The organism is Bradyrhizobium quebecense, assembly GCF_013373795.3.
Taxonomy (GTDB): domain Bacteria; phylum Pseudomonadota; class Alphaproteobacteria; order Rhizobiales; family Xanthobacteraceae; genus Bradyrhizobium; species Bradyrhizobium quebecense.
Map to the genome: position 1 here is coordinate 56,668 of NZ_CP088025.1, position 54,910 is coordinate 111,577.

Genomic DNA, 54,910 nt, shown 5'->3' on the forward strand with positions numbered 1-54,910 from the left:
CAATTGCGGCGTCATTCGGGCATCGCAACCGCAGCAGACAGGAAATTTAATGGCTTCTGGAAAGTTCGATGGGGAAGGCTTCTTTGCCGCTATCGACAGCGTGCGCATCGCACGCAACCTCAATTGGAAAAAAGTGGCCGAGCAAGCTGAAGTACCCGCTTCAACGCTTACCCGCATGTCTCAGGGCCGCAAACCGGACGTCGATAGTCTCGCTTCGCTGTGCGCCTGGTCCGGCTTGAAAGTCGAGGATTTCACGCTCGGCATGACCAAGAAGAAGGTAATGACGGAGCCCTTAGCGGAATTGACGGCGCATCTGCGTGCCGATCCCAAATTGTCCAAGGAAGGCGCCAAAGCGCTCGAAGCACTTATCAAGACTGCTTATCAGCAGTTCAGAAGGTCATGAGGCGCATTGATGGCCTTGCGCCGGGGATTCAAGTCTGAAGCAAACTGGCTGGCGCGCGATGTGCGCGACGAACTCGGAATAGCTCCGCATCTGCCTCTGTGTCCTTGGCGGCTGGCGGAGCTGCTTGGGTTTCCGGTCGTCGCGCTGAGCGAGTTCGCAGATAGCAACCCTGACGCCGTCATCTATCTGCGATCGTCAAAGGGGCAGCGCGATTTCTCCGCCATAACGCTGTTCAACGGCAATTCCCGCATGATCATTCATAACGACGGCCATCAGTTGAAACGACAGGCTGCAAACATCGCGCACGAGCTTGCCCACGGCCTGCTGCTGCACCCGCCAAAACCACCTTTTGATGGCGAAGGTTCGCGCCACTACGACCCGACGATTGAAGAGGAAGCGAACTGGCTGGGGCCCGCCTTGCTGGTATCCGAAGAAGCCGCCAATCACGTCGCCCGCATGAGCCTTCCGCTTGCGAAAGCTTCAGACGTTTACGGCGTGAGCGAGGATCTGATGCGCATGAGGCTCAATGTAACCGGCGCATTGATAAGGGCCTCCCGACGCGCAGCCAGCTAATGCCGGTAAAGACAGCAGCGAGATGCTCTTATGACGTCACCCATCGTTGTCGACGCCTATTTTGATTCCCTCTTAGCGCGCGCGTCCTCAGCGGTCACCGTTCCGCTCATGCCAATTGCCTACACCGAGGCCGACTTCAATAACTGCCATACCAACGCCGAAAAATGGGTCGCTGAACATCCTCAATACGTGGTGGTCAGGGGATGGTTTGTGGCCACAGGCGGGACCGCCCCACCTGCTTCATGCGCATTCAGTGATAAGCGGACCGGTGGGGCTTGAAGACGTAACTCCACTCCGCGATCCAGGACTTCATTTTCTCCGCCACGAGGGAAGCGAGCAGGAATTCTTGGCGCTGGCCAAGAGCCATGCCCAACACATCCATGGCCTCGACTTCACTCTTGCTGTTCCACCCAGAATGGAAGATTGGCCATGAACAAGGATGCGAAACGGGTAGAAGAAATACTTGCCGCGGTGAAGCCGCTCGCAGCTGAATATTACCGGCTCACCAATAAGCCTCTCGGGGTCACCGGCGAGGTTGCGGAGTACGTCGCAGCCCAGAAACTTGGGCTGACACTCGCGCCGCCACGGACCTCCGGTTACGATGCCATCCGCAAGACGCCGTTAGGCGACGAGCGCATCCAGATCAAGGGGCGCGCGTTCGGCGAGACCTCCACGCCAAGTCAGCGGCTGGGGTCGATCAAGCCGGGGGCGGCCTGTGACACCGTGTTGCTCGTCATCCTCGACAACGCAACGCTTGAGCCAACGGGCATGTGGGAAGCACCCTACCCCAAGGTTATCGCCAAACTCGCCGAGCCTGGTTCAACCGCTCGCAATGTCCGGGGTTCGTTGAGCATTAGCGCCTTCAAGCAACTGGCGCGTCCCATCTGGAGCGTCAACCCGCCCAAAACGCCTTCCGTTCGGTAGCTCCTGCATCCCTCATTGCTCATCTCACCGGCGCGGCCTGACCTTGCACTCAGGCTGACCTGACGGAGATCTCCGTTCGCCGCAAGGTGCAAGCCCTCGCGCAAGCGCGCCCTTCGGGTGCAGCGCCCGTCTCTCTAAGTGACTGCACGCCAGACCCTTGTGACAGCCAGCTGCGAATCGCGCATTTTCATCAATGGCTGTCATTTGCTCGCTGGTATAAAAATTCTGAATCGTTGCCCCTGATCGATTCGATAATTTAATTGGACGGCCGTTTCGGCAGCTGCGATTCTGACGCATGTCCGAACTCACGGTGCAATACCTCGTGCTCGAACGCTGCGATCCGGCCCGTAACATGGCGCGGTTCTATGTGCTCACGATCGAGCCGACACTGTTTGGCGATACTGCATTGGTGCGCGAATGGGGGCGTCTCGGCCAGCGCGGCCGGCGGCGCCTCGATCTGTTCGCTGGGCGGGTGCAGGCCATCGAGGCGCTCGAGACGTGGCTCGTGCGCAAAGCACGTCGCGGCTACGTCCGGCGAAATTCAACAGCTTCACCTTAGAGTCTATTCCCCGTTCGGCAGGAAGAGGCTTCAGTGCTGTTGCCGGGTTCTGTTCGTGTATGTCGAGACGGCTTCCGCTAAAGACGAACAGGCGGATCCTTGCACCGTGGCTCGCGAGAATTCAGCTTCGGTGTGACGAGCCTCTGCGCGTTAAACAACATGCCAGGTATGACGCGTCGCGATCACTGCCCTCCCCCATAAAGCCGTGGAAACCAGCGATCGACCACGCTGGCCGGAAATCCCAGCCGCACCGGGCTACGGGTGGTCTCGGAAATGAGATAGCCTTGATTGATGAGGCCGTTCAGCACGGTGCGTGCCTGCCGGGTCGCATAGCCAGTAATATCGGCCGCGTCGCCACGGGCGAACTCGCCATCGAGGACCGCCATGCGCAAGATGGGCCATGAGCCCTTCGGTAGCCGCTTTGCCGCCGTCTCTTCCTTTGCCCAGATCTCCATGCGTCGCAGCAGTTCAGAAGGCTCCAGGAGGCCCTCCATGAAGTCGATTTGGTCGATGCAGGTTGAGAGGAAGTAGCGGCAGAATTCCGTAAGGCCTGCCATAGTGAGATTGCCACGGCCGTCGAGGTCGCCGCGTCGCGGCTCGTCCGCGGCCTGCAGCATGGTCTTGTAGTTGTCGACACTCCGCGCAAGGCCACGCGAAACCGACCAGAGCTCTGATCCCACATCCAGTTCGCGCAGCAGCGCGTGCGAGAACAGTCGCGCAACGCGGCCGTTGCCGTCTAGGAAGGGGTGGATCCACGCCAGGCGATGGTGGGATGCGGCGACGCCGATGATTTTACGCAGCCTCGAAAGGTTGGGCGACGTATAGCCTTCGGCGAACCGCTTGATAAACGCCGGCAGGTCGACCGGGTCAGGCGCGACATGTCGGCCAACGCGGACATGCTCGGATCTCAGCACGCCCGGCGCCATGGTGATCTTGCGGCCGGACTCTGGATTTTCGACCACCAGCATTTCTGCCGGCAGGCGTTCGCAGAAGTTGCGATGCGTCCAGGTGATGAACGCTTCGGACATGACTGGGCTGGGCCCGTCCCCGCGGTCGATCATCCGTTGCACTTCAATATGCGCGCGCGCCTCGAGCTGGAGGTTGCGCCGCTCCGGCTCTGTTGCTAGCTCGTTGTTCATGGCGCGGTCGATATCGACCGGCAGTGTGTTGTGCCCCTCAATGAGGTTGGAGTAGTAACAGTTCATTGAGCGCACCAGGTCGCCGACGGACGCGCGCAGCACTGGATGCAAGCGGGTGGCAAGGCCGCTGGCCTTAGCCACCAGGTCAGTCGCCAGGTCCTCAAGTTCCTTGTTATCGTCGGGAAGAAGCGGCTCCATCGCTGCAATTGTGGTCATTTTTGCCGCTTCCATTGCCGGTTATTTATTCAGCAAAGATAGGGCATTAGGCCCTAACGCGTCACCCTACTTTGCCGCTTTTTTTGCCGCTTCCACAGGGCATTTCAAATAGCTTGATCCCGTTTTGTTCTTATTTAGAATACATTCCTAGCTCAACAGCTTCTGCAGCCAGGGCTTTGTCGACACCTCAACCATGCGGGGTTTCGGTGGAAAACCGGTGACCAAGTCGATGTTCGGCTAGCCGCATGTGGACATCCAGCGCCGCGACATCGCAATCGCCGGCAGATGATGTTGAATCCGGCCGTACCAATGAGGGGAAATTCATGAGTCTCAGAGCAACCGGCGCCGGCGCTTCGCACGAGCCCACCCTGCATTGCCCGAACTGCAACCACGAAATCAAGCTCACGGAATCGCTGGCTGCTCCCCTCCTTGAGGAAACACGACAGCGCTTTAATGAGCAGCTGGCCGCCAAGGACGCAGAGGTCGCCAGGAAGACCGAGGCGCTGCGCAAGGAGCAGGACGCAGTCGCGCGGGCGCGCGAGCAGATTGAAGATCAGGTGGCGCAGCGGCTGACGGCCGAGCGCAGCCAACTGGTGGCGGCCGAGGCCAAAAAGGCCCGTGAAGCGGTTGCGGGGGATATGCAAGCCAAGGCGGCAGAGACCGCCGAATTGCGCAAGAACCTTGAAGCCAGCGATGCGAAGCTGGCTGAGGCGCAGCAGGCTCAGGCCGAGGTAATACGCAAGGAGCGCGCGCTGGCTGACGAAAGGCGTGAAATGGACCTCACGATTGAAAAGCGCGTCCAGGCCTCGGTTGACGACATCCGGGCGAAGGCCAAGCAGGAATCCGATGAGGCTGCGCGCCTGAAGGTCGCCGAGAAGGACCAGACCATTGAGTCAATGTCGCGCACGATCGAGGAGCTGAAGCGCAAGGCCGAGCAAGGCTCGCAGCAGTCCCAGGGCGAGGTTTTCGAGGTTGAGCTCGAGGAGCTTCTGCGAGGCAAGTTTCCGATGGATGCCATCGAGCCGGTCGCCAAGGGAGAATTGGGGGCCGATGTTATTCAGCAGGTCAACGGCTCTGTCGGGCAACCCGCCGGCATGATCCTCTGGGAATCCAAGCGGACCAAGGCCTGGAGTGATGGTTGGCTGGCCAAGCTCCGTGAGGACCAGCGGCGCTGTGGCGCCGACGTTGCCCTCATCATTTCGCACGCCCTTCCCAAGCACATCGAGCATTTTGACCTGGTCGCCGGCGTTTGGGTGGCGCACCCGCGTTGCGCACTGGCCCTGGCGGTTGCGCTGCGTCAGTCCCTCATCGAGATATCGAGCTCGCGGCTGGTCCAACAGGGACAGCAAACCAAAATGGAGCAGGTCTACGAGTACCTGACAGGCACGAGATTTCGCCAGCGGGTCGATGCCGTCGTCGAGAAGTTCAACGACATGCGTGAGGATCTAGACAAGGAGCGCAAATTCATGGGTCGCCAGTGGGCCAAGCGAGAAACCCAAATCGTTGCGGTCATTGAATCCACTGTTGGCATGGTGGGCGACCTGCAGGCGATCGCCGGCAAGGCGATGCCGGAAATAACCAGCCTCGACACGCCGATGCTTGAAGGGCCAGGAGCAGCCGCGGCCTAGTGCAACCCACCCCAGATAGGACGAGGGGGAAATCCCCTCTCCCAAGGAAACCACCCTCGGGCTCTACCTTCAAAATTGCGAAGAACGGAAGCTATCCCCTCGCGCGACTGCCAAGATGATAATTGAGCAACTGCAGGACCTTTTTCCCGAGCTGAAACGATGATGGGCCTACAATGGATAACGAGACGAACAGCGACGCAGAACCACAGCGCAGTGAGCCGGCGGACACCCTTCCGCCGGTTTGGTTGCGCGCCACGCTCGCCGATCTTGTGGGCCTCGAATTCGAGAGTCCGATCGCAGACTCGAAAAGCGCAGACAGCCAGGAACTCGCCGATCTGCTTCGGAAAGCCGCCGATGAAACGGAAGATACCCCCGCCGCGCGCGTATTTCGTATGCTGTCGGCTGTTGCCGGGATGCTGTTCCGGCCCAAGGATCGAAGTGAGCCGTTCGGTGCCATGGTGGTGTGGGCCGATGGTCGCCGGTCGCCCGTTGCTGCCGACTTTCGGGGGCCGCCCGTCGAAGTTCTGGCCGCCATGGCTCAGCGCGCGACGCATCCGGCTTTGCGGGCACGCCTTTCTGATCTGTGCTGGTTTCTCGAACGAAAACGAGTCGACCTGGGCACTGCGGCGGTAGCCGCTTACGCCGAAATCTTGACGAAGGTCGATAGCGGAGCGCTTACATTCCGTTTCGACGATGACAAGGGGGCACTCAAGCACGACGCCCGGGATCTGCTTCGACGCGCCCTGCAAATTGGCCGGGCCGTGGGATGGGATAAGCCCGAAGCGATGGCCGCTCGGACGATGGCAAGCGAATTGCGCACGAGGGCTATTCAAAGATCGCTCGTCATTCCTGCGCTTTGGTTTAGCGAACTTGAGCTGGACTTCGGTATTTCCGATCCGGCTGCGATCGGAAAAGATATCGAGGATTTGATTGCGGCCCTGCCCGCTGAAACCGACGCACACAGCATCGTTGAACTCTGGCGGCTTGGTGCACGTGCCTACCACCTCGCCAAGCAACCTGACGACCAGCACCGCTGTCAGTCAGCCGCAGCCGACCAGTTTGTCTCGATGGCCGACCGCCAACCGGTGGCGATGATGAGCTCGTCGATGCTGGCGAATGCCATAGCCGAGCTTCACGGCGTTCCCGGAAAGAAGGACAGGCGAAAAGAACTGAGGCACCGGCTTATTGATGCCCAGGCGGGCATCGGCGAGGAAATGTCTGGATTTTCCATTCCGTTCAATCTGGAGGATATGGCTCGGCAAATTGAACAAGGCGTGAAGCGCCAGCCGACCCTCCGCGACAAGCTGTTTGTCTTTGCCGCTCTCGAAAACTCGCCTGATCCTGCCGAGCTGGCCGAAGCAGCCTCCCAGTCAATCCGCGAACATCCGTTGACGTCGCTTTTTGGCACGTCGCATCACGACAGCGAAGGCAAAGTCGTTCACCGGACTGGAGGGGCCGGGTTTGGCGATGACGGTGACACTAGTGCCATTCAACATCAAATTGCTCAAGACGAGCGCATTCGCCGTCAAGTCGCTGCGGCTGGCAAGATTGAGACTGCCCGTCAGGTGATCGGGACTGATCATTCCTTATCGGACGATATCTTCGCGCGAATTCTCGTTCATAGCGCATTTGTTCCAAACGACCTGGTCAGAACGTTCAGCCGCGGCTTCCTGCGCTTCTTTCAGGGTGATTTCGTTAGCGCGCTATACATTCTGACGCCCTTGCTGGAGAATTCGCTGCGCCATGTGCTGAAATCGCATGGGCATGATGTGACTATCTTCGACGATGCGACACAGACGCAGCAGGATCGCACAATCTCCTCCCTGTTTGAGCAGATGAGGAGCGAACTGGACACGATATTCGGTACGCCCATCACGGCCGATATCGAGCGCGTCTTCTTGAAGAAACCCGGCCCACATCTTCGGCATGCGCTATCGCACGGCTTACTGCATGACGGGGACCCCTACGGCCCCGACGCCGTCTATGCCTGCTGGCTGATTTTCCGGCTCTGCCTAATTCCACTGTTTCCACACCGGGAACAGCTACAGCTTCCATTCGATGAACCAGCGCCAAACCAACCGAGCGAGCCGCAAGCATCAACGCCCGAACCCGAGACCGGACAGAGCGAAAAGCCCGGCTCCTAATCAGGAGGCTGCTTCTATCGCTTGCGGCAACAGGCTCCCATCTGCGTCAACAGGCCGTTGCCTATTGTCCACCGCGCCTTGCAGACGGAAAAACCCGCTCCAATACTTCGTTCAAAACGTTGAGCCTGACATTCAGTTCGGAAACCGCCTCGTGAGTCATCCTGACCCATTCATCCCAAGCGCGGGATTGGCCAACGGGATCACTCAGGATCGACGACCGGGAGGCGATTTGATCTTGTGTCGCCTTAATCATCCCTAGCGTGTCGGCCAGGTTCACGTCGGGGTTTACTTTAAACGATTCATCCAACGAATACTGCATGCTGCTGTCGTCGATCGCCTGGGCGGCCATCATCATCGCCTGCCATTTGCCCTCCGATAGCAGTTCGAACGCGAGGTCATCGATGAACTTGACCTGCGCTCGCGCCTTGTTGGCTTCGGCATGATCCGGCAGCCGATTGGCGGCGATGCATGCAGAGTTGATGAACGCCAGGCATTCAAAAAAGCTGGTCGGCTTTTTAAGGGTGAGCGTCGGATACTGGGCGAAGAACTCACCGATGGGGACGGATAGCCTGGCATAGTATGAATTCAACAGCTTGGATTGACCTGCCATCGGCGATACCGCCCGGTCTCCATCCAGAGCGCTCATTTGTTCGATATTATTCGGCGAAAGTATGCTTACGAAGACTTCGGACGTGACGTCGGCGAAGTGGCCTGATTTTTCAAGGGTTGCCGGCGTGGTCTTCATCGGATGGATCGATGCAAACTCTGGCGCGCCAGCGGCCCGGTAAACCGCCGCGACCAAGGCCGAGCAGAACGTCTTACCGTCGCTCGACTCCAATATCGGAACACCAGGCAGTACGGATCGCAGGGCGGCCGGCACAGAGTATTCCTTTCCGAAGAACTTGAACGCTTCACTTGCGGCCGCGCGTGCGATAGCTTGATTGGGGTATCGAAGGACGCGCACATGCTTGAGGTCATGCACGAAACAATTCTGGACGCTTATGTTTGAGACACCATCGGGTAGCGCCTCGATAAGTGTCGGCAGCGCCGTGCAGATAAGCGCATGACTGAAATTGCCGCCGGTTACCTTCGCAATGATGTCCGACCTGCGTTTGCCCTTGAACGAGATTGCTTCCGCATTGCGCGTAAGAATGACATCCCCGGGACGGAGCTTCGTCAGGTCGGGCTTGAAAACCCACAAGCCGTTGTATCTCGGATCTTGCTGTTTCATCGTTGGCCTAATAGGACAATTAGGACACGGAACGAACACTAACACCGTAGCTATCGATGCGTAGGTGCCATCCTTGCGAGAAGATACGCTGAAGCTGCTTGGGAAAATACAAAAGAAATAAAGTAGGCCTAAAGCCTGATCGGCGAAGCCGGATGCTCCTATCTGACCTCGACGATACGATGGTAAGTTGTGTAGGTTGGAAGGATGCAAACCAACCGCACAACCGTCGTTCAGTTCACCGGTAAGGCCAATCTTGTGGATCGTGTACTGCAGGACGGTTGGTTCAAATCGACCGCGACCGCGATGGCTATGATATGCTCTCGGCGCCGGAAAATATCGCGAAGCTGCTCGGTAACCCGATTATGGGCCGTGCCGGCAGAAGATCGAGCCCTTGATACCAACAGCGCCAGCTAGGGCGAACGCGAAATCACTGAGCGTGGTGCACGGCCTCGGATCATTCCCGATGCACACGGACGGCGCACACCGGCTCCAGCCGCCCCGGTTCGTGGTACTGGTGTGTGCTTCACCAGGCAGGTCCCCGGTCCCCACGACCTTGATGCGGTTTCGCGACTTGCAGATCGGCACATCAGAGCGAGCGCAGCTTGAAACGGCGCCCTTCCTCGTACGAAACGGCAGACGGTCATTCTATTCAACCATTTGCAGCCGATCTCGTCCCTTCATCCGGTTTGACGCAGGCTGCATGGTGCCGCAGAGCTCCGAAAGTGAGACGAGTGTCAAGCTGATCGCACATCGTGCGAATGAGGTTGGCTTCGCCCCTGTGCACTGGCGAACGGGAGATGTTCTCGTCATTGATAACTGGAATGTGCTGCACGGACGCGGTCTCGGGGTGTCTGAAGCATCGTCCGACAGGAAACTTTTGCGGGTGAGCGTCCAATGAAGAAACCGGCTCCCAAAGCGCTAGCTATGACCACAGCCCTTTCGGCGGATGCGCTGATGGGAAAGTCACAGACCTATATCGGCCGCGCCCTGGCGGCCAAAGCGGCCCGGTCGATGGGCGAATACCAGCTCTGGGCATCACTGGCACTCGAATTGGTTGGCAAGGCAGCTCTAGCAAAGATCCACCCGTGCCTTGTGGCCGACCCGAACAGCTCGGCTTCGTTGTTTGCGGCGGCAGGACGGAGCGTAGACACGGATATCAAAACCATCATCGCAAAGACGGTGTTCGATCGGCTCGCACATGTATCGAAGCGGTTTGACGAAAGCACGAAGAAATTCTGCACCAACATGAGCGAGAAGCGGAATGCCGAGCTGCACTCGGGTGAGGCTCCGTTCGAGGGCGTGATTGCGTCCTCTTGGGAGGGCCGCTACTGGCACACAGCGGAAATCATTCTTGAGGCCAGTGACAGTTCGATCGAAGCTTGGCTCGGTGCCGACAAGGCCAAGGCCCCCAAGGAATTGCTCGCCGAATACACGCATGCGACTGAGCAAGCGGCGAAGGTTCGCGTGCAAACGGCGGCTGACGCCTTCGGCGCACGTCCGAGGAAGGAACGCGAAGAAGCGCACGCTAAGGCAGCCGCGATAGGCCTATGGAACATGCGGAACAGTTTCAGACAACACGCCGATGACATTTGGGAAGCGGAATGCCCGGCATGCAAATCACGGTCGTTCCTTGCGGGGGTCAAATATGACGAGGAGGTATCCGAGGATGACAACGAAGATGATCCCTATGAAGAGTTGGTCGATGTTTCTTATGTCGCGGAAGAATTCCTGTGCCCTTCCTGCAACCTGCATCTTGAAAGCCGCGACGCCATCGAGGCCGCTGGGTTGGAAGTCGATCGCATTGAGACAGAAACCCGCCAGCGCGAATACGAGCCGGACTACGGCAACGATTGAGCTGGGTTACAGATTCTTTCAGAAGAGAACCCGATATGCCTACTTTGACGACCATGCGACTGCCGCCGCCGAAGGCCTGGCAGGAATTTGAGGACCTTGTGCTCGCCTCGCTCGGCCAGCGCTGGAAGACAACGACACTACAGAGGAACGGCCGATCGGGCCAGGCGCAGGCCGGCGTCGATGTCTACGGGTCTGACGATATCGGAAGAAGGGTCGGAATCCAGTGCAAGAACTTCAAAGGCGCGCTGGGCCTGAAGGCCGTTCAAAAGGAAATCGAACGCGCAGCAAAATTCAAGGGCGGTCTTTCTGCGCTCTTCGTGGCGACAACCGCCGAGACGGACGCGCGGCTGCAGGAGGAAGTGCGCCTTCTGTCGGATACGCGTGTCGCAGCGGGTAACTTTGCCGTGGCACTGCTGTTCTGGGATGACATCGTTGACGGTCTCGTAGCCAACCCTGCCCTGCTTCGCGCTCACTATCCACAAATTCAGATTGAGAGTCGGGCGATGCCAAGTCGAGAGCGGCTCTTGGCTGCCCTGGAGTTTGGCTACTACGCACCGTATTTATGGCACTACGTTCTGCTCACATTTGGCGAAGTCGGCCAGATGGCCAACACGGAGCCGGACACGGTCAAAGTCATTGCCCGAATGGTTGAGCAGCGCGCACAGCAGCTGTTTGCTCCGAAAGAAGCAAAAGCAATTACCAAGTGCATCAAAGCGATCGTCGATGGCAGCTATGCCACGCGTAAAGACCAAGAGTCGTGGGATCACGTGGAAGATTGCGCCAAGCGCATCGCCACGCATGCCAGTACGCTTTCATCGCTTCTGCCGATTTCGGAAGGGAATGTGTTGGAAACGGGGATCACTCTCGGGCGCCTCTATCACCACGTGGATGATCTTCCGTCAAAGACCGTGCGCGATGATGTACGGCGGCGCTTGCGGGGCATCTTGCCGGCCGAGTGCCAGAAAGAGGTTGATGGCAGGTTCAAGGCTGCGGCCAAAGTATCCTCGGGTTATACGTGGGCCTCGAGGATATATACCTGTCTCGACCGGGAAATTCGCTGGGCTTCGTTCTAACCCGATAGGTTTTGGTGCTGGGCTCCCATGCGCTGATGACGATCCTAAAACACTCTCTCACCCCGTTTGGCGTCCAAGTCGAACTCCCGTATCTCAACACCGGGGCCGACGAGATGCCGCACGATTGATCCGCCCTCGACGATACGACGGTAGGTCATGTAAGATACAAAGCATGCCTCCAGCACGAAATCCGAGCCATGACTAATCTTAAGAAACTCAGCGAAGACACCTTCAGGGCCGCGCAAAGCCCGGCAATTTGGCTGCTAACGGCGGAGCGGTTGCGTGATGGCGCAGAAGCGATCCTTACGCACGAACAAGCGTTTGAGGTCTCTTACTTCCAAGCCCATAGCGCCGCCGTCCAAGAAGCTATGGCGATCGCCTATAGCGAAGGCAATGACTCAGGGGTTGCAGACATCAAGGCACGCGCGCCAAACTATCCTGCGGCGCAGCTTCTGTATGGTTACGCACTGGAAAATCTGTTGAAGGGAATCTGGGTCGCGAAAGACCCTTCGCTGATCTCCAGCGGCAAACTGAACCGCAAATTAGCCTCGCACGATGTGGTGAAGTTGGCGAAGCAAGCGGGTTTTGTACTCCACACGCAGGAAGTACCCGTTGCACAAGCGCTCTCAAGACTCTCGGTATGGGCGGGGCGCTACCCGGTCGCGCTGCTTGAAGCTGAGTTTGCTTCCACGCCGAACGCCGACGAACTTCTGGACTACGGTTCGCGCCATCCGATTGTTAAAGCGATGTATGCACGCGGTCACGCTGAACTGACAGCCCTGCTCCCGAAACCGATCTCAAACCGGCATGGCGCTGTCGTGGTTTTCCGCCAACCCGGAACGTAACGGGCATTTCAGCCGCCTGCCCGGCGCGCCCGACCCGGCTTCCATCGTGGATGTGGGGATTTTCACCCTTCGGTGACCGGTCTCGATGCCAAGCCAGTCTATGCGGCGTGGGTGCGAACGTGGCGGCGCCCAGAGCCCAGTCCCACCTTATATCGGCGGGATTCCCCGTCCCAATGGCCCACAATCTGGGCCGCCAGCCGGGTGAAATCGCCTGTGTAACGCTACTTTTGCCAACTTGCGGTTGACAAGCAAAATGGGCAGAGTCCCTGCGACCCATCCAATTGCGGGAAAAGCTCCGTTTTGAAAAGCCGATTACCATGCCACGCCACCAAGTTGCTGGGAAACAAGCTACCGGCAGCACAAAACGCATATGGACAGCAAGTTCAACGGTAAAGTCCGATTGGACCTTCCATCAAATCGCGCCTTACATCGGCCGAATGAAAACATCGATGGCGCGTGCGCTCATCCTTGATAATTCAAAAAAAGGCGATCTGATTGTCGATCCCTTCTGCGGAAGTGGTGCAGTTGCACTCGAGGCGTTCGCCAGCAACCGTGGGGTAATCGCAGGTGATTGGAATCCATATGCTGTCCTGTTGACGCGGGCGAAGCTCTTTGCCCCCAAGAGCGAACAAGCGGCATTGAAGCGGCTAAAGGCCACTTGGAAATTGTCGCGCGAATTGTTGCCAAAGCAAGACCTTAGAACAGTGCCAGCTTGGGTACGCCGCTTTTTCCATCAAGACACACTGCGAAATGCGCTCGCGTTTCGCGACGCATGCGTCGAGCGGGGTGACGATTTCCTTCTTGGGTGTCTGCTTGGTATCCTACATCATCAGAGACCGGGCTTTCTCTCGTTTCCAAGTAGCCATCTCGTTCCCTATCTTCGTAGCCGGAAATTCCCAAAGAATCTATTTGCGTCGCTTTATGAGGAGCGCGAGGTTTTACCTCGGCTACAAGCAAAGGTTCTCCGTACCTATAAGAGACCCATACATAATCGTGGTTTGACACGGCGCATACATCGAGTGGACGCGCGGAAGTTCCCAAGGCCAAAGCAAATATCGGCCGTCATTACGAGTCCACCGTATATGAACGAACTCGACTACGTCAGGGACAATCGATTGCGGCTTTGGTTCATTGAGCGCTCACTCCCGAAGGGGTTAGAGCTCGTGGGGCGCGACCGTGAAGCTGCGTTTCGTGAACTGATGCGCTCTGTGTGCGCGCGGCTTGCACCCAACATAAAAAAGGGTGGCAAGTTCGTTCTTGTCGTCGGCGATGCGACACGCGGTAGTGGTCGCAAGGGAAGGACGGGAGCAATAACGCGCCAGCTATTTAAGGACGATGACGCGTTTAGAGAGTTTCACCTCGAAAAGAGCTATCAGGATAAAATCCCGGATGTCCGTCGTTCGCGGCGTGAGTGTAAAGGGACGCGGTCTGAAACAATCTTGGTCTATCGGAAGCGCTGAGAGTTTTTCGATTTCCATCTCTTTTTTCTTTTTGGAATTTCATCATGACTCGACCACCAAAAGACGATGCATGGTGTACCAGCCTTGCGGGCAAGACGGTCGAACGGTATAAATTGGATGAGTACATCGGCGCCGGACGGATTGGTTATGTCTACAAGGCCCATCTCGAAGAGGTTCCAGGCGTATCCCGCGCCGTAAAATGCATTTTCGGAGATTTGAAAGAAGGCTGGGAACACGAACTGCAGAAAGTCATGCAATTGCAGGTCGTCGAAAGCGTGGTCCACTTCCATCACTTAGGCGCTGCCCAAATATCGCACGGTGGGAGAACACGCACCTGTCAATTCACCGTTTGGGATTACATTGCCCCCGGACAAGACCTGAAGCGCTATCTAGCCCGCGTCAAAAAGATTCCGGCGACATTTGTATTCGCTGTGGTGGAGACCATTCTGCGCGTTTTGTACCAATGCGAGAGAAACGGGGTCTCCCGGCATGGTGACTTGCACGCTGGCAACATTTTGATTGGCGACGACACGAATGCACGGTTGGATGATCAACTCCAGCTGCGCGACCCGATCTATGTTTCCGATTTCGGCTACGGCACCAGCGGCGCGGTTATGAGTCCCAAGGACGATTACGCCGGGCTCGCTCAGATATTCAATCAAATGGTCTCCTATGTTGAATATGAGAAGGCGACACCGACCGACCGGCAGTTGCTTGAAGCAATGAAACTGACTTCGGGAAGTTATTGCGTGAGCCGGAAGGCGCCGAGCGCAGAAGCCCGATGAAACTCTTAAAGATGCTTGGGGATCTGAAGCAGCGTATCCAAATCGGCGAAAGGGTCCCGGTGGACCGCAACGATGGGGGACCAACAAGCCCAGCGCCCCCAGCGGATGGTTCATCGGTCGGCCAGTTCCAAGTAAGCGAAATGATCGGTGATCGCTGGGAGTGGTGGAAGCGATTGTTCGTGCCGACCGTACCATCGCACTCAAAAATCTTGGCATTGGACATCCCGACCGTGGTTACTGGACCGCGCGGGTGCGGCAAAACCATGTTCTTCCGGCGGTTGAGTGAGAGGCTAATCGTCGAATGTGGCGAAGTCCCCGAGCTGCAGAGTGCGAAGCGATTTGTCGCGCTCTACGTGAACGCTAATGATTTTGCAGATGCATTCGCCCACTACCCAGAAAGCCCCACGCCGGAGGATGAGCGCCGCCTCATCTGTTACGCTAACCTGTGCATTCTTGCCGACTTATTAAGCGTGCAGTCGGCCAGGGCCGGCCGCAAAGAACCTGCCACGGACAAGCTACTTTCACTCGTGCAACAGTGGCTCGTACCTCCGGCATTCAATTCGCTCGTAGTCGGCGAAGATCGGCTGGAGCGTTATCGCGCCGTGTTGGAGCAAACCAAGTGGTCGTTCTCGAAGCAGGGTTCAGGGAAGCTTTTTCCGGGTTACAATGAGTTGTCGCAGCATCGGTGGCTTCCGGAACTCGTGCGGCAAGCGCGGACGTGCTGCCCGTGGATCGGTGATCGTACAGTACTTCTCTTCGTTGATGACTTTTCTACACCTCGCGTTTCGATGGCCATGCAGAAAGTTTTGAACCGATTGCTACTGCAGCGATCTTCCGAGTTTTTAGCAAAGGTCGCCACGGAAGCTCGCAGTACTTTTCTTCCTGAGGATTCAAGCGGAAAAGTGCTCCAGGACGGTGATGATTATCAATTTGTTGATATGGGAGAGGAGTCGCTCTTCCTTCCAGACTCTCAACGACTGGCCTTCCTAGACCAGGTTTTCAGCCGGCGACTGCGTATCGAACCACGCATGCCGCAAGCAAGCCTCGGCCTCAAAGCGCTGCTTGGTCACCAAGGCTTGTCAAAGACTGAATTTGCCCGTCGCTTGCGCATGTCGCATGTCGGTAAGCCGCCGTCAGAACAGATTCCTGTCCACGGCGACTCCCAGCGGCGCGGAAGATCAAGGGCTCGCATTCTATATTATGGCGACGACGTGTTTTCGAACCTTTGGTCCGGTGACACGCGAACAATGATTCAACTGGTAAGTGACGTATTCGAGGCCGTGGTCAAAAAGGACGGTTCTTCGCAGATCACGGTCCCGGTAGAGCCCGCAATCCAAGATCGGGCATTCCGAGACCGCGGAGGAGAGTGGCTGAACTCAAACACGCGGAACGAGCCCACCGACCCGTTGCGTGTCAAAAATGGATTGGTTGATGCACAACGATTGCAACCTGGATTTGCCTTGTGCGGGACATATGGCTCCCATTTGAAGGCCATTGTCGAAGCCTTCGTCGCAGCGGCCACCCAGCTACTGACTGGGCCGACATACGAAATGAAGGAAAACGGCAATACGCGCGAAGTCCCGCGAATGGCTTTTCGCTTGGAGATCGTTGATGAGTTTCGGCTGAACGGGCTGGCCGAGGAAATTTATCGAGATCTTGTACGGTACGGGCTGTTCATGCTCGACAATCGCGGAAAGAGCGTGCGAGGAGCCTTTGTCCCACGCTTATACCTTCGACGTCTCCTTCTGCCCTATTGTACCCTCGCCCTCTCCAAACGCGACAGCGTCGCGATGACTTGCGAGCAATTTCGTCAACTTCTGTTGACCCCTGACTCCTTTAAGGCGGGATTGACCCGCAAGATTGCATCAAAGGATCAGCTCTCGATGTCCTTTGACCCGGCTCAATTCACGCCGGAGCCCGGCGATGAATATAACGATCTAGGCGACGCGTTATGACGCGACAACTTCAATCATCTCTCATGCAAACACTGCCTGGAATGGTCAGGACAGAGGAAATTGCGCTTACCACCGGCGATGTTTTGGTCCATGCGCCAGGCTTCGAGGATCGTACACTAGCGGTTACACGCGGACTCAACGTCAATGGAAAGGCCAGCGGCATACTGCTCCGCTATGAACCCGCCAACGCGACAAACCGACTGGCCGAGGTGCGCTCGTCTCTTGAAAAGCAAGGAATCGCCGTTTCCGATGACGACGTCCTAACCTATGACCGCTTTTTACCGGGTGATTTTGAAGATCGGCTTCGATTGCGCTTCAAGCTCCTGTCAGCGCAAAGGGTCGTGATCGATATTTCGACGATGTCGAAGCTTGCGATCTTATTGGTTCTCAACGCCTGTCTGGGCTCCGAATTCGACGTGGATGTCATATATTCCGAAGCGCAGCACTATGGCCCGACCAAGGAAGAATTCGCAAACGCCAAGAAAGCCGGCAAGATTCAGCAGCCTTCCCTGCATGTATTCAATGGCATTCACGGAGTTGTCCGGGCGGACTCGCTGGCAAGCGTAGCAATGCAGGGACAATCGACCGCGGCCATCGTGTTCATGTCGTTCAATGACGCTTTGACGCAATTGCTTCTTAACACCGTCTATCCCGGGCGTCTTTTCCTCATAAACGGAAAACCCCCAGTTCATTCCTGGCGGGAGGCGGCAATGGCATGGGTCCACGAGCAGGTCAGGCGTGAATGGAACGAGGACAATCCTCTTGAGCCGAGCGGCTCCAACCTCCCCGCTCGGACGGCCTCGACCCTTGATTACCGTGAGTCTGTGGGTATTTTGCTCGATTTGTATTGGAAATTATCAACCAACCATCGGGTTCTTTTGGCTCCGAGTGGCAGCAAAATGCAGACGGTGGCTTGCTTTTTGGCGAAGGCGCTTCATCCTGACATTCATATTGAATATCCCTCCCCGGAAGGGTTTGCAAAAGAGTATAGTACTGGCACCGGCGACCGGTGGCTCTTGCCACTTGGTAAGCTCGGAAGACTCCTATCGGAAATTGAAGGGGCGGAACGTCAGAATTTCTTGGAGATAGCTATATGAGGACGACACATCGACCATTGGGCGGCGCTAAAACGGAGACGGGTTCTCGCGCACGTGGAAGTATGAGTCAGGGGTCATAGAGATGGATCAGCCGGAGCGTCTATCTCGTCCCAAGGTCGATGCGATCGACAGCATGCTCGGCAAGCCGTTTTCAGTGCTCGACGACGGATTCGTCCGGGTCGTAGACTATATGGGCGATGACGCTGCTGTGGTCCTGGCCGCTCGTGTTTCTTATGGCGCTGGCACCAAAAAGGTCCAAGAGGACAGCGCGCTCATCCGCTATCTGATGCGTCACCATCACACGACGCCATTCGAGATGTGCGAAATCAAGCTCCATGTTCGCGTGCCAATGGATACCTGGCGCCAATGGATACGCCATCGCACTGCGAGCGTGAACGAATACTCGACACGCTATTCTTTGGCTATCGATGCCGCGCAACGAACCCCGGAAACCGAATGGCGTCTTCAATCAACAGAGAACCGGCAGGGCAGTTCCGGCCTTTTGGATGGCAAGGCTGGAGCCGACCTATCAGTTGCAGAAGATGAACTGCAGAAACATGCTCGAAAGGTTTACGAAGACCGCCTAGCCGCCGGGGTCGCGCGCGAACAGGCGCGCAAGGATCTGCCGCTTTCGACTTACACTGAGGCTTATTGGAAAGTCGATCTTCACAACTTGCTAAACTTCTTGCAGCTTCGCATGCACAAACATGCGCAAGCCGAGATCAGGAGTTACGCCACGATCATTGGTCAAGAAATCGTTGCAAAATGGGTGCCGACGGTTTGGCAAGCGTTTCTAGATTATCGTGACCAAGCCGTCACTCTGTCCCGCATCGAAGCCTCCATTATCTCTGCGATAGCAGCCGGAAAGCAGGATCACGCGAAGTCGTTAGCAGAGCAATTCGGCCTATTGAACAGGAATCCCGACGGTAGTCTCAAAGCAAACCGTGAACGACGCGAGCTTCAGGAAAAGCTATCGACGATGGGATTGACGTTCAATTGGACATAGTATTTCCCACAATACCGTGCCGGTCGCCTGCATCGACCGACAAGCGCCGTTTTCGCCGGAGCGCAGCGGAGGCCCACTGAAAGAGGTACCCGGGCCGCGTGAGTGATAACGACCGCCGAAGGCGGCACGCGGGACGAGTGTAAGCGCGATTTTCTTCGCACGCCGGCGGTTTTGATGGATTGCCCTGGTATCGGGCGATACCGAGCCGTTCAGGCAGTGGCGGCTTTGTGGAAGTTGAAGGGCAGCAGGTCTGTAATATCGGCGTCGCCGGCGCGCTGAGGCAATTCGGTGAGGACGTGGCGCAACCACGCTAACGGCTCGACACGTGAGGCGCGGCAGGTCAGCATCAGGCTATAGACGACGGCACTGGCCTTGGCTCCGTCCACGGTATCGCTGAACAACCAACTCTTCCTGCCAGTTGCAAAAACCCTGATGTCGCGCTCCAGAAGATTGTTGTCAATCGGCATGCTGCCGTCCCCGGTGTAGCGCGTCAGATATTCCCATTGGTTTCGGGTGTAGGATACGGCGTCGCCGAGCTTGCTGTCAGGCAAGACCTTCGGGGCCATGTCATCGAGCCATACTTTGAGAGCATTGAGGTGTCAATCGGCGTTCGACTGGGACCCCCTATCGGCATCCAAAAGGGACCCCTTTGATCGGCGTGCTCTGCTGGTAGCGCTCGGGTCGTCGGAGCTGGTCGGGGTTGCGGAGACGGCGCGAGCGCGGGTTGTTTGAACATCGTCGCGGCTTTTGAATCGCCAGCTGTCGTTGCCGGTCTCGACGATGTCGCAGTGATGGGTCAATCGGTCGAGTAGCGCGGTGGTCATTTTGGCATCGCCGAACACGGCAGAGTACCCCTATTCTTGAACGGGTCGTGTCTCACGTCACGATCACTGACCCGCATCATTTCCTATTTGGGCACCGGCTTGAGGTGCTGAAGGAGCGGTCGGGACGCGGTCCCGCCTACGTTGTTGTCGCGCTGCCGGACGGACGGCGGCGGGGGGTTCGGATCGCGTCGACGGATCTTACCGAGACGTCGATCGCTTTCCGCCCGAACGCGGCCGACCTGCCGCGCATCAGTGTACGGACGCTGATCCCATTGATGCAACATTTGAGCGCGAGTCTGAGCCTTCTCGACGAGAAGGTGATTCGCGATGACCCACCGACCGCTCCCAGGTCGCGTTGCGTATCGACCCCTGCCAACGTTGGCAAATCCATCCGGCCGTCCGATGGCCGATATTCCGCGCCTCTGGCCGAATCTGTCGACCGCGACGCAAACCCAGATTGCTCAAACGATCGCCGCGCTGATGCGGCGAATGCAAGCGATCCCCGGCACGCCCGGAAGGGGACTGGGTCGTGCTGATCAGCTCGACCGTCGCTGACGAGCGGCTCACGACGGCTCACCGAGCCAAGTTGGCCTATGTCTACGTGCGGCAGTCATCCGTGAACCAGGTGCGCCAGCATCAGGAGAGCACCGAGCTGCAGTACCGCCTTGTCGATCGCGCCATCGGTCTGGGCTGGCCGCCCGAGCGCGTCCAGGTGATTGACGAGGATCTGGGCAAATCCGGTGCTGGCGGCGTGGACCGTCATGGTTTCCAGAAGCTCATTGCCGAGATCGGCCTTGGCAACGCCGGTCTCGTGGTGAGTCTCGACGCTTCGCGCTTGGCCCGCAATAACCGGGACTGGCATCAGCTTCTCGAACTGTGCTCGGTATTTGGCGTGCTGATTGCGGATGGCGAGCGGCTTTACGATCCGCGCGCCTATCACGACCGCCTGCTGTTGGGCCTGTCCGGCATCATGAGCGAGGCGGAGCTGCATCAGCTTCGGATGCGCCTTCACCAAGGGGAACGGCAGAAGGCGGCGCGGGGCGAACTGCGGCTGCCGCTGCCGGCCGGGCTCGCCTACGATCGAGCGGGCACAATTGTTCTCAATCCGGATGAGGAGGTGCGCGCCCGTCTTCATCTCGTGTTTGCTAAATTCCGGGAACTGCAAAGTGCGCGCCGTGTGATGCGCTACTTGGACAGGAATGGATTGTCCTTGCCGGTTCGGCCGCTGCTTGGACCTTCTCCACACGAGATCGTCTGGCGTGCGCCAGATAGCACACGCGTCCTTAATATCCTTCAGAATCCGGCCTATGCTGGGGCGTATGTTTATGGCCGCCGGCAAAAGGACCCGAGCCGATGCCGGCGGGGATCGCTGACGGGAACGGTCAAGGTAGCGATCGCGGATTGGGCGGTTTGCCTCCACGCCGCTCACCCAGGCTATATCAGCTGGGAGGAGTTCATGGCCAACCAGGGGCGATTGGCAGATAACGTCTGCCGCTATGAGGCAGGTCACTCTGGCGTACCGCGCAAGGGGGCAGCCCTGTTACAAGGAATTGCGGTCTGCGGTCGTTGTGGACGGCGCATGAGCATGCGCTACACGGGCCCGAATGCCGACTATCCGGTCTATTGCTGCCGCTCGGATCGGGACCAGCAAGGCAGTGCAATGTGCCAGGAAGTCCGGGCCTTGGCGGTTGACGCGCTGGTCGAGCGGATAGTCCTCGACGCCCTGGTGCCGGATCAGATTGAGATCGCACTCGCAGCCGCGGGCCAACTGGAGCAGGAGAGCCGTCAGCTCGAGCGCCAGTGGGCGCTTCGCGTGGAGCGCGCCCGCTACGAGGCCGAGCGCGCTCGGCGCCAGTATGACGCCGTAGAGCCCGAGAACCGTCTTGTGGCGCGCTCACTTGAGCGGGCTTGGGAAGAGAGGCTGCGTGTCGCAGAGGCGGTCGAGCAGGAGCATGCGCGTTGGCGCGGGCAAGAGCCGCTTCTGATTGGCCCGGCGGAATGCGCAGGGCTACAAGCGCTCGGCGAGAACCTGCCGCGGATTTGGAACGCGGCCACCACGTCGGCAGCCGATCGCAAGCGCATTCTGCGATTTGTGATCCGCGAAGTCGTTCTTGATCAGAAGCGGACCCGAGGTCAGGTGTGGCTCAAGATCGTCTGGCAGACCGGTGCAACCAGCGAGCATCACGTGCAACGGCGCGTTCAGACATACCGTGATTACATCGACATTGATCGGTTGCGGCAACGGATCGTCGAGTTGAATGCTGAACACAAAATGGATGCCGAGATCGCGGCAATACTCAATCAGGAAGGCTTCGTCGCGGCTCGAGGCTGCGCCTTCAAAGGCGAGAATGTCTGGCTGTTGCGTACCCGCTGGGGCATTCCCACCGTCAAAATCAACGGCGTGGACAAGAATCCGATGCGCTGGCCCGATGGAAGCTTCTCAATTCAGGGCGCAGCGGCTGAGCTTGGAGTGACCCCGCAGACGGTGTTCGATTATCTCGCGCGGGAATTGCTGGCAGGTCGTCAGTTAGCCAAAGGCCAGCCATGGCAGATCGAGCTCTCAGACGACCAAATCCGTCAGCTTCGCAATCGGGTACGACGCACCAAGCGTTCGAAGAAGGAGGCATCATGAAGTCATCGGCTCACCGAACACACTGGGCCATTCGCCGAACGCAAGATTGGTGGTGACAATGATGGAGGTGCGCTCGTAGAGCCGGCTGATGAGATGGAACAGGAGCTGACCGCCGGATTGCGCGAACGGCAGATAGCCCAGCTCGTCGAGAACGATGAAGTCCATGCGGGTCAGATGCTCGGCGAGCCGTCCCTGCCGACCGTTGCGGGTCTCGGTCTCGAGCCGGTTGACGAGGTCGACTACGTTGTAGAAGCGTCCTCTGGCGCCATCGCGGATGCAACTTCTGGCGATGGCAATGGCCAGGTGGGTTTTGCCTGTACCGGTGCCGCCAACCAGCACGACGTTGCGTTGTTGGGCGATGAAGCCGCCGCCAGCGAGATCATTGACGAGAGTCTGATTGATCGGCGTGCCGTCGAACTGGAAGTCGGCGATGTCCTTGGCGAGCGGCAGCTTGGCAATGGTGAGCTGGTATTTGATCGACCTGGCTTGCTTCTCGTTGATCTCGGCGTTGAGCAGGTCGCCGACAATGCGTTGAGGCTCGTGCTGGCGCTTGACGGCAGTTGCCATGATCTCGTCGAAGGCAGCCTTCATGCCGTAGAGCTTAAGTTCGCCCATGAGGTCGAAGATTTGGGTTCGTTCCATCAGATGGTCCTCCGGAGGTTGTCGTAGCGGGCACAATCGGCGATCGGTGCATGACGGAGCGTCAGTGCGGCCGGCGTCATGATGTTGGCCGGTGGGGCGGGTTCACGTTGACGGGCCAGGATATTGAGAACGACATCGGCGGAATGGACGCTGTGACTGAGCGCTTCGGCACAAGCCGCTTCCACCGCGGACAGACCGTCAGTCAGCACCGCGGTGAGGATGTCGACCATCTGCCGATTGCCATCGTCGGTGCTGGCCAGCTTGCGCCGGATCCGCTCGATCGCGGCCGGCAGCACCCAGTCTTTGAAGGGAGCACCGTTGCGCAAGGCGCCGGGTTTGCGGGCGAGCACCGGCACATAATGCCAGGGGTCGTAGACGGTATCGCCGCGGCCAAAGGATCGCGGGTGCTCGGCAACGATACGTCCATCCTGACGGATCACGATGCGATCGGCATAGGCTTGAACCTCGACCGGTCGTCCGACTGCACTGGCTGCGACCGAGTACTTGTTGTTGTCGAAGCGCACCAGGCAGGTCTTCGAGACCGATGCTGTCACCGCATGGAAGCCGTCGAAGCGGCCGGCATAGGGAACGAGTTTGGGGCGTTCGGCTTCGAACACGTCCCAGATCGTCTGATCGACCAGCTCCGGATGGCGATGAGCCTTGGCGTAGGCGATGCACTTGTCGAGCAGCCAGGCGTTTAACTCGTCGAGGTTTTTGAACCGCAGCCGCGGCGTGAAGAAGCGCTCCCGGACCAGCCCGACCTGGTTCTCGACCTGCCCCTTCTCCCAGCCCGACGCTGGCGTACAGGCGACCGGATCGACCAGATAGTGGCTGCACATCTGCAGGAAGCGGCGATTGTAGAGACGGCCTTTACCGACAAAGATCGTCTCCACCGCGGTCTTCATGTTGTCGTAGATGCCGCGGGTGCAGGTGCCTTTGAACAGGGCGAATGCCCGGTCGTGGGCGTCGAACACCATCTCCTGCGTCTCCCGCGGATAGGCCCGCACGAACAGCATGCGACTGTGACAGAGCCGAACATGAGCAGCCTTCACCATCACCGTGGTGCCGCTCAGCAGGACCACCTCGTGGCTCCAGTCGAACTGGTAGGCTTCGCCTGGTGCAAAGCTCAGCGGCACATAAGCCGACGCTGTCGAGGTGCCGCGTTCCTTGGTCCACCGTCGGGCGTATCGACGAACCGCATCATAGCCGCCGGCATAACCCAGGCCGCGGAGTTCCTCGAATAGCCGGATCAGCGTCAGCCGTTCCCGCGCCGCCTTGCTCTCATTCCCTGCCAGCAACCGATCAAGCTCGGCACTCCAGGCACCCATCTTCGGGAGCGGCTGCGTCTCGCGCTCGTACCGGAACTCCGTCGCTTGAGAACGAATGACCTTGCGAACCACCTTCCGCGATACGCCAAGTTCTCGGCAGATCGCCTTGATCGGACGACCATCAACAAAGTAGGCGCGACGGATCTTACCAATCGTCTCCACCACCAGCATCCCAACCTCGGCTTCCATGACTCGATGGAAGCCACTGTGGACCCTTATCCCGGGGTCCCGATTGGATGCCGATCACCCCGAAACGGGGGTCCTTATTCCATGCCGAAACACAACGGCGTTCCCCACCCGAGTTGCGGGTGGTGCTCATCGAGTTCGCTCGCGCTGACCAAGAGCGCCTTCACGAGATCGGGCGTCGGGTTACGGAGGTTAGCGAACGTATGCGCCGCCAACGACGACACCAGCGTCGTCGGATAACTGCTGCCGGTGTCGGTAACACCGCCGATCATCCGAAGCTCAGAAAACCAGGATACGTCTGGTTTGAGCATGCCGTCGGGACCTGGCCCTCCAAGGCAATTAGGACAAGGCCCAGCCGGCCCACCGCTTGCATTCGCTTGACGGCCGCCCACCACGATGGCGGCCTCACAGTCAGCCGGCGGCTCCGGCCGTGTCGTGCCTGACGGAGACACATTGCCGACCGATACGACCGGTAGAACGCCGAAGTGGCGGCTTAGGGTGGCGAGTTCGTGGCCAAGCAAGCTCACCGCGTCTGGGCTAGCACCAGGTTGGTTGGCAGAAATATTCCAGACCTTTGTATCTGGGTGGGTCCGCATAACGTCGGCAAGGTGGTCGATGAGGTCTAGTTCGTCGATCCTGGCATTGGTGTTCCGCGCGGGAACAGCCTGAACGGTCCCGATACGGCAGTCGAGATCAGGTAAGACACGATTTGTGTTCCAAGCATCCCCTTGAATGACCAGCGAGCTGATGGCGCTACCGTGAACACGGTCCGCCTGTGCATCGGTGACGAACTTGCGCGCGCGCCACGCTTCCGCACCTGCATAACTCGGTGCGTGAAGGCCACCGTCGACCACACCCACAATCGGGGCGTCAGCCACGTTAACCGGCGTGGTGGGATGAGCACCTTCGCCGGGCGCAGCGACCCTGATAGGACGCACCGGATCGATCCGGTAGGATGCCCCCGAGGCTAGCAACTCGAAGAGGGCCTCGCGGGTCGCGATGCGCACGGTTCCACGGCCGACTCCCGTGTTGCGGTAGTTACGCATCGCGCGAGCGATGCCAGACTGTCGCTGCGCAGAAGCTACCTCTCGCGAAGAATCAACCGAACCGGGCAACGCGGGGCCGGTGGGGCCAGAAAGCAGCCTCGTGTGAGGGAATGTCGGCAGCAGAATCTGTTGCTGCGAGAGCAACTCGACTCGCTCTAGCAGAAGCTCGCGAGCCTGCCGTGTGCGAAAGGGTGCAAGCCAAACCACAAAAAGGCGCGCGCCATCCTCTTCCGGCGCTGACTGCCATAGATCGTCAATTGATTGACCTCGCGCACGGTCGGCCGGGCTGAAAGGCGTTAGGCTTTCAACGCGTGAGATGTCAGCCTGAACCGGATAGTTGACGGGATTATCGATCGCGCGGGCAAGCCGACCAAGCTGCTCCAGGTCAGCCTCGATAAGGTATCCGCCATGGTAAGGCGCCACGAGACGGCAACCGTTGACCGGGCTGAAGAGGTCATCGGGCGTATGCGTTGGCGCCAACGAATCCTCCGCGAACATGCGCACCACGAGGTGCGCCGTGCCGGCAAATGACGGGAGATCGCTTCGCGAACTGAACAGACTGCGGGCTGAAGCAGCAAGGACTCGTTGCTGGGTTGGAAGGCGCGCGACCACGACGCTTCGCTGGCCCTTGCCGCGCGCGCTGGGCGACTCCGGTTTTGGGTCCATTTGCAGACTCAGAACCGGGTTCAGTAAAGGAGGCGCTCTTTCGGCCACAGATTATTCCTCCTGCTTAAAGTATTGGTACACGGCTTGGCGAGTTACGCCGAGCAAACGTGCAATATTGGCTGCTGATACCTTATCTTTCAACCCCAACGCGAGCTGCTTCTTTTGGTCAGGTTCAAGCGGGGTTCGCTGCGGCATAGAAGACTGCCCTGCCCGGAAATTGAGAACCGCGAGCGCAACCGCACCGAAATCGAGATCCCGGTTATCGAGCAGCGCGTGTCGCCGCGCGCTATGTGCGATAGTTTCTATGTCTGCGCCGGACAAGCCGTCCGACAGGACTGAAAGGGGGTCGGCAATTTGTTCGCCATCCTTATCCTCAAACAGAAAGTGCTTCCAAAGATCTACGCGCACCTCAGCCTCTGGCGCACCAAACTCGATCTTGTACGGGAAGCGGCGCCATATCGCCGGATCAAGCAAATGCGCATGGTTCGTGGCAGCGATCACAACAGCGTGCTGGTCGAGCGAATCCAAGCCCTGAATGACCGTATTCACCACGCGCTTCAACTCACCAAGCTCGTTCCTGTCGTCCCTTAGCTTGGCGATCGCGTCCATCTCATCCAGGAACAGCACCGCGTTCTTCGATGGTACGAAGTCAAAAACCGTTCTGATGTTTTTGCCGGTGTCACCAAGCAGCGACGTGATAACTGAATCAAGGCGCACCACGTAAAATGGTCGGCCAAGATTCGCTGCAATATGACCGGCAAGCAAGGACTTGCCCGTACCGGGAGGCCCGGACAGCATGAGATTGAGCCGAGAAGCGAGGCCCTTGGCGTTGAGTTCATCGACGTGTTGCACATCGGTGAGGAAGTCGCGGAAGACGCGATTTCCAGCTTCATTCAAGAAAATTGGATTGTGCGGCCAGGGCTGTTCTTCGACCAGCGGCAAGCGCGATTTTGTATCGACCGGAAGTGACTCGACATAGCCGGAGGCGCGCAGCGGCACGCCGCGCTTCCGAACGAGCGCCCTCAGCTCCTTTGCCGCTTCCTCATTACCTGCCTTCGCGAGCTCGCGCGCAAGGTTGCCTGCGATTCGGCGAACGCGGGTGTAGTCCGCCGAAAGCGCTGCGTCAGTGAGTTCAATGAGGTGTTTGGGATCGAGGGGCACGCTATTTTCTCCGGTTTTTCGCTGGTCCTTTTGTAAAGCAATTTGACCGTATTGACAAGTGATATCTTCTTATTGTAAAGTATATCAATCAAACTGACAAAGGATATGAACATGTTGCAAAATCAAGAAGTTAGCGCCCACGGCGCACCCCACCCGGGCAAATTTGAGATTCTGGTCGCCGGAACTGACCTTCAGTTCCGTCCCCTGAGCCTGACTGATCCCGAGCCCACCGGCCGTCAAATCATCGACGCCGCGGGCGGCCGCCCCGCCGATGAATACGCAGTGTTGCAGTGGCCCGCTAACGGCACCCTCGAACGTCTGGGTCTCGATGAGACTACCGACCTGCGCAACCCGGGTGTGGAGCGGTTCATCGTGGCAAAGAGTGACCGCGATTATCGCTTCGAGATTGACGGCAAGGAGCAGGAATGGCCCGAGGCGGCCATTACGCGGGAAGTGTTGCTGGCGCTGGCCGGCCAGGACCCGGTCCAGTTCTCGGTCTGGCAGGAGTTCAAGAACTCTCCCGACAAGGAGGTCTTGAGCGGTCACCCGGCAGACTTGGCCGAAAAGGGTGTTGAGCGGTTCTACACGGTCATGAAACATACCACGGAGGGCAGTGATGGCAGTCCTTCCCATTCGTGATCGCGCGTACCTCGTCGAGCACGGCGTCGCATTCGAGGAGGTGGACGGCAACGAGAAGGGCGTGATCTTCCGGGGTTACGTCCTTCCGGCCGGCCTCTTTGATCAGACCAAGGCCGATATCCTGGTGTTGTTGCCGCCGGGATATCCGGACGTTCGGCCAGACATGTTTTTCGCAACTCCCTGGATCAAGCTCTGCAGGTCCGCGCAGTATCCGCGCGCCGCTGACCAGGCGCACGACTTCCAAGGCAGCCGATGGCAGCGCTGGTCACGGCATAACGACCAGTGGCGGCCCGGCGTTGACGGCATCTGGACCATGCTCCGCCGCATCGACACGGCACTGGAGGCGGCAGCGTGAGCAACTTTAATCTCGTTTTCATCGAGCAGCAGGAAGCCGAACTGCGCGATCAGTTGTTTGCTGTGAAAGACGTCGAAGGCGCCGCCTACGTGCTGATGCGCGAATGCAAAATCGCGGGCGACCCTTGGGAGCGACGGTCGCGAACCAAGTTGGTGGTGCGCGAGATCATCCCGATTCCGGCGGAAGACAGGGTTTCGTCCAGCGCCCAGCATGTGACCTGGGACACGAAGGGTTTTGTGGCCCTCTTGCAACGCTGTCAGCGCGAGGAACTCGTGGTCGGCATCGCTCACTGCCATCCCCGTGGGCCGCAGGACTTCTCCGTGCAGGACGACGAGAACGAATCGGAATTGCTAAGAACCGCCTGCAACCGAAACGGCCCTTCCGCCAAACTGGTCAGTATTCTCTTCTATGAAGATGGCGGCATCCGTGCCCGTGTTTGGCAATTCCCGAAGCACAAAGCCGACTGCAAATCTGTCGCGGTCTTCGGTGAGCGCTTCCGGTTTCACTTCCCGGCCGCGCCCTCACCCGTCTCCGAGGTATTCGCGCGACAAGTGCTGGCCTTTGGGCCATCCCTCATGGCGCAACTCAAAGCGTTGCGGGTTGGCATCATCGGCGCGGGCGGCACCGGCAGCGCGACCGCAATGCTGGCAGCAAGAGCCGGCGCCGGACAGATTGTTGTCGTGGACGACGACATTGTTGAGCCGACCAATCTGAACCGGCTCCATGGTGCCACTCAATCAGATGCCGACGCCATGATGGGCAAGGCGGACATCGCCGCCCGCGAAATCGCCCGGATGGGGCTGGGCGTGCGTGTTGTGCCCCTCAAAGGCTGGGCCAATTCGCCTCTCGTGCGGGACGCGCTCAAGTCCTGTGATGTCATTTTTTGCTGCACCGACGACAACGCTGGCCGCATCTTCCTCAACCGATTGGCCTACTTTTATTTCATCCCCGTCATCGACATGGGGCTGGCGATGGCCGTCGCTAAACCGCCTGCTGTGGGCATGGCGGACATCTCGGCTCGGGTCACGACCATCCTACCCCCCGAGACCTGCCTACTCTGCCGCGACGCGGTAGATACCGAGTTGGCCCGAGAAGAGGATCTGCGGAGGCGCAATCCAACCGAGTACGATCGTCAAAAGCGCGAAGCCTACGTGAGGGGTGAAGGCAATCCGAACCCCGCCGTGGTCACGTTCACCACCGAGGTCGCCTGCATGGCCGTCAATGAACTTCTGAACCGCATCGTTGGCTATCGGAAGCGCGAAATGGGCAGCGAGCATCGGCGGCGCTTTCTCTTTTGTGAAGATCGAGCCACCTCGGCCTCTCCGCGGAATACCTGCCCCATCTGTGCCAGCAAGCTGTATTGGGGCATGGCAGATGCTGAACCATTTTTGGATCTTGTCGGATGAACGCAATCCTTCGCACCATTCTGCTGTTTCTCGTCTGGCTCGGCCTCGTTACGAAGCCGCGCTATCTGGCGCGTTACTCTGAACAACACCCGACTGTTGCCGAGCTAGCCGACGATGATCTTGTTGTGGTCCGTTCAGGCGGCTTCACCAAATGGGCCTGCTTCAAATGCCCGTGCGGATGCGGGCAGAAGATTGCACTGTCCTTACAGAAGGAGCGACGGCCATCATGGTCAGTCGTCGTCGATTGGCTGCAGCGGCCAACCATATCGCCTTCTGTCAATCAACTTGCCGGTTGTTTATCCCACTTCTGGATCAAGCGCGGCGATGTCGAGTGGACCGGTAGTCCACGCTAGTTCAACCTGAGGAGACCGCAATGACGAAACTTCGAAAATACACCCTTTCGCACAACGACAACCGCGATAGATGGGAACTCAAGCAAGATAAGACCCACACCTTTGTCAAAGCGTTCGATACCAAGGCCGAAGCCACGGCTGGCGGCGTATTGGCACGCTCCCTTGGCAAGGAAGGTGGTTCGGTGAAGATTGAGAAGATTTCGGGTGGCTATCAGGAAGAGCGGACGTTTCCGCGCAGCGCCGATCCTCGAAAGTCAAAGGGCTAGGCGGGTACACATCCATGGGCTTTGGCGAAGTAGTCGACCTTTCCGGCATTCCTTTCCTCTCGAAGACCGACCTTCGCGGACGATTCATTGCGACTCTGACTTTTTACGATGGCGAGTGGCAAATGTGGATGGAGATCGAACCTGCCGGCCGCTTCGTGAAGGTTCACGCGTGGCCGGCGGAAGCCTTCTACTTTGCGGCCACGCCAGAAAACGACAACGACATTTGCAGCGAATTTTTGAATTTCGCTGCTCAAAGCGCCAACAAGCGAAGCGCCATGAGGACCTTCGCGGCCGTCCAAGACGATATTTTCAATCTATCGGCTTCCTTAGCCAAGCTTCCCATTGTTCACACCTCGACCAGTAACCCCAACGGCTCCGCGCGGCAGGCAGCTACCGAGGTTGAATATATTCTCTTCGTATGCCGAAGCGTTTTTGATCTGTTACAGGAGATCGTTCAAAATCTCTGGGAGGATATCCATATTCTTGACCCGGCCATCTCGAAGAAAGCCCTCAAGAAGAGCTTCGCAGATATGACCCTGCACGCCGATACGCTGCGTACTCCAGAACAAATAGCTGACCGATTTCATATCCCACCCGCCCTGGCAGAATGTTATGCGGGCAATGCGCCTATGTTTCTAAAGATAAGGCAGTTTCGGGACGACCTGGTCCACCGTGGACACAGGGTCCAGACGATCTTCCGCGGCGACAGCGAATTCCTCATCACCAAAAATCTGGGCTCGTTCCGAAACATTGACATCTGGCGCGAAGCAGAAGTCATCGCCAATGGCTTGGCGCCCTTGGCACCAGTATTGAACCTTATCGTCCACGGCACCCTCGCCGCTTGCGAAGATTTCGCGCATACGCTGGCAAAGCACTTCCGGTGGTACGAGCCGACCGTTCCCGGAATGAAGCTTTTTATGCGCGGATACCACAATGAGACTCTCAAACAAGCTCTCGCTGACGCAGATTCGCGTCTTGCCGAGGGCCGTTCACTCGTCACCGGTATGCAGCATAGTCCTGCGACACCTTAGGCTTTCTGCCTGACGCCCCCCAAATGTCGATCTAGGAGGTCCTGCACCTCGGCAGGTTGATAGGCGACATACCAACACCAGCTGCCGAAGCCGCCAGCCGCCTTCATTGCCGCAACTCATTCTCGCCTATCGATTGGTTCCCCCGCTAGGTCGGAATGGATCGATCACCGATGGCTGTTGACAGGTCCATTTGGACCAGCGTTGCGGGGAGCCATCAGACTGGCTTCATTATTCGGCATGAGTTTGATCGGCAAGTTTCTCTTCTGGTGTTTTGATGTTTTTCCCGCGCTCGATCAGATCGTTTGTTCTGTCGAGCCAATAGGTCGCCTCTTGAGCCGTATCCAGTTTGCGAAGTTCTGCTACCAGCCTTGTGAGAACAGGCATCGTGCGCTTTAGGATCTGATGAAGATCAACCTCGCCGACATCGTCGAGGGAAAGGTCTTCGGTGAGGTGGGCGACTCCTTTGTTTATTTTCTCGCGCTCATCCACCTTTGACAGGAACGTGTTGCCGACTTCCCCGAGCACGGCCGGCACGTCGATACCGAAGTCGGAAGCCGTGAGGTCGCCAGGCTTCGGTCTCACACCACCAAAGAAGTCGTCCAGCTTGCGTAAAGCAAGGAAACTCTGCAGCCGGGACGCATCGGAGAGGAGATCAGCCGCTCGGTCTAAGCCCCAGATCATGTCATCCGGATCGAGATACGGAGCAAAGTCCTCACACCACATTGCATACGCAAAGCAGTGGTCGATGCATTCGCAAATCGTCGCGATCTGCGCTGATCGCTTGTCCATGGACGCGTCCCAAAAATTATCGTTTGAGTATCTTGGGATTGACTATAGCTCAATTGTGCGAAGGCGCAGCCAATTATCGACCTCGTTCGCCGTCAGGGCGAACGATGGCAAGCATCGTTCGCGACCTCCAAAGCCCGCCGAGATCGACATGTCTGTTGTCCAAACCTTCGCCGGAAGAGGAGCTGGGTTCAATTTCAAATGTGATCTAATGACCTTTCCAAGCGAACGCCGCCCTGGGCGAATTCCGTTAGTGAAAGTGTCCTTTTTGTCGAGACCGCTATCATTACGTATGTCAACGAGCCAAGACGCGTGATCATCTTCACCAACCGTCAGGCGGTCAGCACCACCATCGCGGCAAGAAATCGCGGTCTTTCGGCATCTTCCAACTCGACTACAAAGACCTACGCCGAGACGCAAGCTGGCCGTCACGGTCGAACGCGCCGGTCTGGACGTGGAACGTGGGCGTCGCAGCGATCGATCGACCTTGCCTGTCGTCCACCAGCAAAATCTGCTCCTGCCACAGGGATAGGCTCGATCGGGTCTGGTCGCGCGCGGTGAGGCCCCGCACCGCGGGGGCTCGATTGCATCTGACCCAAACGCACGTGGACCCGGGCTCCCCATCGCATCACGCCCGCTTCTTTTCGCGCAGGCGCGAATTGATCTGCGCCATCAGGATCGGACCGAGGGAAAATTCGCCGGCCTGGGCCTTTCGCGTCAACCCGCGCAGGTAACCGCCGGCCGAATTGATCGCGGCGCCGCGCTGCAGGATGCACGCGACGACGATCGCGGCCTGCACCTCGCCCATGACGGTTTGCGCCTCCTCCCAGGCGCTGGGGCTGATCCCCAACATCGATCGAACGACCGCCGCGGTCGCCAGAAAATCCCGCCAATTCGAAATGCCACCTTTGGCGTAATCGACAATGCTGGGGCACCCGTCCAGCACCATTCCCAACGGATACGACCCCTCCGCAACCCGCGACGGTTGAGAGTTTGGCTTAGCTCTCGCCGCCCGGCTTTTTTGGAAGACCGGTTCAAGTTCAATTAAGGGGTCTGGATTTGAATTCTGTATGTGGCGCTCAGACTGGGACTCATTGGCGCTCGGATTCGTGGATTTGATATGTGCTTCCAGAAGATTAAGCACATCGTCGGCCAACTGCGACAGCTCGTCGGCGATCGGCTCGAGCTGCGCCCGCGTGGCGGTCCTCGGAATCTGGCCTAGCATCGCCCTGAAGGCGGCGTGGACCTCTTGCCAGTTGGCCGGCCCCTGCCCTCCCCTCCTCGTCGGGACACCTTCCTCGATGCCGGTGGCGATCATCTTGGCGATGTCGCGCCGGCAAAGCGTGATGCGCTCGCGCACAAGCCTGAGCGCGCGCGCCTCTGCTTCGATGTCGGCCGCCAGCTGCTCGAACTCCTCTGACCGCACGACGAGCGGTGACAGATCGAAGCCGAAGGCAAGCTCAATCTCGCCGGCGCTGTCCTTCCGCGCGTAGCGCTTGCCGTTTGGGCTGTCGCGCCGAATGATCAACCCGGCGTCGACCAGGACGGCGAGGTGGCGGCGCAATGTCGAAGCGGGCATGCCGTGCGCGCGCAACGTGAGCTTGTCGTTGGACGGAAAGACGATCAGGTCGTCCGCCCCTGTCAGGGCCGTCTCCGGATGGAAGGTAAGAAGCGCGTTCAACACCGACAGCGAACGCTCGGACACCCCGAGGCGCGGCCGCGCCGTGCAAATGGCGTGGAAGATATTCCATTTGTGCACGACCTTTTCAGGGGGGCGCGCTGTAGCGCCCATTTGGCTTGCCACATGGGCAAGCGTCAGCGATCGCCGCCCAAAGGGCGTCGTTGGAGAGTGTGACTGCATGTCTTTGCCTCATGCGGGCAAAGAAAATCTGCTCGCCAAAACGGCGCCGTCGCTAAAGACGCTTGACTGCGATTCGCGAAAGTGATTCTCTGTCAGTCGCCAAACATGACGAGAGAAGGCTTTCGGACGGAGACGTTTCGGGGGCCTTTTCTTTTTCCGCTATGCTCCTACGGTTAGAGGACGGAAACGCGGGTACGCATCGCGTCGCCTGACCATGAGAGGTCCGGACGGCGCCATATCCAAAGCGGCGAGACGCGCGATTTCATTCATCGGTGCGTCCCTCGCGAAAAGCGCGGTAGAGTTCTGGCAGGCGCGAAATCACAAAGTCTCCAAACGCCGGCGCGGCCTTTTCATCGAGCGCGAGCGTGACGCGATCTGCCCGACGTTCAATCTTCACGATTTTCTTGCCGTCGTCATCGGTCCAGGTCGTCGGTCGTGGAGCTTTGGGCTTGCGGGGCGCGAGCGCGACGAACGTGATCGCGAACCGTTCATCGGAAGTAGCACGCACGAAACGATCGCTAGCCACGCTGTCAGCCAATGCCTTTTGGTCGTGGCGACCCACCAACCGCTCTGCCAGCTCCATCCAGCGCCGGCGGCCGGTCTTCGGCGCTGGCCCGATCGCATCGACCAGGCTCCGTGGCAGGGCCCGCGTGACGGAGATGAGGCGCGAGAGTTCTGTCTTGTCGACGCTGAGCGCCGCCATGATGATCTCACGCTTGAATCCACGATCCTCGAGCGCGGCGGCGTACGTTGCCCGCTCAATGAAGGACAGATCCTCACGCTCGCCATTCTCTTTGCCTTGTGCCACCACCAGGTCTTCGTCGCTGAGGTCACGGATTACGGCTCGCGCGGGATGGCCAAGTTCGGCAAGCGCACGGACGCGACGATGGCCATAGGCGATCTGAAACCGTCCTGGACTGGTCGGATGCGGGCGAAGGAGGATCGGAACCAATTGCCCATTGGCGCGAATCGATTCGACGAGAGCGGGGTGCTTCTCGTCGACGCCCGTCATGCGATCCGGAACGATCGAGGAGTCGATCAATCCTGGATCAATTTCAACGACGGCTTGACCGGTGGTGAGTTGTTCGGTCAGGGCCTTGGCGGCATCGCGCTCCGCGGACAGCATCTCGAGCGAGCGGCTCATGGCGCCGACTGCCCCGCGCGATCCGAGTGTTGGTTGGGAAGGTCTCCGATTCTCGCTGGGCTCACCTGACGGCGGTTCGTTGACCGCGGTCAACTTGTCGTCCATGAGGTCAGCAAGCAGGTTTTTGCGACCCATTAGGCCCTCCCCCATGCGGCCTGGATGAGGCTTTGAATTTCGCCATTGACGCTGTCCAGCGCTTCCATTGCGCGGTCGTAGGTCGCGCGTGTGAACTGATCGCGGCTGACCTCATAGAGTGTTTGCTTCGTGATGCCGGCGTCGGAGATCGCCGTGCTTTTCAGCATCATATTGGTGACCATGCGATCGCCGAACAGCGAGCGCATGAAGCCGACCATTTGGGCCTGCGGTCCATCACCGGGCTCGTAGCGCGTGACGAGATAGCGCATCCAATCGTAATTCATGTTGCCGCCTGCCTTGGCGACGACGGCAAGGAGGTCGGATGTCATGATGAGGAATTGGCACATCGACATGACGTCGAGCATTTGCGGATGCACCGGGATTAGGATCGCGGTTGCCGCGCAGAGTGCGGAGAGCGTGAGAAATCCAAGTTGGGGCGGACAATCGATCACGACGACGTCGTAACGGTCCTGGACAGTGGCGAGGGCGCGGGCAACGCGGGCGAAGAACAGCGGATCACCCGACTGGCGCATAGCTAACGCTTTCGGGGTCTCGTGTTCGAATTCCATCAGTTCGATATTGCCGGGGACGATGTCGAGCCCCGAAAAGTAAGTCTGTCGAATGATATCGTGCAGCTCGCGACGCTCGTCGTCATAGCGGATGGCGCCGTAGAGGGTTCCGTTTTCCTCGACGTCAAACTCTGGCTGGTAGCCGTGCAGCGCCGAGAGCGAGGCCTGCGGATCGAGATCGACCGCAAGCACCCGATATCCCTGCAGCGTGAGATGTTGAGCGAGATGCGCGGCGGTGGTGGTCTTGCCTGATCCACCCTTGAAATTAACGACGCCGATGACTTGCAACTGTTCGCCCGCGACGCGATGCGGTCGGTATCGTCGCACTCCCTTGCCGGATTCGTCGAGATAAGCCCGAAGGCTCTGAATGTCTTCGAATGTGTACGACCGTCGACCCGATGGACTGGTGTCAGGTTGAGGGCCTCTTCCCTCCAGCGACAATTGGCGGAGATAGCCGTCATTGATACCGACGAGTTTCGCGACCTCCCCGGATGTAAACCGCCGGAGGTTCTTGCGGGCTTTTGGCGGGAACAGCTTCATGCGATGGGCATGAAGCTTCGCGGAGAGTTCCCGCGCGTCGGCTGCGATCGTATCGTGGATCGCTGGGAGCGCGGCCGACAGGATTGGCGCCATCGTTTCTTGGTCGTTCAGGGCCACGGCTTTCTCGCGTAGTTACGAATTTCGGATGCAGCGCATGCGTAAAGCGTGGCTAGTACGCCCGATTCTGAGCGGTCGCGCAACAATTAAAGGGTAAACGAATCCTTAACGGTCAAATTGGGCCCCTCCTACGCGAACGAAAAAGTTGACCGCGGTCAACTTCGCGGAGAGATCCCACCTAGCGCCAACCCCGCTTACGCATTCGCTGGACAGGTTCCGGCCCGCACGCGAGGACCCAACCAGGAGAAAGTTGACCGCGGTCAACTCGCTCGAATGGCCCGAATCGGCTTCCCCCAGTCTAACCCTTTCCACCGCGCTGCAAGCCGAATCTAAGTTCTGCCTCGGGCCGCTGCGCCTCTTCAAACGCCGAGCCGTGCAGCTTGACCGAGTCGTCGATCTGCTTCGTTGTAATAACTGGCCGCCTGCTGCACCGAGCGATGCTGGGACTGTTGCATCGCCTCCGACAGGGAAACGCCGCGTTGCGCCGCCTCAGTCAGATACCCGGATCTCAAGCCGTGCGCGGAAAACTCCCTCGCATCCAGCCCCGCCATCGCGCACCGCCGCTTGACGATCAGATTAATCGACTGCGGCGTCAGCGCCCGCTCCTCGATCGCCTCCCAGCGATCGATCGCGCGGAAGATCGGCCCCTGGCTGATGTCCGCCCGCTCCAGCCATTCGCGCAGCGCCTCGACCGGCGGTCCGACCAGCAGCACCCTCCCCTCGTCGTCGGCGTTGCCGGTCTTGGTGCGGCCGAGCTGAATGGCCACGCACGGCAACGTCGGCGACTTCGGGTCAAGCGGATCGAGCGGAACCGGCGGCTCGTCGGTGAGCTGCTCGACCCGCAGCCGCGCGACCTCGCTGCGTCGTCGCCCGCCGGAGGCGAACGCGAGCAGCAGGATGGCGAGATCGCGCGTATCGGCGAGCCGATCTGACGAGCAGGTCGCGAGCAAGCGGTCCAAAACATCCCGGGTGACCGCCCGCTTGCTCTTGCGCCGACGCGGTCGCGTGCTGGCTCGGACGGCCAGCCGGAGCGCCGAGCGCAGGCTCGGCGAGGCGAGCGGCCCGACCTGCCCTTTCCACCGATGCAACGTCCCCCAGCTTGCAAGCCGCCGTTTCACCGTCGACGGCGCATGCGGGCCGGTGCTGCGCAGCATCTCGCTTTCGCGTAGCGCGGCCGCGACGTCGGCCGGCATGCCGTGCTGGGGGTCGGCCTCGCGCCTGGCCGGATCCCACAGATGATGCGCCACGAATTTCAGCGCGAGGCTTTCCGATGCCGGCCACGGCAACGCCGCGCCGGTCGCGGCCCGGGCCCAGGCTTCGAGGTAGGCAAGGTCCGATGCCAGCGCGCGCAGCGTATTCTCGCCGATGCCTTCCTGGGCGAGATGTTTCAGCGTCGCGACATCGTCGTCGGTCAGAAGCTCGGCGAGCCGGTCCCGCCGCTCCATCGGCAGGATGGCCGAGAGCGTGTCGAGCTGTAGCGCCCGCCGAGTTTCGGGGTCGGAGACCAGCGCGGCGGAGGTGATGTCGTCCATGCTCGGCGCTCCCTCAGAACCCGTAAGGCCTGTCAGCCCAGCGCAGCAGCACTTGAGTATCGCGATCGGGCAGCCGGACGCGCTGCTCGCGCAGCCCGGCCGCGACGGCTTGCCCGATCTCCGCCTCAACCCAGTGGCCGTGGGTCATCAGGAAAAACCAGCCGAACGGAAGCCCGAGCTCGCGATCGATCGCCTCGATGCGATCCATCAAAATGTGCACCGACTTATCCGGCATTGGCAGAAGCCGGTCCTTGGGCGGCCGCAGCGGCCGCGGAATGAAGCCGACCTCGCGCTCTCCCTTGTGGGTGTAGTCGCGGATGTCGAGGGCCCAATGCGCAAACACCCGCTGCGCGCCGGCGCTGGATTGCTCCCAGTCTTCGAAGAAGCGCAGCTCGCGCGGCACGTGCTCGAACCAGTCGGGCACGGCGTCGAGAAACGGGATTTCGCGGGCGCCGTCCGGTCCGATTTCCTGAATCACCCGCCGCTCGAGCTCCGGGCGCTTGGCTTCCCGTCGCTCGCGCTCGATTCGGTCGCAACGCCCGAGAAAGCTGCGGAGATGGACGAGAGCGCCGCCGGCACGGTCGAGCAGGCGGTAAACTGGGCCCACCAGGCGGTCGGCCTCGCGAAATTCGTCGCGGCGAATCCAGCTCGGATCGAACAAATCCTCTTCGCCGAACGGTCGATAATCGGGGTTGACGATCGGGGCGGCCTGCCACTCGCTCTCGCGGCCGAGCGCGATCTGGACGTAATCGGCCGCGGCGGGACCGGTCGGCGCGAACACGAAGGCGCTGGTGCCGCGCCATTCGGTGATCTGCAGGTCCGTCTCCTTGAGGCGCCGCCACAGCGCGTCAAGGTCGCCGTCATCTTTGGCAAGCTCGCCTGTCATCCAGGGCCGCAGTTCGCCGATCCGCGTACCATCCGGTCGAATTACCGAACGGGTGTCGCGCCAGTAGTCATCGTCGATCCGCGCGACGCTGAACTGAAAGCCCGGGAAGGCGTGGGCGAGGGCGGGGACCAGGTCGGCGTCGGCGGTCGCGGGCTCAAGGCCAGCCAGCGCCGCGTTGATCGAGGTTGCGTCCGGTAGACGGAGAGGGGAGGTCATCAAAAATTAACCCTGTAGTCGCGCGCGTGAACGGCCGAGCGTCTAGCGGGATGGCCTGGGCCAACGGACGGGTCGCCTGAGACCCCGGTCGGCACCGGCCAAACTCTCGGTATTGCCTTCCGCGGGGGCGGTGCCCCTTCCCTTGGTGTATCCTTGATGATATATACGGATACACAGTGCAGTCTAGAGGAATGCGCCATGGCCTTCCACATCAAGAACCCGGAGACCGATGCGCTGGCCCGCAAGGTGGCGGCGCTGAAAAAACTCGGCCTCACCGAAGCCGTGCACGCCGCGCTCGCCCATGAGCTCGAGCGCGAGCAGGGCAAGCCGTCTTTGGTCGACCTCGGCGTCCAGTTCTGCCGGGATCTGCGCGCCAAGGGCAATCCGGCGCAGGGCCAGCCCGCCGACAAGGCGTTCCGCGACAGCCTGTATGAGGACACCTGATGTTCATCGACGCCTCGGCGCTGACTGCGTTGTTGACCGACGAGGACGAGGCGCGTGAGCTTTTGGCCCGCCTGCAGCAGACCGGAACGCGTCTGACCTCGCCGCTGGCGGTGTGGGAGGCGGCGGTCGCGGTGGCGCGCGTGTTGAGACTTTCGGTCAGCGCCGCCGCCGAGGCGGTCGAAGACTATCTCGCGCTGATGGAGATCGCCGTGGTCGCGGTGCCGCCGGAGACGGCACGGATCGCGCTCGACGCCTTCGACCGGTTCGGCAAGGGCCGGCATCCGGCGAGCCTCAATTTCGGGGACTGCTTTGCCTATGCCTGTGCCCGGCATCTGGGCCAGCCGTTGATGTTCAAGGGCGGCGACTTTCCGCAGACCGACATCGAGGCCGCCTGAGGCAGCCGCCAGGCCATCCCTGCAACCGGAAGGGCAGGGGACTTTGTCTTCCGGAAGGGCAAAGCGCCTCAGCATGGCGGACTCACACGCCGATTTGGTGCCCAGACGATGCGATGTCCGGGGCTCCCAGAGTTCAGAATCATTGATTTGCGCCGTGACGTCCATCCCTATCGATAAGCGGTGGTTATCGATAGTGAGGACTGGCCGGGAACAGGCCCCGCTATGACGGAAGCCAAAGCTGTGTTAGCTTCCGTTTCGCCGCTTCCTGTTAAGGTTATCAAGGCCTTGCTGCCCAGCTACCAAATCCCCGAACCGCTGCCCTGGGCCCAGCTCGCCGGGCCGCTCGCCGCCGCCGAGGATGCGCTCGCCCGCCTCGACGAGCGGCTGGCCAAAAGCCCAATACGCGACGGCGCGATCAGCCGGATGCACTTCGCCGACTCCTGCGCCAGTCTGTGGCTCGACGGCGAACTCGTCCACCTCGACGACCTTGTCCTCCACGACGCCGGCATGGACGTCCGCGCCCCGACCCACGAGTTGACCCGGGCTCATGCCGTGCTGCGCGCCCGTCGGCGCATCGCCGAGGCGAAGCCCGATTGGGCGCAGTCCGTTGCCGGGCTCGCTGGCCTCCGCGGGCGGAGCGAGCGAGAGGAGGGGACGGGCAACCGGAAGGAAGTCGAGGGAAGTCTTGGGGTCGACGAGGACGCGGAGCGGGAGGAGGTGGGTTTCGAAGGGCCGCTTGATGCCATCAACACCGATCCCCATCTGGCCGCCGCCCTCGCCGCGGTCGATGCCGCGAACGCCAGGGCGGAGCGCAGGCTCGCCGACGAGGCTCGGTCGCGGCCGGAGCGGGATTCCCTCGTCTACGATCCCGACTGGGACGAAGACGGCCGCCTCGACGACTGGCGCACCGTCGTCGACGAGACCCGCACCCTGCCGCCGACCCTGGCGGCGGCGATCGCCGCGGATGCCTGGGACGCGATCGAACCGCTCGAGCACACGCCTTGGCTCGGCCGCCTGCTCGCAGCTGGCGTGTTGCGCGCGCGCGGCAAGACACGCTGGCATCTACCGTGCCTGCATGCCGGGCTGAAAAGCATCTCGCGTGAGCGCCGGCGGCCGCGCGACGCCGCAGCACGGCTCGCGGTGCAGCTCGAGGCGATGACGGCCGCGGCCGAGGCCGGCCGCAAGGACCACGACCGCTGGCTGATGACCAGAAACCTGCTCACCCGCAAACTCGCCGGCCGTCGCACCACTTCAAAACTGCCGGCGCTCCTCGATTACGTGCTGACCCGGCCGATCGTCTCGGCCGGCATGATCGCCGAAGAGCTCGGGATCACGCCCCGTGCGGCCCAAAACCTCGTCGCGGAGCTCGGCCTCCGCGAGGCGACCGGCCGGGGACGCTACCGGGCGTGGGGGATTCTCTGAAAAGGCGCGCGCTGGTTGGATCGGGTTTGTCCGAAGTCAGTATATGTCTTTCGGACATCCAATTTGCCATCTGTGGCCACCCGTCGGCCATTTGCGTTGTTTAAATCGGGCAGTAACCCCATCGTGAAACGGTTCGATTGAGGTTATGATTCGTCCCACAGGGGAAAGTAAAGCAGAGCCATGGCCCGCGGGGAGTTGATGAAGAAATTGCTGGCCAGCTACGGTCGGGACGATGAGTTCCGCGCCGTGGCAGAGCAAATCATCGACGAGGAGGAAAAGAAGAATAATCGCGTTCTGGCGCGCAGCCTGCGCAAGACGCTCGAGGCTGGCCCGAGCCGGCCGAGCGGTCCCAAGGCGCTCGCGCCCCTCATTCCGTTTCCCGAGGCGGCGGCGGATTTTATCGAGCGGGTTGAGCCACGCCACAGCCGGAACGACATCGTCCTGGGCGCGACGAACGTGCGCGTACTGCTTGGCCTCGTCAAAGAGTTTCGCCGCGCCGATGAAATCCGGCGCCACGGCCTCAAGGTGCGCTCGAAACTGCTGTTCTGCGGGCCGCCGGGCTGCGGCAAGACGCTGTGCGCGGAGATTTTCGCCGCGGAGCTTGGACTACCGCTCTTCCTCGTCAAGCTTGACCGGCTGATCTCGTCCTACTTGGGCGAGACGGCCGGCAATGTCCGCAAGATCTTCGAGTTCGCCCGCAAGCAACCTTGCGTTCTGTTTTTTGACGAATTCGACGCGCTGGCGCGCTCGCGCGATGACAGCAGCGAGCACAATGAGCTACGCCGCGTCGTCAACAGCTTGTTGTTGTTCATCGACCATATCCAGCCGAAGGGCTTCTTGATCGCCGCGACGAACCTGGACCGATCGCTCGATCCCGCAGTCTGGCGGCGGTTCGACGAGGTCGTCTGGTTCGACAAACCTGGCCGGTCGATGATCGGGCGATTCTTGCGGTTGAGGTTCAAGAATGTCGCCCTCGCCTTCGATCCGATGCAGCATGCCGCGGCGCTGGAAGGCTATTCCTACGCCGAGATCGAGCGGGTCTGCACGCAGGCGGTCAAGTCGATGATCATCGACCGCCGCAAGCAGGTGCAGGAACGCGATTTCAATCGCGCCTTGGAAGATGAGGCGCGGCGCCGAGCAGGACAGTCTCGCCTCGCGCCGACGAGCTAGGCGCATCGTGGCACGCTACGATCATCTTGAGCTTGTCCGGCTGCCCGAACAGTTCGAGCGCCGCAAGCTCGGCGGCGGCGGGCCTCCGCCGGCACGCGATCGCGACCAGCACAGCACGAAACTGCGCGATGAACTTAATGCGGCGACGCAGGCGCAGAGAGGCCGGCGCAAGCCTGAATTCGTCGATCCCTCTCTGATCCTGCGCGTGCAAATGACGGGCGCCCTCCTTGAGGAGGACTGGGAGCGTTTGGGGCTTACGGTCTTGTCGAGCGATGCAGACCGCACGCTCGTGCTGTTCGCTTCGAACGAAGACATGCAGGACTTCCGCGCCCGCCTCGATGCCTACCAGCGCGGCGCGCCGCCCGGCCAGAAGCATGCGCCGTACAACAATTTCGTGGCAGGAATCGAGAGCATTGGGTCAGTCGAACCCCGGGACCGGATTGGTTCGCGCTTTCAGGAGGAAGGGTTTGCGGACCTCAACGACTTTGTGCCCCAAACATCCTACCTGGTCGATATCGAGCTTTGGGACCTTGGCGAGCGCCGTCTGCGGGAACGCAAGATCGAGGAGGTCATCCGTTACGTCGAGGCCCGGGCCGGTGAGGTCTTGGATCGCTACATCGGTCCCTCGATCAGCATGTTTCGCGCGCGCCTGACGGGCGAACTCATTCGCACCCTACTTACAATCGAGGAGGTGGCGACGATCGATCTGCCACCTGCGCCGGATGTGACGACGGCGGAAGCGCTCGACCTGACGCTGGCCGATGCTCCCGCGCTGAACGCGCTTGCCGAGGACGCGCCGCTCATCGGCATCATCGACAGCGGCGTCAACGATCACCCGTTCTTGGCGGATATTGTCGCCGGCGCGATCGGCGTTCCCGCCGATCTCGGCACGGCGGACGTTTGGGGTCACGGCACCCGGGTCGCCGGCGTCGCCGCGTTTGGTGACCTGCGCGCACAGCTTGCCGTCGGCGCATTGCAACGCGGCGCCCGTATCTGTGCGGCGAAGGTCGTGAACGACCGGGGTGACTTTGACGATCGCCGCCTCGTGCCCTCCCAGATGCGCGAGGCGATCACGAGGCGGCAATCGCCTGGAACAGGCGGTGACCGAATATCCGCGCTATCTTCTGGAGGACGCCAATCGATTCTTCGAGCCCGCGGGCGCATTGAATGTGATCACCGTCGGCGCGCTCGCGCATGGCGAGGGCCTCGATCCGGATCGGGCCGAGGATGTGGGCGTGCGCCCGATCACGCTCCTGCACGAGCCGGCGCCGTTTTCCCGGATCGGACCGGGGCCTGGCGGGGCCACGAAGCCTGACGTGGTCGAGATTGGCGGCACGCTGATCTTCGACCCCATCGTCGCGCGTCTGCGGGGCGGGGAGGATGTCGGCAGCGCTGGCGTCCTGACGCTGTATCACAGCTATCTTGATCGCCTGTTCACGGCGGGTTCGGGCACATCCTATGCCGCCCCACGAGTTGCGTTCAGCGCCGCTCAGATCCTGACGCGCTTCCCGCATGCCTCAGCCAATCTGGTGCGCGCGCTCATCGTGGGTTCCGCGGAAATCCCGCAGCCAGCCCAGGAGCGGCTTCAGCTGCTTGGTGTGGACGCGACGCGCGCGATCTGCGGGCACGGCCTCGTCGATCTGGAACGCGCGGCCTTCTCCGACGACGCGCGCGTCATGCTCTACGCAGAAGACGAGCTCGCCCTCGACCATTTTGCCGTCTATCGCATTCCAATTCCCGAAGCGTTTCAAGCGGGAAATGGGGAACGCTGCATTCGCGTGACGCTGGCGTTTGATCCACCGGTGCGACACACGCGAACCGATTATGCAGGTGTCGGCATGAGCTTCCGGCTGATTCGGGGCTGCCAACCTGATCTGATCTTCGAGCACTACCGAAAGCGCGAGCAGGACGATGGTCCATTTCCGGAGCTCGCCGGGAGATACAATTGCAATCTCGTTCCCGGTCCCCAGGCGAGGGAGAAGGGGACCGTCCAATCCGCCACCGTCACGTTCAAACGTGGCATCGAGGACTATGGGGATAGCTACTATCTTGTCGTGCGCTGCGAAAGCGGCTGGGCCACCCATGTCGATCGGCAGCAATTCGCCGTCGTCATCGAACTCTTGCAGAAGGCCGAAGTGCAGCTCTACGAAAGAGTGCGGCAGCGGCTGCGTCTTCAGGCGTGACGCACCGGCGGAATGCTTAAACAATTCGGTGTGGAATTCAAGGATAGCGAGACGCCACGAGGGGCCGAGCGAGCGACGCGCAATCCTCGAACGCGTGATCGCCGCAAGCCTGCCGCAGGAAACGGCGAGACAAGAGCATGCCGACACGATGCACCGGCATTAGCCGCTGCCAACGTGAAACGTCAAACTCAGACTTGATCCCCTTGATTGAGGCCGCGGCCTTGCTGACTTCGCGTTGCTCGAGCAGGTGGCAGGCCCAGACGCGATCAATGCGGCGCCCCGCCGCGAAGCAAATGCCGATAGCCGTACTCAGTCATCCAGCGAGCGCGAGCTAGGTGTGTCTGCCAGGCGCGCCGAGCACGCTCAGGCTCTTGGGCCGGATTAAGGTGCAGCACGATCCGCGCAACCTCTTTCCAATCGGCGCCGTCGGCTTCGGCATGGAGCAGGCGCAGGTAGGTGACCAGGTGCTCTTCGTCATAGCCGGTCAGAACGGAGGCGGTCGGTGCTTCGTCGGCGACATCCTGGTCAAGCAGGGGCTTCTGCATGGGCGACTTTCGCGGGCGAGATTCTGGCGACCGGAGCGTAGGCTAGATGCTGCACCGGCGAATAGATCCCAAATGCGCACCACGTGGTGCATCACCGGCATCCCCGGGCGCCCTGGCTGCTGCTGTGTCTCGATCGCGCCGGTGGCGGCTTGACATACAATGCAAATGCATTACATCGAAGAGTGTGCGACCCCCGGAGCCGGCCATGGCGAAAACGGCTGAAATTCTCGAAATCCCCGCCACCATCACTGAGCGTGGCCAGACGACCGTGCCCGCGGCAATCCGGAAGATGCTCGCGCTCGGCAAGCACGATCAGGTGGTGTTTCGCGCGCTTGCGGATGGCACCGTCGTGATCGCGAAGAAAGTGGCCCAGGTCGAGGATGGCGATCCCGTGATCGGCAAGTTTCTCTCGTTTCTCGCGCGCGACATGGCGAATGAGCCGTCGCGGATTCGGCCGGTGCCGCGCTCACTCGTGTCCCGCGGCAAGGACCTGGTCAAGGGCGTTAAAGTCGATCTCGACGCGCCGCTTGCGGATGACGAGGCGTGAGCGACGAAACGCTCGAAATCAACGGCTGGACGATCTACGCGCACCCGCTGTTTCTCGACCAGCTTGAGGCGATGATCGGCGCCGTCGAAAAAGCGCGGAAGAAAGACCCGCAAGGATACAAGAAGAAGCGCGCTACAAAACTACTCGCAGCCGTTCTCAAGGTCGCGTTCGAAGACATTCCGAGCGACCCGACGCGCGACGCCTACCGCCAGGGCGGCACGCTCGGCGACGCGTACAAGCATTGGTTCCGGGCAAAATTCCTACAGCAGTTCCGGCTGTTCTTTCGCTACCAGCAGTCCGCGGACGCGAAGGTGATAGTGTTGGCCTGGGTCAATGACGACACGACGTTGCGCGCTTATGAGAGCGCCGACGACGCCTACGCGGCGTTTCGCAGGATGCTCAATCGCGGCAATCCGCCCGACAGCTGGCCGGACCTGCTCGCGGCGGCGAGCGCAGATTCGGCGAAGCAACGGCTGGCTCGCGCCGCTCCCAAGACATAGCTCTCGCTCGGCCAGCAACCGAGCGTTCGCTGAGGTTTGGGCGGCTCGGCGGATGGTCGCGGAGCAACTCGCCACCCCGACGCGACGCAGGATCTCGTCGCGGAGCTAGGCCTCGCAGGGCTAATCGTGCTCCTGGTGCGGGATCGATAAAGCTCACTCTCCTCGCTTAGATTAATGTTCGTTATCGTATTCCAACTACGACTTTGGCCTCGAGTTTCAAACTGGTCGGTTCATACCCTCGTAGCAATAAGCTAAACAGCTCCATACCCGCGCCTGAGGCCCTGAGCGTGCGCACATCTGCTGGTGTCAATGCAGACGCGGCCCCGCCTTTCGGCGAGGCCGCTCTCGCGGGCCCTCAGTCCCGGCTGGGGCGGGACCAGATGAGCTGAAGACCTTCCTGGCCTTCCACCTCAATCAGGGTGGCATAGATTGGAGCCGGGAAGCTCGGGTCGTCCAGCTTGACCGAGAGGTAATCGCGCTCGGTGTCCCTGGCGGTCTTCTGCCAAGCCGCTCCCAGCTCGACATTACCGGCGAAGATGCGGAAGTGTGGTCCCTTGTCGGAGGGGTTCTCGACCCGCACCAGCTTGGCTTTGGCATTGAGGGCGAGGGTGCGAACCGTGCCGGTGAAGCCGTTGCCGGTCGAGGTGAAGGTGCCGATGGTCGCCATTGTGGTGTCCTTTTTCAGTTTCCGGGCCGCGCCCATCGCGGCCTCGATGGCTGGCGACAGACCGGAGGCGGTCGACCCGCACCCCGAAGGGGCCGGCACGCAGTAGAGGGCAGCCAGGGCACGACTTTCTTGTCTTGCGCGAGGAATGGACGCGCAGCGGTCCAGGGGAAGAAAGTCGTAACCGGCTGTTGCGGGGATAAGAGCGAGGCGGCGCTTAAGCGACGCCGCCCTTCGGTCAGACATGCCAATCAAGGACGACGTGGGTGTGCCAGAAGAAACGGCCAAGAACACGAACTGCGATCATCGAAACCTTGACCGAGGAAAGAACCCGATCACCGCTCACCGCACATCTGACAATTCCTCAAGCTTGCTGGTCGAGGCCCGAACCCGGAAGGTAAGCACGCTGCTCAGCCGTCAAGAATCACGCGACCCGCAAAGTGAACCCGCAGGCCGCGAACGAGATTTGCTCGGCAAAGCCGACGACCTGTGCAAAGCCAGAACGGCGGCCGCCCTCGAAGGAAGCTAGATCCCTGTCAGGTCGCGCAGCATGAGGAATAAAGGGGCCTCGACGTGGCGGCCAAGCAAAGGGGCCGCGGTCCCTGCGCTGATCGCCGGATAAGTGCGGGCCGGTACGCGCCGGCCCCAATCACGCTGTGCGCTCATCATGCTGCCTCCTCGACGTCAGCTGCTTTGGGCTGCAAGTCGTGCAGATAAGCGACGGCGCGTTGCGCATGCGCGGCAGCCGAGAAGATAAAGCGCTTCTCATTCGACAAGACCTCCAACCACGACTTGACATAGCTCGCATGATCCGGCCGCGGGTCGAGTTCGGGAGAGATCCCGAGATCCGCGCAGAGGAAGCAGCTGCCGAGTTCCGCAATCAATTCTTCGCGCGCGCGTTCGCTCCGATCCTTGCCGTAACGGCTGAGATCGCGATTGACGCGGTGAGCGGGAGCGGTCCAATGCACGGTCTCATGGGCTCTGACGGCAACATAGGAGGCCACGTCGCGGAAACTTTCGATCGGCGGCATCTGAATATGATCGGACGAAGGCGCGTAAAACGCCATCGAGCCGCCGTGCCGAACAATCGCCCCGGTGTTGGCAAAGAAAGCGTCGGCGTGCGCGTTGCGCTCGATCGTTGATGTGACGACGGGCGGCCGACCGTAGTAATGCGCGGGCAAGCCATCGATTTGATCGACGCAGAAGACGGTGTAGGCTTTGAGGAAGGGGATATCCCGTTCGATTTCGTCGCCGTGAGCGTCGGTCTCCGTTTTGGTGAAGCGGCTTGCATACACCACAGTGCTGCCGGTCTCACCCTTACGGACATGCGCGCCAAGTTCGCTGGCCTGCTTGAACGTCATCCAGATCGGCGAGCAGAAGCCGCGCGCGATGGCTTCTGACCAAAGCAGCAAGACGTTGATGCCCGTATAGGGCTGGCCGTTGTGTCGCAGCGGTCGGGTGATGCGGTCCTGCGCGGCGGCGATCAGGGTGAGACTCCAGCGACAATCAAGGTGAGACTGCGCCGATGGGGACGGACCGAAGGGAGGGCGCAGCCCGACCGGAGGACCGTCCCCATCGGCGTCGCGCGTTTTTGGACCCGTCTGGCGGCCGGGTGCGGCTGGTGCAAGCTGTTGGTTCGTCTCGACAAGAGGGAATCGATGCCTTGCCTGGCCTCCACATCACCGACCACCAGATGAGGCTGTACATGACGTACCGACTGACACTGTCCCCCGAGGCCGCCGCGGCCAAGGCGGGGTTCTCGAAGGCAAGCGCGTATCGAATCGAGGGCGATTGTCGCCCGCCATCGCAGAAGAAGACGCCGAGGGGCCGGCGCCGGTCCGATCCGCTCGGGCAGTATTGGGACGCCGAGATCGTTCCGATCCTGAAGGCTGCGCCCGGCATCCGCGTGATCGGCGTGCTGGACGAGCTGCGCCGACGGCATCATGACTTGAACCCGAACATCCGCCGCACGCTGGAGCGGCGCATCAACGCCTGGCGGGCGCTCAACGGCCCCGAACAGGACGTGATCTTCCGCCAGCAGCACGAGCCCGGCCGCCTGGGTCTGTCCGACTTCACCGACGTGAGCGCGCTCGGTATTACCATCGCGGGTGAGCCGCTCGATCACCGGCTCTATCACTTCCGGTTGGCGTTCTCCGGCTTCGAGCATGTCCATGTCGTGCTCGGCGGCGAAAGCTTCGTCGCCCTGGCGGAGGGCTTGCAGAACGCGCTGTGGGCGCTTGGCGGCGTGCCGCGGGAGCATCGCAGCGACAGCCTGTCGGCAGCATTCCGCAATCTGGCCGCCGACGCACGGGGGGATCTGACGCAGCGCTACGCCGGGCTGATGGGCCACTATGGCATGGCGCCAACGCGCAACAATGCGGGCATCGCACATGAGAACGGCTCGATCGAGAGCGCGCACGGCCATCTCAAGCGGGCACTGGAAGATGCGCTGTTGCTGCGGGGGACGCGCGAGTTCGCCAGTCTCGATGCGTACCGGGCTTTTGTCGACGAGATTGTCGGCCGGCGCAACGCCAACCTCGCCAAGCCGATCGCGCTCGAGAAGGAGGCCTTGGCGCCGCTGCCAAAAGGCCGCACGACCGACTTCGAGGAGAAAGTGATCCCGGTGACGTCGTCAGGCGGCTTCATCCTGCGGCGCGCATTCTACACCGTGCCTTCAAGATTGATCGGCCATCGCCTGCGTGTGCGCATCTTCGACGACCGGCTCGAATGCTTCCTTGGCGTCACGCCGGTCGTGACGCTGCGGCGCGGTCGGCCTGTGTCCGAGAGCCAGGGCGGTCATGTTGTGGATTACCGGCACGTCATCCATGCCCTGCGGCGCAAGCCGATGGCGCTCCTCAATCTCGTTTATCGCGACCAACTCTTCCCGCGTGCAGCTTACAAACGTCTGTTCGAGACCTTGCGGGAGCATGGTGATGACCGGCGCGCCTGCAAGGTGACGGTCGAGCTTCTGGCGCTGGCTCACGAGCGCGCCTGCGAAGCAGAACTCGCCGAGGTGATCGCGATGGATCTGGACGCCGGACAGTTACCCGATCTTGCCGCGCTGCGCGACCGCTTCCGACCCGAGGCGGCCTCGATCCCGCGTGTCGCCGTCAAGCTGGCGCCGCTCGACGTCTACGATGAACTCGCCTCCGTCAGCGTCATGTCGGGCCGCTCGAACCTGGGAGAGGCAGCATGACCGGTATCGCTACCTCCGTCGATGCTGCCCGTGTCGAGCTGCTTCTCAATGAGCTCCGCCTGCCGGGCGTCAAGGCGATCTGGCCGAAGCTCGCCGCACAGTCGGACAAGGAAGGGTGGCCTGCCGCCCGCTTCCTCGCCGCCCTTGCCGAGCACGAGGCGGCCGATCGCACCCGCCGTCGGATCGAGCGACACATGGTGGAAGCGCGTTTGCCCGCCGGCAAGACGCTCGCCACCTTCGACTTCGAAAGCGTGCCGATGCTATCAAAGGCACAGGCGATGGCGCTCGCCGCTGGCGACGCCTGGTTGAAGGCCGGCGCCAATTTGCTCTTGTTCGGTCCACCGGGCGGCGGCAAGACCCATCTCGGCACGGCGATCGGCCTGGCTCTCGTCGAGAACGGTTGGCGCGTTCTCTTCGCGCGCACCACTGATCTGGTGCAACGGCTGCAGGTCGCGCGGCGCGAGCTGGCGCTGGAGTCCGCGATCGCCAAACTCGATCGCTATGACCTCCTGATCCTCGACGACATCACATATGTGAGCAAGGATCAGGCGGAAACCAGTGTGCTGTTCGAGTTGATCGCCGCCCGCTACGAACGACGCTCGCTGCTGATCACGGCCAATCAGCCATTTGGCGAATGGGGGCGTATCTTCCCGGACCAGGCAATGACGTTGGCTGCCATCGATCGTTTGGTCCACCACGCCACGATCCTCGAGATGAACGTCGAAAGTTACCGTCGAAAAGTTGCCCTCGATCGCAAGCGCGGTCCAGGCCGGCCACCTGTTCACACGACCCCCAACGAACTCGACAAGACTGTGATTGACGCTGGCAGCGCCGCTTGATTGTCGCGCAGCGTCAATCAACGCTTGCCAAGTAGGCGGCCAGCGTCAATTATCTCCTGACTCGGCCGCCTCGTCTCATCTTGATTGACGCGCCGCTCTCATCCTGATTGTCGCGCTATACCGCGCAGCGAAAAGCATGTTGATCGTCTCTTCAATGAAGCCGAGCAGGCCTCCGATGAGGAGGACGCCGGCAGTGAAACGAACAATATCGCCGAACTTCCGGACACGGGCTTGCCACCCGTCGAAAACACAATGGGAAAGAAGCGCGGCCGCAAGCCGCTGCCGGGGAACCTACCTCGTGAGCGCGTCGAGTATGACCTGTCCGACGATCAGAAGGCGTGTCCTTGCTGCCGTGGCCAGATGCATCGCATGGGCGAGGCTGTCACCGAGCAACTTCATATCGAGGTGAAGGCGAAGGTTTTACAGAATGTGCGCTTCAAATATGCGTGCCGCCATTGCGATCGCACCGGGATCCACGCCCCTGTCGTGACCGCGCCGATGCCGCCGCAACCATTGCCGGGCAGCGTTGCCACGCCCTCGACGCTGGCGTTCGCGCTGGTTCACAAATATGTCGATGGCACGCCGCTCTACCGCCTGGCGCAGGCCTTCGAACGTGCAGGTGTTCCTGTCAGCCGCGGCGCTTTGGGCCACTGGGTGATTGGCTCGAGCGAGAAGCATCTGCATCGCATCTACGACGCCCTGAAGCTGCGGCTCAGATCACAACCTCTCATCCATGGCGACGAGACAACGGTTCAGGTCCTCAAGGAGAAGGACAAACGGGCCACCAGCACATCGTACATGTGGGCTTATCGCAGCGGCAAGGGCAGCCACGAGCCGATCGTTCTTCTGGATTATCAGCCGGGCCGCGGCCAAATCCACCCGCAAGCCTTCCTCGGCGATTACCGTGGCATTGTAATGAGTGACGGCTATACCGCATGGCGCACGCTGGAAGGGGCCACCCACATTGGATGCATGGCCCACTCCCGGCGGCGCTTTGTCGATGCCCTCAAAGCCAGGAAGAAGGGCGGCGGTCCGCCCGAGCAAGCGCTGCGGTTCTTTGAACAGCTCTACCGGGTTGAAAGGCGGGCGTGGGACGGAATACCGGAGAAGGGTGAAACACAGGCCTACTGCATTCGCCGCTTCCGCCAGCAACATAGTGTCCCCATCCTCAATGCTCTCAAAGTATGGCTCGATGACATGGCCCGAAGGTCTTGCCTGACAGCAAGCTCGGCGACGCCGTATCCTACACCCGAAACCAATGGGAATATCTGACGCGCTACACCGGGGACGGCAGCATGCCGATTGACAACAATCTTCTGGAGCGCGACATCAGGGTTTTTGCAACTGGCAGGAAGAGTTGGTTGTTCAGCGATACCGTGGACGGAGCCAAGGCCAGTGCCGTCGTCTATAGCCTGATGCTGACCTGCCGCGCCTCACGTGTCGAGCCGTTAGCGTGGTTGCGCCACGTCCTCACCGAATTGCCTCAGCGCGCCGGCGACGCCGATATTACAGACCTGCTGCCCTTCAACTTCCACAAAGCCGCCACTGCCTGAACGGCTCGGTATCGCCCGATACCAGGGCAATCCATCAAAACCGCCGGCGTGCGAAGAAAATCGCGCTTACACAAGAAGAATGATCAGGCGTTTGTCGAGCAGAAGAGTGGTGCCGTCGTCCGCCGCCTCATGGGCTATGGCCGCTTCGATGGCGTCGAGACGGCGCGTATGATGGGCCACATCAACTTCTTCCAACCGTCGTTCAAGCTGAAGGAGAAGCGTCGCGAAGGAGCTAAAGTGATCAAGCGCTATCATCTCCCATCGACGCCCTAAGAGCGTGCCTTAGCGCATCCCAAGGTGACCGCGGCCGTGAAGAAACGGCTACGCGATCAGTATCGCTCGCTCGATCCGGTCGCGCTGTTGGCAGAGATTCGCGCGATCCAAGAGGAACTAGGCAATCGCGTCGATCGTCGTGCCGGACAGGCGCGCGGCCCGCAACCCGCTCACACTAGCATCCTGCCAGCGACCGCAGCGACGTTCGCGAAGACGCTCGGCAAGAGCGTGACGGTCGGCGAGCCGCGTGCTACACACCGGCGAACTCGTCGACCCTATAAGACCAGAGTTCGCATGCCGTCCAAGCTCGACCCGCATATTGCCGCGATCGAAGCGTGGCTCGCAGAGCAGCCGCAGCTGACGGCACTCGCAATTGTCGGCCGGCTGCGCGAGAAACACCCCGAGGAGTTCGGAAAGAGACAGCATTCGATTGTGCAACGTCTGCTGAGGGCGCTCAGACGAAGGGCTGCCGAACGGTTGGTCGCCCAGGGCCCGCTCGACGACGCCACAACCGCTGCCCCATGGCCCGGGGCTGTGGACGGCCCGGGCTATGTAGGGCCCCGACCCGCCCACAGCCCCTCTCGTCGAGCAAGCCGGAAAAGCCACTTGGCGCGGCCAATCCTTCAAGGTCGTATCGACCAGTACGATGGCGCCATGAGGGTAACATTCGCTAATGCGGCAATACGCGAGCCAAAATTGGACACGCCGATTGACAAAGCGAACGTCCTTCTGTCGTTCCCGCGTGGATAAGAGGGACCGGCTTACCGTCATCAACGCCGTTTGAGGCAATGCGGTTTTGGCAACGATTTCGCCTGTAAGCGTCCCGAGCTTATCCTCAACGTGGACCGCCCCCTATATATCCACCTATTGCGGCAGCTGCCATCCCAACAACGCCGACAATTGCAAACACAACCCCCCAAAGCACGCCTCCCGAAGTAGCAGATGCTTCCTCAGGAGTTAGTTCAGTTAGACCCAAGGCTGAGATATCGGCCTTCATTGCTGTGTCCTTTCCAAATCTTAGGATGAGTGAGCGATGCTGGCAAGAAAATCAAGAATCGTGCCAACTGCATAGGAACAGCCCAGAAAAGCGTTCTGCTATCTATTCAACGGCTTAACTGAGTGCGGCGGCACGCCGCCGAACATCACCGTGTCACGGACGCGACAAAACGCCCTTACTAACCTACTCCGAGGCCCTCCGGCACGTGCAGGCTCAAGAGGCCAAGGGCAACATGGTGGCCTGGGTCATCGATCGCGCCGGAGCAGGCGCCACCAAATAGGAATGGTGATCACGCATCGGTCTGCAATTGATCGTAAGGCCGGCTCAAGCGCCTTGATTTGCACTGACGTCTATTTTGATCACGGCGTGTACCGACGCAGCCTCCACTTTTCCAACAATGCGTAGAAGCTGGCCTCAAACGCCTGCCGATCAATGACAGAGCTGGCCCCGGTTGTTTGGACAGAATTTCCGCGTTGATAGGTGGAGCGTCTGCCGTGGTTAGGCTGCCATGCGGAGCGGCAGCGAGTTGAAGTAGGCTTGATCCGGAGCGCCGCGGTCAAGGCTCGAGTGGGGACGCCGGCCATTGTACAACAAGGCTTGAGAACGCCCACGGGACCGTATGCCGTGAGGTTCTGTACCGGCATCACCCTTGGGCAGGCCGCGAGGTTTTCGTCCATGGTGTGATCGACAAGGCGGACGGCGTTGTTTTCCGCTGCACGCTGGATGGATCGGAGACGCGGCGTTTTCTGGAGATCCCATCCTGGATGTTCGACCGCGCGGCATGTGCTCGCGGTGGCAGCCTAACGGCAGAGCCCTTTGTCAGCCTGGAAGCGCTCAACGCGTTGTCGTCGCTTGTCGATTCAGCGGTCAAGAGCGCGACATCATCATGCAGCCTCCATGGTGATCGACAGCCGCCACGACAGAACCCGGCGGGTCGCCCAGTCCAGCGCCACGGCCAGATAGACGGTA

47 protein-coding genes and 6 pseudogenes are annotated in these 54,910 nt (G+C 60.3%); 34 read left to right on the forward strand and 19 right to left on the reverse strand.

Going from position 1 to position 54,910, the window contains the following annotated elements; all coding sequences use genetic code 11:
- Positions 1-49: 49 nt before the first annotated feature.
- From HU230_RS43300 to HU230_RS43315, 4 genes are all read left to right on the forward strand, one after another.
- On the forward strand, positions 50-403 hold the full coding sequence (locus tag HU230_RS43300) for a helix-turn-helix domain-containing protein (RefSeq protein ID WP_166107045.1): 354 nt from the start codon (positions 50-52) through the stop codon (positions 401-403).
- A gap of 9 nt (positions 404-412) precedes the next feature.
- Complete coding sequence (locus tag HU230_RS43305) at positions 413-976, forward strand: ImmA/IrrE family metallo-endopeptidase (protein WP_176535513.1); 564 nt, start codon at positions 413-415, stop codon at positions 974-976.
- Positions 977-1,405: 429 nt separating this feature from the next.
- Entirely contained in the window at positions 1,406-1,900 is a 495-nt protein-coding gene (locus HU230_RS43310) for a DUF6998 domain-containing protein (protein WP_176535514.1), read from the forward strand.
- 295 nt (positions 1,901-2,195) lie between these two features.
- Positions 2,196-2,459 carry a WGR domain-containing protein gene (locus tag HU230_RS43315; protein WP_176535515.1) on the forward strand — a complete coding sequence of 88 codons (264 nt, stop codon included), beginning with the start codon at positions 2,196-2,198 and terminating at the stop codon, positions 2,457-2,459.
- Between the two features lie 182 nt (positions 2,460-2,641).
- Here HU230_RS43315 and HU230_RS43320 read toward each other — a convergent pair whose 3' ends face one another.
- Positions 2,642-3,814 carry a Fic family protein gene (locus tag HU230_RS43320; RefSeq protein ID WP_224944565.1) on the reverse strand — a complete coding sequence of 391 codons (1,173 nt, stop codon included), beginning with the start codon at positions 3,812-3,814 and terminating at the stop codon, positions 2,642-2,644.
- A gap of 323 nt (positions 3,815-4,137) precedes the next feature.
- On the opposite strand from HU230_RS43320, the gene HU230_RS43325 reads away from it, so the two are divergent.
- Positions 4,138-5,442: a DUF2130 domain-containing protein gene (locus HU230_RS43325; protein ID WP_176535530.1), complete on the forward strand. Its 1,305-nt coding sequence runs from the start codon at positions 4,138-4,140 to the stop codon at positions 5,440-5,442.
- A gap of 173 nt (positions 5,443-5,615) precedes the next feature.
- Positions 5,616-7,499, forward strand: a pseudogene (locus HU230_RS43330) (DUF7380 domain-containing protein); the annotation flags it as partial.
- Positions 7,500-7,647: 148 nt separating this feature from the next.
- On the opposite strand, the gene HU230_RS43335 reads toward HU230_RS43330, so the two are convergent.
- Positions 7,648-8,787, reverse strand: coding sequence for a C40 family peptidase (locus HU230_RS43335; RefSeq protein ID WP_234633925.1), 1,140 nt, complete (start codon positions 8,785-8,787; stop codon positions 7,648-7,650).
- A 924-nt stretch (positions 8,788-9,711) separates the two neighbouring features.
- Here HU230_RS43335 and HU230_RS43340 point away from each other — a divergent pair.
- The 8 genes from HU230_RS43340 (at position 9,712) to thyX (ending at position 18,892) form a co-directional block, all read left to right on the forward strand.
- Entirely contained in the window at positions 9,712-10,671 is a 960-nt protein-coding gene (locus HU230_RS43340) for a hypothetical protein (protein ID WP_176535518.1), read from the forward strand.
- A 35-nt stretch (positions 10,672-10,706) separates the two neighbouring features.
- A complete protein-coding gene (locus HU230_RS43345) occupies positions 10,707-11,744 on the forward strand; it encodes a restriction endonuclease (protein WP_176535519.1) in 1,038 nt (345 codons plus the stop codon).
- Between the two features lie 197 nt (positions 11,745-11,941).
- Positions 11,942-12,589, forward strand: a complete 648-nt coding sequence (locus tag HU230_RS43350) for a hypothetical protein (protein ID WP_176535520.1) — start codon at positions 11,942-11,944, stop codon at positions 12,587-12,589.
- Positions 12,590-12,870: 281 nt separating this feature from the next.
- Complete coding sequence (locus tag HU230_RS43355; protein WP_176535521.1) at positions 12,871-14,049, forward strand: DNA methyltransferase; 1,179 nt, start codon at positions 12,871-12,873, stop codon at positions 14,047-14,049.
- A 44-nt stretch (positions 14,050-14,093) separates the two neighbouring features.
- The gene (locus HU230_RS43360; RefSeq protein WP_176535522.1) at positions 14,094-14,834 is read left to right on the forward strand and encodes a serine/threonine-protein kinase; all 741 of its coding nucleotides are present in this window, start codon (positions 14,094-14,096) and stop codon (positions 14,832-14,834) included.
- Positions 14,831-16,789 carry an ORC-CDC6 family AAA ATPase gene (locus HU230_RS43365; protein WP_176535523.1) on the forward strand — a complete coding sequence of 653 codons (1,959 nt, stop codon included), beginning with the start codon at positions 14,831-14,833 and terminating at the stop codon, positions 16,787-16,789. Before HU230_RS43360 ends, HU230_RS43365 begins: the two co-directional genes overlap by 4 nt.
- Positions 16,786-17,886 (forward strand): hypothetical protein, encoded by a 1,101-nt coding sequence (locus tag HU230_RS43370; protein WP_176535524.1) that lies wholly within the window; start codon positions 16,786-16,788, stop codon positions 17,884-17,886. The genes HU230_RS43365 and HU230_RS43370 overlap by 4 nt, the downstream gene beginning before the upstream one ends.
- Positions 17,887-17,962: 76 nt before the next feature.
- Positions 17,963-18,892, forward strand: a complete 930-nt coding sequence (gene thyX / locus HU230_RS43375; RefSeq protein ID WP_420840937.1) for an FAD-dependent thymidylate synthase — start codon at positions 17,963-17,965, stop codon at positions 18,890-18,892.
- Between the two features lie 209 nt (positions 18,893-19,101).
- Here the strand turns inward: thyX and HU230_RS43380 are convergent.
- Positions 19,102-19,488 (reverse strand): annotated as a pseudogene (locus HU230_RS43380) (IS66 family transposase); the annotation flags it as partial.
- Positions 19,489-19,491: 3 nt separating this feature from the next.
- A pseudogene (locus tag HU230_RS43385) lies at positions 19,492-19,740 on the reverse strand (ATP-binding protein); the annotation flags it as partial.
- A gap of 378 nt (positions 19,741-20,118) precedes the next feature.
- On the opposite strand from HU230_RS43385, the gene HU230_RS43390 reads away from it, so the two are divergent.
- Complete coding sequence (locus HU230_RS43390; RefSeq protein ID WP_224497196.1) at positions 20,119-20,271, forward strand: hypothetical protein; 153 nt, start codon at positions 20,119-20,121, stop codon at positions 20,269-20,271.
- Positions 20,246-22,348 carry a recombinase family protein gene (locus HU230_RS43395; RefSeq protein WP_176529005.1) on the forward strand — a complete coding sequence of 701 codons (2,103 nt, stop codon included), beginning with the start codon at positions 20,246-20,248 and terminating at the stop codon, positions 22,346-22,348. The genes HU230_RS43390 and HU230_RS43395 overlap by 26 nt, the downstream gene beginning before the upstream one ends.
- A 15-nt stretch (positions 22,349-22,363) precedes the next feature.
- On the opposite strand, the pseudogene istB (HU230_RS43400) reads toward HU230_RS43395, so the two are convergent.
- The 4 genes and pseudogenes from istB (HU230_RS43400) to HU230_RS43415 all read right to left on the reverse strand — a co-directional run.
- Positions 22,364-22,990: pseudogene (gene istB / locus HU230_RS43400) on the reverse strand (IS21-like element helper ATPase IstB); the annotation flags it as partial.
- Entirely contained in the window at positions 22,990-24,489 is a 1,500-nt protein-coding gene (istA, locus tag HU230_RS43405; RefSeq protein ID WP_166309211.1) for an IS21 family transposase, read from the reverse strand. The pseudogene istB (HU230_RS43400) and the gene istA (HU230_RS43405), both read right to left, overlap by 1 nt.
- 92 nt (positions 24,490-24,581) lie before the next feature.
- Positions 24,582-26,216: a S8 family peptidase gene (locus HU230_RS43410; protein ID WP_176535526.1), complete on the reverse strand. Its 1,635-nt coding sequence runs from the start codon at positions 26,214-26,216 to the stop codon at positions 24,582-24,584.
- A gap of 51 nt (positions 26,217-26,267) precedes the next feature.
- Positions 26,268-27,377, reverse strand: a complete 1,110-nt coding sequence (locus HU230_RS43415) for an AAA family ATPase (protein WP_224944570.1) — start codon at positions 27,375-27,377, stop codon at positions 26,268-26,270.
- Between the two features lie 111 nt (positions 27,378-27,488).
- Here HU230_RS43415 and HU230_RS43420 point away from each other — a divergent pair, with 111 nt between their 5' ends.
- From HU230_RS43420 to HU230_RS43445, 6 genes are read left to right on the forward strand one after another with little or no spacing between them, the layout of a single operon-like run.
- Entirely contained in the window at positions 27,489-28,016 is a 528-nt protein-coding gene (locus HU230_RS43420) for a multiubiquitin domain-containing protein (RefSeq protein ID WP_224944573.1), read from the forward strand.
- Entirely contained in the window at positions 27,994-28,371 is a 378-nt protein-coding gene (locus HU230_RS43425; protein WP_224944576.1) for an E2/UBC family protein, read from the forward strand. The genes HU230_RS43420 and HU230_RS43425 overlap by 23 nt, the downstream gene beginning before the upstream one ends.
- Positions 28,368-29,777: a HesA/MoeB/ThiF family protein gene (locus HU230_RS43430; protein WP_224944579.1), complete on the forward strand. Its 1,410-nt coding sequence runs from the start codon at positions 28,368-28,370 to the stop codon at positions 29,775-29,777. Before HU230_RS43425 ends, HU230_RS43430 begins: the two co-directional genes overlap by 4 nt.
- A complete protein-coding gene (locus tag HU230_RS43435) occupies positions 29,774-30,130 on the forward strand; it encodes a ubiquitination-like system serine protease family protein (protein ID WP_224944582.1) in 357 nt (118 codons plus the stop codon). Before HU230_RS43430 ends, HU230_RS43435 begins: the two co-directional genes overlap by 4 nt.
- Before the next feature lie 20 nt (positions 30,131-30,150).
- Positions 30,151-30,396, forward strand: coding sequence for a DUF2188 domain-containing protein (locus HU230_RS43440; RefSeq protein WP_224944584.1), 246 nt, complete (start codon positions 30,151-30,153; stop codon positions 30,394-30,396).
- 14 nt (positions 30,397-30,410) lie between these two features.
- Positions 30,411-31,427, forward strand: coding sequence for a hypothetical protein (locus HU230_RS43445; RefSeq protein ID WP_224944587.1), 1,017 nt, complete (start codon positions 30,411-30,413; stop codon positions 31,425-31,427).
- A 228-nt stretch (positions 31,428-31,655) separates the two neighbouring features.
- Here the strand turns inward: HU230_RS43445 and HU230_RS43450 are convergent, their stop codons facing one another.
- The 6 genes from HU230_RS43450 to HU230_RS43475 form a co-directional block, all read right to left on the reverse strand.
- Positions 31,656-32,216: a hypothetical protein gene (locus HU230_RS43450; protein WP_224944596.1), complete on the reverse strand. Its 561-nt coding sequence runs from the start codon at positions 32,214-32,216 to the stop codon at positions 31,656-31,658.
- Between the two features lie 625 nt (positions 32,217-32,841).
- Entirely contained in the window at positions 32,842-34,074 is a 1,233-nt protein-coding gene (gene repC / locus HU230_RS43455) for a plasmid replication protein RepC (RefSeq protein ID WP_224944598.1), read from the reverse strand.
- 262 nt (positions 34,075-34,336) lie between these two features.
- Positions 34,337-35,353 (reverse strand): plasmid partitioning protein RepB, encoded by a 1,017-nt coding sequence (gene repB, locus HU230_RS43460; protein WP_224944600.1) that lies wholly within the window; start codon positions 35,351-35,353, stop codon positions 34,337-34,339.
- Positions 35,353-36,555: a plasmid partitioning protein RepA gene (gene repA / locus HU230_RS43465; RefSeq protein WP_224944647.1), complete on the reverse strand. Its 1,203-nt coding sequence runs from the start codon at positions 36,553-36,555 to the stop codon at positions 35,353-35,355. Before repA ends, repB begins: the two co-directional genes overlap by 1 nt.
- A gap of 383 nt (positions 36,556-36,938) precedes the next feature.
- Entirely contained in the window at positions 36,939-38,111 is a 1,173-nt protein-coding gene (locus tag HU230_RS43470; RefSeq protein WP_224944602.1) for a site-specific integrase, read from the reverse strand.
- 13 nt (positions 38,112-38,124) lie between these two features.
- Complete coding sequence (locus tag HU230_RS43475) at positions 38,125-39,213, reverse strand: hypothetical protein (protein WP_224944604.1); 1,089 nt, start codon at positions 39,211-39,213, stop codon at positions 38,125-38,127.
- Between the two features lie 198 nt (positions 39,214-39,411).
- Here HU230_RS43475 and HU230_RS43480 point away from each other — a divergent pair, with 198 nt between their 5' ends.
- The 6 genes and pseudogenes from HU230_RS43480 (at position 39,412) to HU230_RS43500 (ending at position 44,827) form a co-directional block, all read left to right on the forward strand.
- Positions 39,412-39,657 (forward strand): type II toxin-antitoxin system VapB family antitoxin, encoded by a 246-nt coding sequence (locus HU230_RS43480; protein ID WP_224944607.1) that lies wholly within the window; start codon positions 39,412-39,414, stop codon positions 39,655-39,657.
- The gene (locus tag HU230_RS43485; RefSeq protein ID WP_224944622.1) at positions 39,657-40,052 is read left to right on the forward strand and encodes a type II toxin-antitoxin system VapC family toxin; all 396 of its coding nucleotides are present in this window, start codon (positions 39,657-39,659) and stop codon (positions 40,050-40,052) included. The genes HU230_RS43480 and HU230_RS43485 overlap by 1 nt, the downstream gene beginning before the upstream one ends.
- Positions 40,053-40,274: 222 nt before the next feature.
- Positions 40,275-41,474: an RHE_PE00001 family protein gene (locus HU230_RS43490; protein ID WP_224944625.1), complete on the forward strand. Its 1,200-nt coding sequence runs from the start codon at positions 40,275-40,277 to the stop codon at positions 41,472-41,474.
- A 198-nt stretch (positions 41,475-41,672) separates the two neighbouring features.
- Positions 41,673-42,644 carry an AAA family ATPase gene (locus tag HU230_RS43495; protein ID WP_224497188.1) on the forward strand — a complete coding sequence of 324 codons (972 nt, stop codon included), beginning with the start codon at positions 41,673-41,675 and terminating at the stop codon, positions 42,642-42,644.
- 634 nt (positions 42,645-43,278) lie between these two features.
- Positions 43,279-43,713, forward strand: a pseudogene (locus HU230_RS44000) (S8 family serine peptidase); the annotation flags it as partial.
- Between the two features lie 100 nt (positions 43,714-43,813).
- Positions 43,814-44,827, forward strand: coding sequence for a S8 family serine peptidase (locus HU230_RS43500; RefSeq protein ID WP_234633926.1), 1,014 nt, complete (start codon positions 43,814-43,816; stop codon positions 44,825-44,827).
- Between the two features lie 266 nt (positions 44,828-45,093).
- Here HU230_RS43500 and HU230_RS43505 read toward each other — a convergent pair whose 3' ends face one another.
- Positions 45,094-45,372 (reverse strand): DNA -binding domain-containing protein, encoded by a 279-nt coding sequence (locus HU230_RS43505; RefSeq protein WP_166107013.1) that lies wholly within the window; start codon positions 45,370-45,372, stop codon positions 45,094-45,096.
- A gap of 205 nt (positions 45,373-45,577) precedes the next feature.
- Between HU230_RS43505 and HU230_RS43510 the strand changes: the two genes are divergently transcribed.
- Both HU230_RS43510 and HU230_RS43515 read left to right on the forward strand, forming a co-directional pair.
- A complete protein-coding gene (locus tag HU230_RS43510; protein WP_207841091.1) occupies positions 45,578-45,919 on the forward strand; it encodes a type II toxin-antitoxin system PrlF family antitoxin in 342 nt (113 codons plus the stop codon).
- A complete protein-coding gene (locus HU230_RS43515) occupies positions 45,916-46,419 on the forward strand; it encodes a type II toxin-antitoxin system YhaV family toxin (protein WP_176396346.1) in 504 nt (167 codons plus the stop codon). The genes HU230_RS43510 and HU230_RS43515 overlap by 4 nt, the downstream gene beginning before the upstream one ends.
- 355 nt (positions 46,420-46,774) lie before the next feature.
- Here HU230_RS43515 and HU230_RS43520 read toward each other — a convergent pair whose 3' ends face one another.
- The gene (locus HU230_RS43520) at positions 46,775-47,086 is read right to left on the reverse strand and encodes a DUF736 domain-containing protein (RefSeq protein WP_029083789.1); all 312 of its coding nucleotides are present in this window, start codon (positions 47,084-47,086) and stop codon (positions 46,775-46,777) included.
- Positions 47,087-47,327: 241 nt separating this feature from the next.
- Between HU230_RS43520 and HU230_RS43525 the strand changes: the two genes are divergently transcribed.
- Positions 47,328-47,612, forward strand: coding sequence for a hypothetical protein (locus HU230_RS43525; protein WP_156928855.1), 285 nt, complete (start codon positions 47,328-47,330; stop codon positions 47,610-47,612).
- A gap of 136 nt (positions 47,613-47,748) precedes the next feature.
- Here the strand turns inward: HU230_RS43525 and HU230_RS43530 are convergent, their stop codons facing one another.
- Positions 47,749-48,570 carry an ArdC family protein gene (locus HU230_RS43530; RefSeq protein WP_224944662.1) on the reverse strand — a complete coding sequence of 274 codons (822 nt, stop codon included), beginning with the start codon at positions 48,568-48,570 and terminating at the stop codon, positions 47,749-47,751.
- Between the two features lie 176 nt (positions 48,571-48,746).
- Between HU230_RS43530 and istA (HU230_RS43535) the strand changes: the two genes are divergently transcribed.
- From istA (HU230_RS43535) to tnpC, 3 genes and pseudogenes are all read left to right on the forward strand, one after another.
- The gene (istA, locus tag HU230_RS43535; RefSeq protein ID WP_420840935.1) at positions 48,747-50,279 is read left to right on the forward strand and encodes an IS21 family transposase; all 1,533 of its coding nucleotides are present in this window, start codon (positions 48,747-48,749) and stop codon (positions 50,277-50,279) included.
- The gene (gene istB, locus HU230_RS43540) at positions 50,276-51,118 is read left to right on the forward strand and encodes an IS21-like element helper ATPase IstB (protein WP_176535476.1); all 843 of its coding nucleotides are present in this window, start codon (positions 50,276-50,278) and stop codon (positions 51,116-51,118) included. Before istA (HU230_RS43535) ends, istB (HU230_RS43540) begins: the two co-directional genes overlap by 4 nt.
- Before the next feature lie 111 nt (positions 51,119-51,229).
- A pseudogene (gene tnpC / locus HU230_RS43545) lies at positions 51,230-52,671 on the forward strand (IS66 family transposase); the annotation flags it as partial.
- Positions 52,672-52,737: 66 nt separating this feature from the next.
- Here the strand turns inward: tnpC and HU230_RS43550 are convergent.
- The gene (locus HU230_RS43550) at positions 52,738-52,926 is read right to left on the reverse strand and encodes a hypothetical protein (protein ID WP_224944638.1); all 189 of its coding nucleotides are present in this window, start codon (positions 52,924-52,926) and stop codon (positions 52,738-52,740) included.
- Positions 52,927-53,061: 135 nt separating this feature from the next.
- Positions 53,062-53,370 carry a hypothetical protein gene (locus HU230_RS43555; RefSeq protein WP_224944639.1) on the reverse strand — a complete coding sequence of 103 codons (309 nt, stop codon included), beginning with the start codon at positions 53,368-53,370 and terminating at the stop codon, positions 53,062-53,064.
- Between the last annotated feature and the right edge of the window lie 1,540 nt (positions 53,371-54,910).

What these genes read in the sequence shown, in the direction of transcription:
- HU230_RS43435 (WP_224944582.1), top strand. Translation starts at nt 29,774, where the DNA reads ATGAACGCAATCCTTCGCACCATTCTGCTGTTTCTCGTCTGGCTCGGC.
- HU230_RS43365 (WP_176535523.1), top strand. Translation starts at nt 14,831, where the DNA reads ATGAAACTCTTAAAGATGCTTGGGGATCTGAAGCAGCGTATCCAAATC.
- HU230_RS43450 (WP_224944596.1), bottom strand. Translation starts at nt 32,216, where the DNA reads ATGGACAAGCGATCAGCGCAGATCGCGACGATTTGCGAATGCATCGAC.
- HU230_RS43360 (WP_176535522.1), top strand. Translation starts at nt 14,094, where the DNA reads ATGACTCGACCACCAAAAGACGATGCATGGTGTACCAGCCTTGCGGGC.
- HU230_RS43340 (WP_176535518.1), top strand. Translation starts at nt 9,712, where the DNA reads ATGAAGAAACCGGCTCCCAAAGCGCTAGCTATGACCACAGCCCTTTCG.
- HU230_RS43410 (WP_176535526.1), bottom strand. Translation starts at nt 26,216, where the DNA reads ATGGACCCAAAACCGGAGTCGCCCAGCGCGCGCGGCAAGGGCCAGCGA.
- repC (WP_224944598.1), bottom strand. Translation starts at nt 34,074, where the DNA reads ATGCAGTCACACTCTCCAACGACGCCCTTTGGGCGGCGATCGCTGACG.
- istB (WP_176535476.1), top strand. Translation starts at nt 50,276, where the DNA reads ATGACCGGTATCGCTACCTCCGTCGATGCTGCCCGTGTCGAGCTGCTT.
- HU230_RS43345 (WP_176535519.1), top strand. Translation starts at nt 10,707, where the DNA reads ATGCCTACTTTGACGACCATGCGACTGCCGCCGCCGAAGGCCTGGCAG.
- HU230_RS43305 (WP_176535513.1), top strand. Translation starts at nt 413, where the DNA reads ATGGCCTTGCGCCGGGGATTCAAGTCTGAAGCAAACTGGCTGGCGCGC.
- HU230_RS43390 (WP_224497196.1), top strand. Translation starts at nt 20,119, where the DNA reads ATGGCCGATATTCCGCGCCTCTGGCCGAATCTGTCGACCGCGACGCAA.
- HU230_RS43420 (WP_224944573.1), top strand. Translation starts at nt 27,489, where the DNA reads ATGTTGCAAAATCAAGAAGTTAGCGCCCACGGCGCACCCCACCCGGGC.
- HU230_RS43445 (WP_224944587.1), top strand. Translation starts at nt 30,411, where the DNA reads ATGGGCTTTGGCGAAGTAGTCGACCTTTCCGGCATTCCTTTCCTCTCG.
- HU230_RS43300 (WP_166107045.1), top strand. Translation starts at nt 50, where the DNA reads ATGGCTTCTGGAAAGTTCGATGGGGAAGGCTTCTTTGCCGCTATCGAC.
- HU230_RS43425 (WP_224944576.1), top strand. Translation starts at nt 27,994, where the DNA reads ATGGCAGTCCTTCCCATTCGTGATCGCGCGTACCTCGTCGAGCACGGC.
- HU230_RS43475 (WP_224944604.1), bottom strand. Translation starts at nt 39,213, where the DNA reads ATGACCTCCCCTCTCCGTCTACCGGACGCAACCTCGATCAACGCGGCG.
- HU230_RS43325 (WP_176535530.1), top strand. Translation starts at nt 4,138, where the DNA reads ATGAGTCTCAGAGCAACCGGCGCCGGCGCTTCGCACGAGCCCACCCTG.
- HU230_RS43310 (WP_176535514.1), top strand. Translation starts at nt 1,406, where the DNA reads ATGAACAAGGATGCGAAACGGGTAGAAGAAATACTTGCCGCGGTGAAG.
- HU230_RS43350 (WP_176535520.1), top strand. Translation starts at nt 11,942, where the DNA reads ATGACTAATCTTAAGAAACTCAGCGAAGACACCTTCAGGGCCGCGCAA.
- HU230_RS43320 (WP_224944565.1), bottom strand. Translation starts at nt 3,814, where the DNA reads ATGACCACAATTGCAGCGATGGAGCCGCTTCTTCCCGACGATAACAAG.
- HU230_RS43490 (WP_224944625.1), top strand. Translation starts at nt 40,275, where the DNA reads ATGACGGAAGCCAAAGCTGTGTTAGCTTCCGTTTCGCCGCTTCCTGTT.
- HU230_RS43550 (WP_224944638.1), bottom strand. Translation starts at nt 52,926, where the DNA reads ATGATAGCGCTTGATCACTTTAGCTCCTTCGCGACGCTTCTCCTTCAG.
- HU230_RS43470 (WP_224944602.1), bottom strand. Translation starts at nt 38,111, where the DNA reads ATGGACGACATCACCTCCGCCGCGCTGGTCTCCGACCCCGAAACTCGG.
- HU230_RS43505 (WP_166107013.1), bottom strand. Translation starts at nt 45,372, where the DNA reads ATGCAGAAGCCCCTGCTTGACCAGGATGTCGCCGACGAAGCACCGACC.
- HU230_RS43480 (WP_224944607.1), top strand. Translation starts at nt 39,412, where the DNA reads ATGGCCTTCCACATCAAGAACCCGGAGACCGATGCGCTGGCCCGCAAG.
- HU230_RS43315 (WP_176535515.1), top strand. Translation starts at nt 2,196, where the DNA reads ATGTCCGAACTCACGGTGCAATACCTCGTGCTCGAACGCTGCGATCCG.
- HU230_RS43555 (WP_224944639.1), bottom strand. Translation starts at nt 53,370, where the DNA reads ATGCTGTCTCTTTCCGAACTCCTCGGGGTGTTTCTCGCGCAGCCGGCC.
- HU230_RS43495 (WP_224497188.1), top strand. Translation starts at nt 41,673, where the DNA reads ATGAAGAAATTGCTGGCCAGCTACGGTCGGGACGATGAGTTCCGCGCC.
- HU230_RS43485 (WP_224944622.1), top strand. Translation starts at nt 39,657, where the DNA reads ATGTTCATCGACGCCTCGGCGCTGACTGCGTTGTTGACCGACGAGGAC.
- HU230_RS43370 (WP_176535524.1), top strand. Translation starts at nt 16,786, where the DNA reads ATGACGCGACAACTTCAATCATCTCTCATGCAAACACTGCCTGGAATG.
- repA (WP_224944647.1), bottom strand. Translation starts at nt 36,555, where the DNA reads ATGGCGCCAATCCTGTCGGCCGCGCTCCCAGCGATCCACGATACGATC.
- HU230_RS43525 (WP_156928855.1), top strand. Translation starts at nt 47,328, where the DNA reads ATGCCAATCAAGGACGACGTGGGTGTGCCAGAAGAAACGGCCAAGAAC.
- HU230_RS43510 (WP_207841091.1), top strand. Translation starts at nt 45,578, where the DNA reads ATGGCGAAAACGGCTGAAATTCTCGAAATCCCCGCCACCATCACTGAG.
- HU230_RS43440 (WP_224944584.1), top strand. Translation starts at nt 30,151, where the DNA reads ATGACGAAACTTCGAAAATACACCCTTTCGCACAACGACAACCGCGAT.
- repB (WP_224944600.1), bottom strand. Translation starts at nt 35,353, where the DNA reads ATGGGTCGCAAAAACCTGCTTGCTGACCTCATGGACGACAAGTTGACC.
- istA (WP_166309211.1), bottom strand. Translation starts at nt 24,489, where the DNA reads ATGCTGGTGGTGGAGACGATTGGTAAGATCCGTCGCGCCTACTTTGTT.
- HU230_RS43520 (WP_029083789.1), bottom strand. Translation starts at nt 47,086, where the DNA reads ATGGCGACCATCGGCACCTTCACCTCGACCGGCAACGGCTTCACCGGC.